At 60.1% G+C, this 57671-nt stretch carries 50 protein-coding genes and 3 pseudogenes (1 of these 53 running past the window's edge); 37 read left to right on the forward strand and 16 right to left on the reverse strand.

Annotated elements, in window-relative coordinates:
* The 9 genes and pseudogenes from NKH71_RS13105 to NKH71_RS13145 form a co-directional block, all read left to right on the forward strand.
* On the forward strand, positions 1-635 hold a 635-nt coding region (locus NKH71_RS13105), incomplete at its 5' end, for a Gfo/Idh/MocA family protein (protein ID WP_352895106.1).
* Complete coding sequence (locus NKH71_RS13110; RefSeq protein WP_352855683.1) at positions 632-1591, forward strand: sugar phosphate isomerase/epimerase family protein; 960 nt, start codon at positions 632-634, stop codon at positions 1589-1591. The genes NKH71_RS13105 and NKH71_RS13110, both read left to right, overlap by 4 nt.
* Positions 1592-1602: 11 nt before the next feature.
* On the forward strand, positions 1603-1911 hold the full coding sequence (locus NKH71_RS13115; RefSeq protein ID WP_023718630.1) for a MocE family 2Fe-2S type ferredoxin: 309 nt from the start codon (positions 1603-1605) through the stop codon (positions 1909-1911).
* Between the two features lies 1 nt (position 1912).
* The gene (locus tag NKH71_RS13120; protein WP_352790731.1) at positions 1913-2695 is read left to right on the forward strand and encodes a TIM barrel protein; all 783 of its coding nucleotides are present in this window, start codon (positions 1913-1915) and stop codon (positions 2693-2695) included.
* A 9-nt stretch (positions 2696-2704) separates the two neighbouring features.
* Complete coding sequence (locus NKH71_RS13125; protein ID WP_352790733.1) at positions 2705-3529, forward strand: 3-methyl-2-oxobutanoate hydroxymethyltransferase; 825 nt, start codon at positions 2705-2707, stop codon at positions 3527-3529.
* 127 nt (positions 3530-3656) lie between these two features.
* The gene (iolG, locus tag NKH71_RS13130; RefSeq protein ID WP_352790735.1) at positions 3657-4658 is read left to right on the forward strand and encodes an inositol 2-dehydrogenase; all 1002 of its coding nucleotides are present in this window, start codon (positions 3657-3659) and stop codon (positions 4656-4658) included.
* A gap of 137 nt (positions 4659-4795) precedes the next feature.
* A pseudogene (gene folD / locus NKH71_RS13135) lies at positions 4796-5642 on the forward strand (bifunctional methylenetetrahydrofolate dehydrogenase/methenyltetrahydrofolate cyclohydrolase FolD).
* A gap of 21 nt (positions 5643-5663) precedes the next feature.
* Positions 5664-6548, forward strand: a complete 885-nt coding sequence (purU, locus tag NKH71_RS13140) for a formyltetrahydrofolate deformylase (RefSeq protein ID WP_352790737.1) — start codon at positions 5664-5666, stop codon at positions 6546-6548.
* A gap of 84 nt (positions 6549-6632) precedes the next feature.
* Positions 6633-6941 (forward strand): MurR/RpiR family transcriptional regulator, encoded by a 309-nt coding sequence (locus tag NKH71_RS13145; protein WP_084642600.1) that lies wholly within the window; start codon positions 6633-6635, stop codon positions 6939-6941.
* Between the two features lie 414 nt (positions 6942-7355).
* Here the strand turns inward: NKH71_RS13145 and NKH71_RS13150 are convergent, their stop codons facing one another.
* The 5 genes from NKH71_RS13150 to iolD all read right to left on the reverse strand — a co-directional run bounded on the left by NKH71_RS13150 (position 7356) and on the right by iolD (position 13382).
* Positions 7356-8489: a Gfo/Idh/MocA family protein gene (locus NKH71_RS13150; protein WP_023718623.1), complete on the reverse strand. Its 1134-nt coding sequence runs from the start codon at positions 8487-8489 to the stop codon at positions 7356-7358.
* 32 nt (positions 8490-8521) lie between these two features.
* Positions 8522-9592: a sugar phosphate isomerase/epimerase family protein gene (locus tag NKH71_RS13155; RefSeq protein WP_031193888.1), complete on the reverse strand. Its 1071-nt coding sequence runs from the start codon at positions 9590-9592 to the stop codon at positions 8522-8524.
* 125 nt (positions 9593-9717) lie between these two features.
* The gene (locus NKH71_RS13160) at positions 9718-10533 is read right to left on the reverse strand and encodes an SDR family oxidoreductase (RefSeq protein ID WP_352895110.1); all 816 of its coding nucleotides are present in this window, start codon (positions 10531-10533) and stop codon (positions 9718-9720) included.
* Complete coding sequence (gene iolE / locus NKH71_RS13165; protein ID WP_031193886.1) at positions 10530-11435, reverse strand: myo-inosose-2 dehydratase; 906 nt, start codon at positions 11433-11435, stop codon at positions 10530-10532. Before iolE ends, NKH71_RS13160 begins: the two co-directional genes overlap by 4 nt.
* A gap of 126 nt (positions 11436-11561) precedes the next feature.
* Entirely contained in the window at positions 11562-13382 is a 1821-nt protein-coding gene (iolD, locus tag NKH71_RS13170) for a 3D-(3,5/4)-trihydroxycyclohexane-1,2-dione acylhydrolase (decyclizing) (RefSeq protein WP_502900360.1), read from the reverse strand.
* A 132-nt stretch (positions 13383-13514) separates the two neighbouring features.
* Between iolD and iolG (NKH71_RS13175) the strand changes: the two genes are divergently transcribed.
* The 7 genes from iolG (NKH71_RS13175) to NKH71_RS13205 all read left to right on the forward strand — a co-directional run bounded on the left by iolG (NKH71_RS13175) (position 13515) and on the right by NKH71_RS13205 (position 20948).
* A complete protein-coding gene (gene iolG, locus NKH71_RS13175) occupies positions 13515-14534 on the forward strand; it encodes an inositol 2-dehydrogenase (protein ID WP_023718618.1) in 1020 nt (339 codons plus the stop codon).
* Positions 14527-15963: an NAD-dependent succinate-semialdehyde dehydrogenase gene (locus tag NKH71_RS13180; protein WP_352895112.1), complete on the forward strand. Its 1437-nt coding sequence runs from the start codon at positions 14527-14529 to the stop codon at positions 15961-15963. Before iolG (NKH71_RS13175) ends, NKH71_RS13180 begins: the two co-directional genes overlap by 8 nt.
* Before the next feature lie 12 nt (positions 15964-15975).
* Positions 15976-16788 (forward strand): HpcH/HpaI aldolase family protein, encoded by an 813-nt coding sequence (locus NKH71_RS13185; protein ID WP_023718616.1) that lies wholly within the window; start codon positions 15976-15978, stop codon positions 16786-16788.
* Positions 16788-17753 (forward strand): hydroxyacid dehydrogenase, encoded by a 966-nt coding sequence (locus tag NKH71_RS13190; RefSeq protein ID WP_031193884.1) that lies wholly within the window; start codon positions 16788-16790, stop codon positions 17751-17753. The genes NKH71_RS13185 and NKH71_RS13190 overlap by 1 nt, the downstream gene beginning before the upstream one ends.
* Before the next feature lie 297 nt (positions 17754-18050).
* Positions 18051-18800 carry an ATP-binding cassette domain-containing protein gene (locus NKH71_RS13195; protein WP_023718614.1) on the forward strand — a complete coding sequence of 250 codons (750 nt, stop codon included), beginning with the start codon at positions 18051-18053 and terminating at the stop codon, positions 18798-18800.
* Between the two features lie 55 nt (positions 18801-18855).
* Positions 18856-19881, forward strand: coding sequence for an ABC transporter permease (locus NKH71_RS13200; protein WP_502895039.1), 1026 nt, complete (start codon positions 18856-18858; stop codon positions 19879-19881).
* 62 nt (positions 19882-19943) lie between these two features.
* Positions 19944-20948 carry a substrate-binding domain-containing protein gene (locus NKH71_RS13205; protein ID WP_352494514.1) on the forward strand — a complete coding sequence of 335 codons (1005 nt, stop codon included), beginning with the start codon at positions 19944-19946 and terminating at the stop codon, positions 20946-20948.
* 363 nt (positions 20949-21311) lie between these two features.
* Here the strand turns inward: NKH71_RS13205 and NKH71_RS13215 are convergent, their stop codons facing one another.
* Positions 21312-22406 carry an ROK family transcriptional regulator gene (locus tag NKH71_RS13215; RefSeq protein ID WP_352790743.1) on the reverse strand — a complete coding sequence of 365 codons (1095 nt, stop codon included), beginning with the start codon at positions 22404-22406 and terminating at the stop codon, positions 21312-21314.
* Between the two features lie 57 nt (positions 22407-22463).
* Positions 22464-23114 (reverse strand): SGNH/GDSL hydrolase family protein, encoded by a 651-nt coding sequence (locus NKH71_RS13220; protein ID WP_023675551.1) that lies wholly within the window; start codon positions 23112-23114, stop codon positions 22464-22466.
* Between the two features lie 322 nt (positions 23115-23436).
* On the opposite strand from NKH71_RS13220, the gene NKH71_RS13225 reads away from it, so the two are divergent.
* The 3 genes from NKH71_RS13225 to NKH71_RS13235 all read left to right on the forward strand — a co-directional run bounded on the left by NKH71_RS13225 (position 23437) and on the right by NKH71_RS13235 (position 26921).
* On the forward strand, positions 23437-24516 hold the full coding sequence (locus tag NKH71_RS13225; RefSeq protein ID WP_352790744.1) for a substrate-binding domain-containing protein: 1080 nt from the start codon (positions 23437-23439) through the stop codon (positions 24514-24516).
* Between the two features lie 81 nt (positions 24517-24597).
* Positions 24598-26109, forward strand: coding sequence for a sugar ABC transporter ATP-binding protein (locus tag NKH71_RS13230; protein ID WP_352494510.1), 1512 nt, complete (start codon positions 24598-24600; stop codon positions 26107-26109).
* Between the two features lie 8 nt (positions 26110-26117).
* Positions 26118-26921, forward strand: a complete 804-nt coding sequence (locus NKH71_RS13235) for an ABC transporter permease (protein ID WP_352790746.1) — start codon at positions 26118-26120, stop codon at positions 26919-26921.
* Here the strand turns inward: NKH71_RS13235 and NKH71_RS13240 are convergent.
* Positions 26804-27145: pseudogene (locus NKH71_RS13240) on the reverse strand (hypothetical protein); the annotation flags it as partial. The gene NKH71_RS13235 and the pseudogene NKH71_RS13240 overlap by 118 nt on opposite strands.
* Here NKH71_RS13240 and NKH71_RS13245 point away from each other — a divergent pair.
* The 4 genes and pseudogenes from NKH71_RS13245 to NKH71_RS13260 all read left to right on the forward strand — a co-directional run bounded on the left by NKH71_RS13245 (position 27144) and on the right by NKH71_RS13260 (position 28291).
* A complete protein-coding gene (locus tag NKH71_RS13245; RefSeq protein WP_352494508.1) occupies positions 27144-27299 on the forward strand; it encodes a YjiS-like domain-containing protein in 156 nt (51 codons plus the stop codon). The pseudogene NKH71_RS13240 and the gene NKH71_RS13245 sit on opposite strands and share 2 nt — an antisense overlap.
* 10 nt (positions 27300-27309) lie before the next feature.
* On the forward strand, positions 27310-27780 hold the full coding sequence (locus NKH71_RS13250) for an aldo/keto reductase (RefSeq protein WP_352790748.1): 471 nt from the start codon (positions 27310-27312) through the stop codon (positions 27778-27780).
* Positions 27738-27938, forward strand: a pseudogene (locus tag NKH71_RS13255) (aldo/keto reductase); the annotation flags it as partial. The gene NKH71_RS13250 and the pseudogene NKH71_RS13255, both read left to right, overlap by 43 nt.
* A gap of 83 nt (positions 27939-28021) precedes the next feature.
* Positions 28022-28291 carry an aldo/keto reductase gene (locus NKH71_RS13260; protein WP_352895114.1) on the forward strand — a complete coding sequence of 90 codons (270 nt, stop codon included), beginning with the start codon at positions 28022-28024 and terminating at the stop codon, positions 28289-28291.
* Positions 28292-28458: 167 nt separating this feature from the next.
* Here NKH71_RS13260 and NKH71_RS13265 read toward each other — a convergent pair whose 3' ends face one another.
* The 3 genes from NKH71_RS13265 to NKH71_RS13275 all read right to left on the reverse strand — a co-directional run bounded on the left by NKH71_RS13265 (position 28459) and on the right by NKH71_RS13275 (position 33022).
* Positions 28459-30618, reverse strand: a complete 2160-nt coding sequence (locus NKH71_RS13265) for a calcium-binding protein (RefSeq protein WP_352494506.1) — start codon at positions 30616-30618, stop codon at positions 28459-28461.
* Positions 30619-30999: 381 nt separating this feature from the next.
* Positions 31000-32115: an acyltransferase family protein gene (locus NKH71_RS13270; RefSeq protein ID WP_023718572.1), complete on the reverse strand. Its 1116-nt coding sequence runs from the start codon at positions 32113-32115 to the stop codon at positions 31000-31002.
* 58 nt (positions 32116-32173) lie between these two features.
* The gene (locus NKH71_RS13275; RefSeq protein ID WP_084642592.1) at positions 32174-33022 is read right to left on the reverse strand and encodes a class I SAM-dependent methyltransferase; all 849 of its coding nucleotides are present in this window, start codon (positions 33020-33022) and stop codon (positions 32174-32176) included.
* A gap of 428 nt (positions 33023-33450) precedes the next feature.
* Between NKH71_RS13275 and NKH71_RS13280 the strand changes: the two genes are divergently transcribed.
* From NKH71_RS13280 to NKH71_RS13315, 8 genes are all read left to right on the forward strand, one after another.
* Entirely contained in the window at positions 33451-34161 is a 711-nt protein-coding gene (locus NKH71_RS13280) for an AAA family ATPase (RefSeq protein ID WP_023718570.1), read from the forward strand.
* An 89-nt stretch (positions 34162-34250) separates the two neighbouring features.
* Positions 34251-35531 (forward strand): hypothetical protein, encoded by a 1281-nt coding sequence (locus NKH71_RS13285; RefSeq protein WP_352790751.1) that lies wholly within the window; start codon positions 34251-34253, stop codon positions 35529-35531.
* Positions 35532-35809: 278 nt separating this feature from the next.
* A complete protein-coding gene (locus tag NKH71_RS13290; protein WP_084642590.1) occupies positions 35810-36043 on the forward strand; it encodes a Trm112 family protein in 234 nt (77 codons plus the stop codon).
* A gap of 337 nt (positions 36044-36380) precedes the next feature.
* Positions 36381-37604, forward strand: a complete 1224-nt coding sequence (locus NKH71_RS13295) for a glycosyltransferase family 4 protein (RefSeq protein WP_031193856.1) — start codon at positions 36381-36383, stop codon at positions 37602-37604.
* Positions 37601-38857, forward strand: coding sequence for an O-antigen ligase family protein (locus tag NKH71_RS13300; RefSeq protein ID WP_352790753.1), 1257 nt, complete (start codon positions 37601-37603; stop codon positions 38855-38857). Before NKH71_RS13295 ends, NKH71_RS13300 begins: the two co-directional genes overlap by 4 nt.
* Before the next feature lie 4 nt (positions 38858-38861).
* Entirely contained in the window at positions 38862-40859 is a 1998-nt protein-coding gene (gene asnB / locus NKH71_RS13305) for an asparagine synthase (glutamine-hydrolyzing) (RefSeq protein ID WP_023718566.1), read from the forward strand.
* Between the two features lies 1 nt (position 40860).
* A complete protein-coding gene (locus tag NKH71_RS13310; RefSeq protein ID WP_352494503.1) occupies positions 40861-43083 on the forward strand; it encodes a GumC family protein in 2223 nt (740 codons plus the stop codon).
* Complete coding sequence (locus NKH71_RS13315; protein WP_051409648.1) at positions 43080-44621, forward strand: lipopolysaccharide biosynthesis protein; 1542 nt, start codon at positions 43080-43082, stop codon at positions 44619-44621. The genes NKH71_RS13310 and NKH71_RS13315 overlap by 4 nt, the downstream gene beginning before the upstream one ends.
* Before the next feature lie 181 nt (positions 44622-44802).
* On the opposite strand, the gene NKH71_RS13320 is transcribed toward NKH71_RS13315, so the two are convergent.
* Both NKH71_RS13320 and NKH71_RS13325 read right to left on the reverse strand, forming a co-directional pair.
* A complete protein-coding gene (locus NKH71_RS13320; protein ID WP_084642620.1) occupies positions 44803-45885 on the reverse strand; it encodes an NAD-dependent epimerase in 1083 nt (360 codons plus the stop codon).
* 305 nt (positions 45886-46190) lie between these two features.
* A complete protein-coding gene (locus tag NKH71_RS13325; protein WP_031193850.1) occupies positions 46191-46901 on the reverse strand; it encodes a helix-turn-helix transcriptional regulator in 711 nt (236 codons plus the stop codon).
* Positions 46902-47190: 289 nt separating this feature from the next.
* Between NKH71_RS13325 and NKH71_RS13330 the strand changes: the two genes are divergently transcribed.
* Complete coding sequence (locus NKH71_RS13330) at positions 47191-48930, forward strand: PAS domain S-box protein (RefSeq protein ID WP_031193849.1); 1740 nt, start codon at positions 47191-47193, stop codon at positions 48928-48930.
* A gap of 182 nt (positions 48931-49112) precedes the next feature.
* Here the strand turns inward: NKH71_RS13330 and NKH71_RS13335 are convergent, their stop codons facing one another.
* Positions 49113-49787, reverse strand: coding sequence for a LuxR C-terminal-related transcriptional regulator (locus NKH71_RS13335; protein WP_352484593.1), 675 nt, complete (start codon positions 49785-49787; stop codon positions 49113-49115).
* Between the two features lie 509 nt (positions 49788-50296).
* Here NKH71_RS13335 and NKH71_RS13340 point away from each other — a divergent pair.
* From NKH71_RS13340 to NKH71_RS13360, 5 genes are all read left to right on the forward strand, one after another.
* A complete protein-coding gene (locus NKH71_RS13340) occupies positions 50297-51019 on the forward strand; it encodes a nucleotidyltransferase family protein (RefSeq protein WP_031193847.1) in 723 nt (240 codons plus the stop codon).
* Positions 51020-51066: 47 nt separating this feature from the next.
* Positions 51067-52203, forward strand: coding sequence for a DegT/DnrJ/EryC1/StrS family aminotransferase (locus NKH71_RS13345; RefSeq protein WP_352589439.1), 1137 nt, complete (start codon positions 51067-51069; stop codon positions 52201-52203).
* Positions 52200-52874: a sugar transferase gene (locus NKH71_RS13350; RefSeq protein ID WP_031193846.1), complete on the forward strand. Its 675-nt coding sequence runs from the start codon at positions 52200-52202 to the stop codon at positions 52872-52874. The genes NKH71_RS13345 and NKH71_RS13350 overlap by 4 nt, the downstream gene beginning before the upstream one ends.
* A 74-nt stretch (positions 52875-52948) precedes the next feature.
* A complete protein-coding gene (locus NKH71_RS13355; RefSeq protein ID WP_023718555.1) occupies positions 52949-53953 on the forward strand; it encodes an SDR family NAD(P)-dependent oxidoreductase in 1005 nt (334 codons plus the stop codon).
* A 66-nt stretch (positions 53954-54019) separates the two neighbouring features.
* On the forward strand, positions 54020-55282 hold the full coding sequence (locus NKH71_RS13360) for a polysaccharide biosynthesis/export family protein (RefSeq protein ID WP_023718554.1): 1263 nt from the start codon (positions 54020-54022) through the stop codon (positions 55280-55282).
* 47 nt (positions 55283-55329) lie between these two features.
* Here NKH71_RS13360 and NKH71_RS13365 read toward each other — a convergent pair whose 3' ends face one another.
* Together NKH71_RS13365 and NKH71_RS13370 are read right to left on the reverse strand one after the other, a co-directional pair.
* Positions 55330-56628 (reverse strand): HlyD family type I secretion periplasmic adaptor subunit, encoded by a 1299-nt coding sequence (locus tag NKH71_RS13365; RefSeq protein WP_352589441.1) that lies wholly within the window; start codon positions 56626-56628, stop codon positions 55330-55332.
* 242 nt (positions 56629-56870) lie between these two features.
* Positions 56871-57671, reverse strand: partial view of a type I secretion system permease/ATPase gene (locus NKH71_RS13370; RefSeq protein WP_023718552.1) — the end only. Its footprint extends 951 nt past the window's final position; only the last 801 of its 1752 coding nucleotides appear in the window; its start codon lies beyond the right edge, outside the window — the gene reads right to left on this strand; its stop codon occupies positions 56871-56873.

A 57671-nucleotide genomic window follows, 5' to 3' on the forward strand; every position in this document is an offset into this window, starting at 1 on the left:
TCATGCGGCGTTACGACCGCTCCTATCAGGAAATGAAGCAAGCGCTCGATAATGGTCGTCTCGGCCGGGCGCTGATGATGCACAATTTTCACCGCAATGTTGAGACACCTGCGGCCGATTTTACCGGCGCTATGGCCATCACGAATTCGGCACCGCACGAATTCGACGTCGTGCGTTACGTGCTCGGGACAGAATATGCCTCTATTTCCGCGTTCCAGCCGCGCCGCTCGGACGCGCGTGTCGCACCTGTCGTCATGGTGTTGGAAACGGTGGACGGGCAGCTCGTCAATATCGAGATCAACAACAACGCCGCCTACGGCTATGACGTCCGCGCCGAACTGATCGGCGAGCGCGGAGCGGTGGCGACGAACAACATTGCCTACACCCGCAGGGAGTCGGCGCTTGCCCAAAGCACAAGCTACGACGCCGACTGGCGGACCAGGTACTATGATGCCTATCGCCGCCAGAACCGCGACTTCCTTCGCTTTGTCATGACCGGTGAGTTCCCCACGACCGCCTCGGATTGCTGGGACGGCTATTGCGCCGCAATCGTTGCCGAGGCTGGCGTGAGTGCGTTGAAGGAAGCCCGTCGTACGCCTGTGCAGATGATTGCAAAGCCGGAGTTCTACGCGTGAAGCTGGGTTTCGTTTCAGACAGTCTCGGCAATCTGCCGTTCGACGCGGTGCTTAATCATGCCCAGCGCATGGGGGTATCCGGCATCGAAGTAAACGCCTGCGGCTGGTCGACCGCCCCGCATTTCCGGCTTTCGTCCATGCTGGGTAACAGGGAAGCGCAGAAGCGGTTTGCTGCAGCCTTCGAGGAACGCGGCCTGGAGATCATCAGCCTCAACGCAAACGGCAATCCGCTGCACCCGACCGATCCGGCCCAAGGCCAAGGATTGAAAGACACGATCCGCGTCGCCGGAGAGATGGGCATTCGCACCGTCTGCACCATGAGCGGTCTGCCGGCTGGCAGCGCTGGCGACAGCATGCCGAACTGGGTCGTCTCGTCTTGGCCGACGGAAACGCAGACCATCCTTAGATATCAATGGGAAGATAAGCTGATACCCTTCTGGACCGAGATCGCGGCGCTGGCGAAGGAAAACGGTGTCGATCGCATCGCGCTCGAACTCCACGGCAATCAGTGCGTATACAACGTGCCCTCGCTCCTGAAACTGCGGGAAGCGGTCGGACCTGTCCTAGGCGCCAATCTCGACCCCTCGCACCTGTTCTGGATGGGCGCTGATCCTCTCGCTGCCGCCGACGCGCTAGGCGAGGCCGTCTATCACGTTCACGCCAAGGATACGATGCTCAACCGGCCGGTTCAGGCAACGACCTCGCTGCTTGAGAATGGGAGCCTGATGAACATTCCGGCACGGTCCTGGAGCTACATTACACTTGGGTTCGGGCACGGCGAGGAGTGGTGGCGGCAGTTCTGCTACCGACTCAAGATGGCTGGCTATGACGGCTGGCTTTCCATCGAGCACGAAGACGTCCTTCTCAATTCGCTGGAGGGACTCGAGAAGTCCGTCGCGCTGCTCCAGGGCGTGATGCCGTCCGCTCCCGCAGACTTCAAACCGCAAGATATCTGAGGAGAGAATCAATGCCCTGGGTTGACGCTTGTGCCGCTGATGAAATCGAAGCCGAGGAAGCTAAACGCTTCGAGAATGGCGACCGTACCTTCGCAATCTTCCGCAACGACGCGGACGAATTCTATTGTACAGACGGGCTTTGCACGCATGAGAAGATCCACCTTGCCGACGGTCTTGTCATGGGGAATACGGTGGAGTGCCCCAAGCATGCTTCCGTTTTCGACTTCACGACCGGCGAAGTAGAGACGCCACCGGCGTGCGAGAACCTCAAGACTTACAAGACAAAGGTCGAGGACGGCCGCGTGTATATCGAGGTCTGACATGTCCGATACCTTTACGCTTGCGGCATGCGCCGAGATGCTCTGGCGCGACCAGCCGATGGAATGGCGCGTCAAGCGCCTCACCGAAATAGGCTTCCAGGTCGGCCTCTGGAACTGGCCCGATCACGACCTCGCAATGCTGGAGAAATCCGGCGCGATCTTCTCGATCATGAACGGCTATCTGCGCGGCAGGCTTGCCGACGACGAGGGTGCCGCCGAACTGTTGAAGACAGCAAAGGAGACGGCGGCGGTTGGCAAGCGCCTCGGCGTCGCGCGGCTCAATTTGCACGGCACCGGGCTCGGCGATGGCGGCATGCCGGTCACGCCTTGCGAAACGATAGCCGGCGCGATGTGGCTGAAGGGGCGCGAGACGCTGAACCGTATCGCGGATCTAGCCGAGGCCGAGGGAGTGACCTTCACGCTGGAGAATCTGAACCTTCCGGTCGACCATCCCGGCGTGCCGTTTGGGCGCGCCGAAGACACACTTGCGCTGGTGTCGAGCGTCAACCGACCGGGCCTGCGCCTCAATCTCGATCTCTACCATGCGCAGATCGGCGAAGGGAATCTGATCGCGCTCTGTCGCGCCTGTCTGCCTTGGATCGGCGAGGTCCAGGTGGCCGACGTTCCCGGACGCATGGAGCCCGGCACCGGCGAGATCAATTACCGGGGCATCGCCCGCGCGCTTAAAGACATGGGCTACCGCGGGCCGGTTGGGATGGAGGCGTTTGCCTCCGGTGATCCCGAGGCGGCGCTACTAGCCTTCCGCGAAGCTTTCACCGTCTGAGGAACAAGAATGGTCACCAAGAACACCCGGCCCACCGTCGCAGACATTCGCGCCATGAAGGCGCGCGGCGAGAAGATCTCGATGCTTTATGTCACCACGGAAGAAGAGGCCGCGGCCGCGAACGCGGCGGGGATCCAGATGCTGTCGATCGAGGGGCGCTTTTTCAGTCCTCAAATGCGTGAGGCGGCTGGGCGCTGCTTCGTCCAGGTCGGTCTGCCGTATGGTGGCTGGGGAACCTTTGAGGGCCGACCTCTCGCAACTGCCGAGGACTATCTGCGAGCAGCTTTCCACTTCGCAGCGATGGGAGGTGACTGCTTCTATTGCGCTGCCTCCTATGACATCCAGAAGACATTATGCGATAATCACGTGCCAGTCGTCGCACATGTCGGCCTCATTCCTTCCTACATCACCTGGACAGGCTTTCGGGCGGTGGGCAAGACCGGGCAGGAAGCCCTGAAAGTCTGGCAGCAGGTGAAGCAGCTTGAGGCCATCGGCTGCTTCGGCGCCGAGCTTGAAGTTGTCCCTGACAAAGTCGGTGCATTCATCTCGAAGAACACTTCGATGATCATGCTCGGCATGGGGGCCGGGCCGGGAGCCGATGCGCAATATCTGTTCGCCGAGGACGTGCTTGGCCATACCGATGGCCATAAGCCGCGCCATGCCAAGACCTATCGCAATTTCGCGGCCGAGTATGCGCGGCTCCAACAGGAGCGGATTGCGGCGTTCAAGGAATTCGTCGCCGACGTCGGTTCGGGAGCCTACCCGCAGCCGCAGCACAATGTTGCGATCGCGGAGGCGGAATACCGCCAATTCCTGGAGCAGGCGAAAGCCTAAACCAGATCCAGAGACATCCTTCAAATGGGGAGGGACGGGCTCGTCCCCCATCAGCGGGCAAGCGCGTTCAAAACTTTCTCGCTGATCTAAAGATCAACCAGACACACAGCAAAGCTAGAGGACAACTATGCTCAAAGTCGGCCTTCTCGGTGCCGGACGTATCGCCGGCGTTCACGCGACGGCTATCTCGTCGCATCCCGACAGCACGCTCGTCGCGGTGTCGGACATCAATGCCGCAGCCGCGGAAAAGCTCGCTTCCCAGTATGATGCCGAGGCTCGGACCACTGACGCCATACTCAACGATGTCTCGATCGACGCGGTGCTAATCGCAACTTCGACCGATACTCACTCCGACCTGATCGAGCGGGCGACTGTCGCCGGCAAGGCCGTGCTTTGCGAGAAGCCTGTGGATCTGAGCCTTGCCCGCGCACACGCTTGCCAGAAAGTTGCCGCCGGAACTGGCCGCCCGGTGATGATAGGATTCAACCGCCGCTTCGATCCGAACTTTGCATCTCTGAAGGCGGCCGCTGACAGAGGTGAGATCGGCAAGTCCGAACTCCTGTCGATTACGTCCTTCGACCCGGCGCCGCCTCCGGTTGCCTACATCAAGGTATCTGGTGGCCTGTTCCGGGACATGATGATCCACGATTTCGACATGGCGAATTTCATCATGGGAACTGCTCCCGTAGCGGTCACGTCGGTGGCATCCTCTATCGTCGATCCGGAGATCGGGGCAGCCGGAGACGTCGAGACGGCTGTCGTCACGTTGACCTACGCGGACGGCCGGATCGCGGTCATCAAAAACTCCCGCCGCGCTGTCTACGGCTATGATCAGCGCGTGGAACTTCTGGGGTCCGAAGGGCTACTGCAGGCGCAGAACATGCTGGAAAACACGGTGGTGAAGTCCACCACCTCTGGCGTGACGGGGGCCAAGCCGACCTACTTCTTCCTGGAGCGCTACATGCCGGCCTATGCCGCCGAATGGGCCGGTTTTGTCGAGGCAGTCAATGGTGGCAAGGCGGTTCCCGTCACCCTAGACGACGGCATTGCCGCGCTGGCGATGGCAGAGGCAGCAACGGTGTCGGCGAAGACCGGTGCCCCCGTCAGTCTAGCAAGCGTTCTGGGCTGAGCCGGCGGATCACCAAACGTCGGGACTCTTGCCGGATCAGAAAGCATGGGCCCTCCGGCTTCGTCATTCGGAACCGGTGCAGGCAGTATCTAGCGTTTTGGAAAACAGGATTTGCCATGGAAAGTCCACGTCCTGAAATGATCATCGACGGGAAGGCCGCTGCGGCCGTTCTGGCGGGCAAGGTCACCGCTGATGTTGCGACACTCAGAGCGAAGACCGGCCTGGTGCCTGGTCTGGCGGCCGTACTGGTGGGTGACGATCCGGCCAGCGCCGTCTATGTCTCCTCAAAGCATCGCCAGACTATTGCCGCGGGGATGGCTTCCTTCGAGCACCGGCTGCCCGTGCGGACCACCGAAGATGACCTCCTCGGGTTGATTGAGAAGCTGAACGGCGATCCCGCAGTGCACGGCATCCTCGTGCAACTCCCGTTGCCGCCGCAGATCGATGCAAGCGCCGTGCTCAATGCCATTGTGCCGAGCAAGGACGTTGATGGATTTCATATCCAAAATGCCGGCAGCTTGGCGACCGGCCAGGAGGCGCTGGTGCCGTGCACACCACTTGGTTGCCTGATGCTCCTGAAGGAAAGGCTCGGCGACCTGTCCGGACTGCATGCCATCATCATCGGCCGCAGCAACATCGTCGGCAAGCCGATGGCCCAGTTGCTGCTGTCCGAAAACTGCACCGTCACCATCGCGCACTCGCATACCCGCGATCTGGCGCCGGTCAGCCGACATCCTGGTGGCAGCAGTGGGAAGGGCAGAGATGATCCGAGGCGATTGGATCAAGCCAGGTGCGGTCGTGATCGATGTCGGCATCAACCGCGTGACGCGAGACGGTAAGCCGCAGCTCGTGGGCGATGTCGCATTCGCAGAGGCGGCCCACGCCGGCGCCATAACGCCGGTCCCTGGCGGCGTCGGCCCCATGACGATCGCCTGCCTGCTTTCCAATACGCTGACGGCGTTCCGCCGCAGCCTTCAGGCGTAAGTCCGCCCAGGAAGAGAGCCAATGTTGAACTTTGCACTTCGCGTCAAATGCCGCTCGACCAGGGGGATTGTCGCGGCGATCTCGACGTTCCTCGCCGACCAAACCTGCAACATTACTGACAGCGCGCAGTTCGACGACGCCGACACCGGCAACTTCTTCATGCGGGTGAGCTTCCGCTCCGAAGGCGGATGGGGGCTGGAAGAACTCCGTTCGGGCTTCAAAGCTATCGCCTCGCAGTTCGGCATGGAGTGGGAATTCTTCGACGAGAGCGTCAAGCGCAGGGTCATCAGAATGGTCTCGCGGTTTGGCCATTGCCTCAACGACCTTCTGTATCGCTGGCGTATCGGAGCGCTTCCGATTGACATCGTCGGAGTGATCTCCAATCACATGGACTACCAGAAGGTCGTCGTGAACCACGACATCCCGTTTCACCTCATCAAGGTAACGAAAGAGAACAAGGCCGAGGCAGAGGCACATCAGATGCGCGTGGTCGAGGACGCGGGCGCCGAGTTGGTCGTCCTGGCGCGGTACATGCAGGTTCTCTCGGACGAGATGTGCCAGAAAATGTCTGGCCGGATCATCAACATCCACCATTCCTTCCTGCCCTCGTTCAAAGGCGCCAATCCGTACAAACAGGCCCACGACCGAGGTGTGAAGCTGATCGGGGCTACGTCGCATTACGTGACGGCTGACCTGGACGAAGGACCCATCATCGAGCAGGACACGATCCGCGTGACGCATGCGCAGTCCAGCGAGGACTATGTCAGCCTCGGCCGCGACGTCGAGGCACAGGTGCTCGCCCGGGCAATCCACGCCCATATCCATCGTCGGGTTTTCCTCAACGGGAACAAGACCGTCGTATTCCCCGCGTCGCCTGGATCGTTTGCTTCAGAGCGATTGGGCTGACGTGGCTCGTGAACGCCTTGCCGTCATGGGCTGGATTTCAGGGCTAGCTGGCTACCGATTCTTCGAAGGTCTGGAGGGTTTCGGATGAAATCGCCTGTACTTGCACACAGACCCAAATGTCTTGATGAGATCAAAACTGCGATCGCGAAGCGCGAGCTTCGATTGACCCCCGCTCTCGAGAAGGTAGCTCGGCAAGCACTTGAAAAGCCGGAGATCATTGCATTTGAAAGCGCGGCTGCGATTGCCCGCCGCTGTGGCGTGGGCACTACTGCGCCGACAAGGCTTGCCCGCTGTTTTGGATTCTCCGCTTTTCGCGAGATGAAGAAGTTCTTTCAGGATAGTATGCGCGTTCGGGGCGGGCGTCCTTTGCCGCCAAGCCACGAACGTGGTTGACCAGCCTGAAAATCTTCGACACGCGTGCAGAGCTAGCGTTGGTCGTCAGATTGCTATGCCGACTAATCAAATCGCATTGAGTAGCGCCGGCGGCATGATCGCGTTCCGTTTACGCCGCAGACCGGCTGGAACTCAATGCTAGAAAAGGTCAGGTGGTGACGACGTCCACCCCACCTACGGTCCGCTCTCTAAGGTCAGTAGCACGAGAGCTGCCATTCCGCGTCCAGCCCCAATGAAGTCATTCCGGAACATGCCTCCGAACGGCCGCCATTGGCGCTAACTTCTCGTTCCGGCAGCGGGCAACTCCCCTTCCATCCTGACCACTTGGGTAGCCAGCTACTTGAGTTTTGACCCAGACTCCCCGGAAGGATTGAGGGCCCGCCGACCTTGCGTCGGCGCACCCCCGATGGCCTGTCAGACGGCGTGAGGTTTCAGCCATGGCTGCCCTTCGGCTTCGGCGCTATCGACGACTGCATCGACGAATGCCACACCCTTCAGCCCGTCATAAGCGGTCGGCACGTTCAACCCTATTGCCGCTGCCTTGCGCCCCTCGCGACGGGCGTGGATGGCTTCGGCAAAGCCGCGATAGAGATTGGCGAAGGCCTCCAGATAGCCCTCGGGATGGCCGGGCGGTGTGCGGGTTCGCACCTTCGCTGCCTCACTCAGATCGTCAGCACCCCGCTTGATGGTCTCGGTGCGACCGAACAGCGGTGAGAAAATCAGCTCGTTCGGTTGCTCCTGGAACCAGGTTAACCCGCCCTTTTCGCCGAAGACACGCAGCCGGATCCCGTTCGAGCAGCCGAGTGCGACCTGTGACGACCAAAGCAGCCCTCGCGCGCCCCCTTCGTAGCGCAGCAGCACATGGGCGTTGTCGTCAAGCACGCGTCCCTCGACGAAGGAAGCGAGGTCTGCTGTCAGGGACTCCAGCTTCAGCCCGGTCACGAAGCCAGCCAGATGATAGGCGTGCGTGCCGATGTCGCCGATCGAGCCGCCACGCCCCGATCGCTTCGGGTCGGTGCGCCAGGCGGCCTGGACATTTCCGGCGGTCTCGATGGCCGTCGCCATCCATTCCAGGGGATACTCCACCTGCACGATGCGGATCGCGCCAAGCTTGCCTGCTGCCACGATCTCGCGCGCCTCATGCACCATCGGATACCCCGAATAGGTATAGGTCACGCCCATGAAGCGTCCGGTCTCGCGCACCAGCTGCTCGAGCGCGATCGCGTCTTCGAGTGTGTTAGTCAGCGGCTTTTCGCAGATCACCTCGTAGCCGGCCTCGAGAAAAGCCTTGGCGATCGGAAAATGGGTGTGGTTTGGCGTGCAGATCGCCACCACGTCGATGCGATCCTCGCGATCGTTTTCCGCGGCGATCATGGCCTTGAAGTCGTCATAGGATCGGGCGGGATCGATACCTTGCGTTGCCGCGAAGCGGTGGCCGCGCGCTGCATCCGCGTCGAACGCGCCGGCTACAAGCTGGAAGGCGCCATCGAACCGGGCGGAGATGCGATGGATGTTGCCGATATAGGCGCCTTCGCCGCCGCCGACCATGCCGAGCCGAAGCGGTCGCTGAAAATCAGCAGTCACGAGCGTGCCCCCCTGTCGATACCTAAAATGGCATCGTTGATCGTGCGGTCCGCACTGGCCTTGACGAAGTCGTCGAAGGCGCGTTCGGAAACGCGGATGATGTGATCGGCGATGAAGCGGGCTCCCTCAGCCGCGCCGTCCTCTGAATTCTTGAGGCAGCATTCCCACTCGAGCACCGCCCAGCCGTCGAAGTCGTAGCCGGAGAGTTTCGAGAAAATCGCCTTGAAGTCGATCTGTCCGTCGCCTGGGGAGCGGAAGCGGCCGGCGCGCCGGATCCAGGGCTGGAAGCCGCCATAGGCGCCGGTCTTACCGTCCGGCCGGAACTCGGCATCCTTGACGTGGAACATTTTGATGCGCTCGTGATAGTGGTCGATGTAGGCGAGATAATCGATCGCCTGCAGCACGAGATGGCTGGGGTCGTACATGATGTTGCAGCGCGGATGGTTGCCGACGCGCTCCAGGAACATCTCGAAGGTCAGCCCGTCATGCAGGTCTTCGGCAGGATGGATTTCGTAGCACAGGTCCACGCCACTCTCGTCGAAGGCATCAAGGATTGGCCGCCAGCGCCGAGCCTGCTCATCGAAACCGTCGTCGATCAGCCCATCCGTCCATTGCGGATAGGGATAGAGGAACGGCCACAGCAGCGAACCTGAGAAGGTGACATGGCGGTCTATGCCGAAACGCCTCGACGCCTTGGCGGCGAGATGAAGCTGCTCGACTGCCCACGCCTGCCGTGCGGCCGGATTGCCCCGCACCTCGGGTGCGGCGAAGGAATCCGCCGGATGATCGTAGGCGGGATGCAGGGCCACAAGCTGACCTTGCAGATGCGACGCCAGTTCGGTGACAACCAGGCCGTGTTCGGCGAGCTTGCCGGCATAGTCATCGCAATAGGTCTGGCTTTCAGCCGCTTGCTTCAAATCGATGACGCGCTTGTCCCAGGTCGGTATCTGCACGCCCTTGAAGCCCTTGGCCGAGGCCCAGCCGGCCAATCCCTCGATGCTGTTGAACGGTGCTTCGTCGCCCGCGAATTGAGCCAGAAACACAGCTGGCCCCTTAATGGTCCGCATCTTGCTCTCCTTCTGGCGGCAGGGCCGCCGGTTCATCCGTTATCGGAGCCGCCCAGAAGAGTGATGTGGGTCCTCACAGGGCAGCTGCTTTCTTTTCCGTCTCCGCTTCGACGGTTCCAATGGCTTCAGAGCGCCATCGCCTTCTCAGGCACGGCCATGGGACCGGGTGCGGCGCCAAGCGCGGTCTGGTCGTAATCCACCACCGCACCCGTCATGAGACCCGCATCGTCCGAAACGAGAAAGTTGACCGCTCGTGCCGCCTCGCGGGGGTCGATCAGGCGTCCGAAGGGCAGGTGTGCAACGGCTTTCGCTTCCCAGTCGGGATCGCCCTTCTCGCTCGCCTGCAATTCCCGCTCGTGGTCGGACGCCATCCAGCCGATATCCAGCTGGTTGACGCGGATGCGGTTCTTCATGACGGAAAATGCCGTGTTGCGGGTCAGTGTCGCCAGTGCCGCCTTGGTGGCACAGTAGACGTTGATGAAGGGCTGGCCGGCCTGCTGCGAAATCGAGCCGATGTTGCAGATCGCACCCTCGATGCCATGGCCGATCATGTGCCGGATGGCTTCCTGCATGAGGAAATAAGGTCCGCGTACATTCACGGCGAACAGGGCGTCGAACAATTCTGGCGATGTGTCGAGGATCGTGCCTCGGTCCGTCCGCGCGCCTGCATTGACCAGCACGTCGATTCTTCCGAAAACGCGCTCCGCTTCCGCGATCACGCGGCGGCAATCCTCGACATTGCCAAGATCGGCGTTGACATAGTGCACGGGCACGCCCGTGGCGTGCGAAATGTCTGCGGCCACCGCGCGGCCCTTGGTTTCGTTACGACCAAGTGTGACGAGGCCAGCGGCTCCGGCTCGGGCGAGCTGGCGAGCGATAGCCGCGCCCAGTCCTTGCGTCGATCCGGTGACGACGCAGATCTTACCATCCATCCGGTTCATGCCTTGTCCTCCACTGTGTAGCCAGCCGCGGCCATGACGCGCAGCAATTCCTTGTGACCTATCTTCGCCATTTCGAGCGGCGGGCTTTTGACGGGATCCTGCTCGGCTTCAACGACGAACCAGCCTTCGTAGCCGTGGCTCGCCAAGCGCTTGATCATCGCCTCGAAGTCGAGCGAGCCGTCGCCGGGCACGGTGAAGGCTCCCTTGACCACCGCGTCGAGAAAACTTTCCCGGGTGCGGTCGAGCCCGTCCACGACTGCCTGGCGGATATCCTTGGTGTGTACATGCGAAATGCGGGCGTGGTGCTTGTCGACCACCCGCAGCACGTCGCCGCCGGCAAAGGCCATGTGGCCGGCGTCGTAAAGCAGGGCCAGACCCTCGCCGGAATGTTTCATCAGGAAGTCGAGCTCTTCCTCGGTCTCGATCGGCGCGGCCATGTGGTGGTGGTAGGAAATCGGCATGCCCTCGTCCGAACACCATTCGGCGAAGGCAGTCATCTTGCGACCATAGATTCTGATCTCGTCTTCCGAGAGCCGCCGCTTGGTGGAAAGCGGCGCGGAGCGATCACCCTGTATGGTGCCTGCAGTCTCGCCGTAGACGATGCAGGGGGCATCGACGGCCTTGAAGAGCTGCATCTGCTGGGCGATGCGGTCTTTCTCCGCTTCGATATCGCCGTCAAGCAGCAGACCGGAGAACCAGCCGCCGCAGACGCTCATGCCGTGCTGCCTCAGAATGGGCTCGAGAACCGCCGCGTCCATCGGGAAGCGGCGGCCGGTCTCCATGCCGGTGAAGCCGGCCTCACGGGCCTGCCGCAGACACTCCTCCAGCGAAACGTCGTCGCTCAATTCGGCGAGGTCATCGTTCCACCAGGCGATCGGCGCGATGCCGAGCTTGGCTCTCATCTTGATCTCCATCATCATTCCAGCTGCCGCCGCCCACTTTTGGCGCCGCGAAAAAACTGCCGGAACAATGCTCAGGGAGTGTGGCATCGTTCCGGCAGAGGACGCCCCAGGGGGCGTCCGAAAAACCTAGACTCCGATGCGCTGCCGTTTGCGGCCTTCGGCTTGAACCGAATGGGCCTCGCGCACCTCGGCCCGCTCGCTGACCTGCGGCACGCCGACATCCCACCAGGCGTCGCCGGGTGTCCAGGTGTAGCCATCGGAGACGATGGTGATCACGGTGGTGCGATCCGTCCCTTTGGCCCACTCCACAGCCTGGCCGAGATCGGCAAGGCTCTCTACCCGCCGCGTGAGGGCGCCCATGGCCTCGGCGTGCTTGGCGAAGTCGACCGAAAACGGCTCCTTGACCCGGCAATCCTTGATCATGTTGTTGAACGACGCGCCGCCCTTGGCATTCTGCAGCCGGTTGATCACCGCATAACCGCCATTGTCACAGACGATCAGGATCATCTTGTGGCCGGCGAGGACCGATGAGTAGACGTCGGAATTCATCATCATGTAGGTGCCGTCGCCGATCATCACGATTGGCGTGCGGCTCGGATCCGCCATCGCCGCACCCCATCCGGCTGAGATCTCATAGCCCATGCAGGAAAATCCGAACTCGCAGTCGAAGGTGTTCGGCTCTTTCACGCGCCAGTTCTTCATGACTTCCCCGGGAAGCCCGCCTGCCGCGGTGATCAGCAGATCCCGCTCGCCGGCCTTCGCGTTGACCACGCCGACGACCTGCGCGTAAGTCGGAACCGGGTCATTCGTGGGTTTTTGGAATCCGTCGAGCGCGGTGTTCCACTTGGCAAACTCGACCTTGCCTTTTTCGGTCCAGCCGCTTTCGCCTTTCCAGTCACCGAGCGCGGCCTCGACCTCGTTGATGGTTTCCAGCGCATCGCCGACCACGGCGAGAGCCCGGTGCTTCGTGGCATCCCACCGCGCGGCGTTGATCGAGACGAATTTGGCGTCGGGGCTGAACGCACTCCACGATCCCGTCGTGAAGTCCATGAGCCGCGTGCCGACGGCCAGGATCACATCGGCCTCACCCGCAAGCGCGTTCGCCGATGTCGAGCCGACGATGCCAATGGGCCCGACATGGGCAGGATGGTCGTGCGTCACCGTGCCCTTACCGGCGATGGTTTCGGCAAGCGGAATACCGCGCGCCTCGGCGAATTTCGCAACAGCAGCCTCCGCACCGGAGTAACGCACGCCGCCGCCTGAAATGATCAGCGGACGCTTTGCCGCCTTGAGAAGACGCACCGCCTCTTCGAGACGCGCGCGATCCGGCCGGGGGCGCGGAATCGCATGGACCGTGGGTTCGAAGAAGGACTCGGGATAATCCCAGACGACCTCCTGCACGTCTTGGGGAAGGGCGATGAAAGCCGGCCCGCAGTCGGCCGGATCAAGCAGAACCGCGACCGCCTGGGGCAGCGAGGAGATGATCTGTTCGGGATGGACAATACGGTCCCAGTAGCGAGTCACCGCCTTGAACGCGTCGTTGACGTTTACTGTAGGATCGCCGAAGTGCTCGACCTGCTGCATCACCGGATCCGGCCGGCGGCTGACAAAGGTGTCGCCGGCAAGCATCAGTACCGGAAGCCGATTTGAATGGGCGACGCCTGCGGCGGTCACCATGTTCAGAGCGCCCGGGCCGATAGAGGTAGCGGCGATCATGATCTGGCGCCGGCGCTTCGCTTTCGCGAACCCGATCGCAGCCAGTGCCATCGACTGCTCGTTCTGGCCGCGCCATGTTGGCAGGACGTCCTGCGCGGCCTCCAAGGCCTCGGACAGGCAGGTGACATTGCCGTGACCGAAAATGGCGAACACGCCCGCAAACAGCGGAGCCTTGCTGCCGTCGATAACGGTGAATTGATTGCTTAAATAGCGCACGAGCGCCTGCGTCATGGTCAGACGAATGGTCTTCGTCATCGCTTCCTCCCTGGCGAATTTCCGTTGTGCAGACTATTACGAAATAGCCATTGACAAATCAACCTCTTTGCAACGATCATTGCAAAAATATTGTTGCGGAGGAATGCAATGCTGAGAATTGGCGTGCTCGGTTGCGGGCGCATCGGGCGCATGCATGCGGCCAATATCGCTGCACACCCACGAACGAAACTGGCGGCGGTGTATGACGTCAATCGCGCCGCCGCCGACGAAGTGTCAGCCATGCTCGGCCTTCCCGCGTTGGACTCGGCCGACGCCATGTTTGACACGGACGATGTGGACGCCGTGTTGATCGCGACGGCCACCGATACCCATGTCGACTACATTGAGCGGGCAGTGGCGGCCGGAAAGCCAGTGTTGTGCGAGAAGCCCATCGACCTTGACCTGATGCGTGTCGATCGCTGTGCCGCGAACATCCGTGGAAGCAAGCTGCCCATCATGATTGGCTTCGTCCGCCGCTTCGATCCCGGGCATGCTGCGGTGCGGGCGGCTCTCCAGAGTGGCGAGCTCGGCGAGCGCCACCAGGTGATCATCACGTCGCGGGATCCTGGCATGGCGCCAGCTGCCTACATACGCGTGTCCGGCGGCATATTTCGCGACATGACAATCCACGATTTTGACATGGCTCGCTTCATGCTCGGTGAAGAGCCCGTTGAGGTCTTTGCGACCGGCAGCCGGCTGGTCGACCCGGACCTGATGGCCGAGACGAATGACTGGGATACGGTGACCGTGGTTTTGCGCACCGCCAGCGGCAAGCAGTGCATCATCAACAACTCACGACGCGCGGTCTATGGATACGATCAGCGCGTCGAGGCTTTCGGATCGGCCGGCATGGCGATTTCCGAGAACCGACGCGCGCATGAGGCCCGTATCTATGCCGATGGGCTGAGCGATCGGGCGCAGCCATACCTTCACTTCTTTATCGAGCGATACAGGGAAGCGTTCAACGCTGAAATCGACGACTTCGTCGACGCCATCGAAAATGGACGCCAGCCGTCGGTCGTATTCGAGGACGGACGCCTTGCGCTGGTCCTCGCCGAAGCAGCGATCAAATCTGTCGCAGAGCGTCGGGTGGTCAGCACCAGCGAGATCGGTGACGGCAATGTATGACAAATACGGACTTTTCATCGACGGTGAATGGCGCGCCGCTTCCGACCGAAGCACGGCGACCGTAGCCAGTCCCGTCACCGAACGCTCACTGGGCGACACTCCAACCGCGACGCTGGACGATACACAATCTGCCTTGGCGGCCGCCGAACGTGGCCTTTCTGCCTGGCGAGCAAAGAGCGCGTTCGAGCGCGCCGACGCGCTTCACGCTATCGCCGACGAAATGGGCCGGCGCAAGGACGAAGCCGCCCGCATGATTACGCTGGAGACGGGCAAGCCCATTGCCCAATCCGAACGCGAGTGGGTTCTGGCGACGGATCAGTTCCGGTGGTACGCCGAGGAGGCTCGGCGTGTTTATGGCCGTATCATCGAGAGCCGTGTCCCCGGAGGTCGCTTCGAAGTGCTGCATGAGCCGATCGGCGTCGTGGCGGCCTTTACGGCATGGAATTTTCCGGCCGCGCTCGTCGCCCGCAAGGTCGCCCCGGCGCTTGCCGCCGGTTGTTCGGCCATCCTTCGGCCTTCGAGCCGGACGCCAGGGGTCGCGATGGTGATGATCGACTGCCTGCGTGCGGGCAGGCTCCCCCCAGGCACGGTCGGTCTTCTCGTCGGGTCCACGGCCACAACCTACGTGCCGCTGATGGCGTCGGCGCTTGTGCGCAAGGTTTCGCTGACCGGGTCTACACGGGTCGGGCAGCAAATGCTGCGCGACGCAGCCGATACGGTGAAGAAGGTGTCGATGGAGCTTGGCGGTAACGCGCCTCTCATCGTCTTCGACGACGCGGATATCGAAAGCGCGCTCAACGTGTCCGTGCCCACGAAGTTCGCCAATGCCGGGCAGGTTTGCGTCACGCCAGACCGCTTTTTCATCCACGAAAAGGTCCATGATGCTTTCGTCGACGGGTTCGTCACGCGGGCGAAGGCCCTGAAGCTGGGTGATGGTCTCGATCCGACGGTGCAGATGGGCCCCTTGATCAATGCCAGGAGGACCGACGAAATCGAACAAATCGTTACCGACGCGGAAAAGGCCGGTGCCAGGATTGCCGCAGGCGGCCGCCGCTCGCCGGCGTTCAACGCCGGTCATTTCTTTGAGCCGACGGTCCTTACCGATGTTGCTGACGACATGACCGTGTTTGCCGAGGAGAATTTTGGTCCGATCGCGGCCATCACCCGTTTCTCGTCCGAAGAGGAGGTCCTGGGTCGGGCAAACGCCTCGAAGATGGGGCTTTCTGCCTATGCCTTCACCCGGGATGCGGGGCGCGCCCGCAGAGTTGTCGCGACGCTCAAGGCCGGAATGGTCGGCATCAACAGCTTTGCGCTAGCGGCTTCCGAGGCGCCGTTCGGCGGGACCAACCATTCCGGCATGGGCCGGGAAGGCGGCGCGGAAGGTATCCGGGACTATCTCGATACCAAGCTGGCTCATATCGTATTCTAAGGAGCGTTTTTCATGATCAAGAACAGGCTCAAGCAGCTTTGGGCCGATGGGAAGCCCACCATCAATGGCTGGCTTTCGATCGGCAACAGTTTCACCGCCGAGATCATGGCGGCGCAAGGTTACGACTGCATCGGCGTCGACCTCCAACATGGAGCGCTCGATTACAGCGGCCTGCTGCTAATGCTCCAGGCGATGCGTGCCTCCGCTACGGTGCCGCTCGTCAGGGTGCCTTGGCTGGAGCCAGGCATCATCATGAAAGTGCTCGACGCAGGTGCTTACGGCGTCATCTGTCCGATGGTGAATACCGCCGAACAGGCGGCCGAGTTTGTCAGCTACGTGCGCTATCCGCCACTCGGCAGCCGAAGCTTTGGTCCGACACGTGTGAATTTCGCGGCCGGTGCCAATTACGCTTCTGAATCCAATGGCGAGATACTTGCCTTTGCCATGGTTGAGACGGCCGAGGCGATGGACAATCTCGACGCGATCGCTTCGACCCCTGGACTGGACGGGATCTACGTTGGTCCGGCCGACCTGACCCTCGGCATGACCCAGGGCCGCTTGCCGCCTGCCTTCGACCGCGAAGAACCGGAGATGATCGAGGCCATCCAGCATATCGTGGCGGCCTGCAAAAAAGCCGGCATAGCCGCGGGATTGCACTGTGGAACTCCGGCTTACGCGGCGCGTGCGATCGGGTGGGGCTACAACATGACCACCGTCTCCAACGACGTGCGCATGCTGGCCGGTGCGGCGGAAGCGAACGTCAAAAAGTTCAGGGAACTCACGGGCGGATCAAGCGTCAGCGCCGGTTCCAAGGGAGGGTACTGATGCCGCATGTTCTAGTTGCCGGGAAACTCCATCCGGCTGGAATTTCCTTGCTCGAACAGGCCGCCGGCATCACCTACGATTACGTGGAGGAAGTCTCCGAGCCAAGTTATGCCCCGCTGATCGACAAGGCCGACGGGCTGGTGATCCGCACACAGCCTCTCTCGGCGGCGACCGTTGAGATGGGGCACAGGCTCCGGATCGTGTCCCGCCACGGTGTCGGCTACGACTCTGTCGATTTGCCGTCCCTCAACAAGCGTGGGATCACGCTCGCCGTCGTCGGAGACGTCAATTCCATATCTGTCGCCGAGCACGCGATGATGATGCTCCTTGCCTGCGCCAAGCATGCTGTGCGCGGCGACCGGTCAGTTCGCGAGGGTGTGTGGAATTGGCGCAACCGGCTGGAAGCTTCGGAACTGGCCGGCAAGCGCCTGCTGATTCTTGGCTACGGCCGCATCGGCCGGCATCTCGCGAAGATGGCGGCTGCCTTTTCCATGGAAGTCGCCGCCTACGATCCGTATCTCGAAAAAATCGGATGGCCGGAAGGCCCTGCTAAAGCCGTCTCCGATCTGGCGTCGGCCCTTCAATGGGCGGATGCGATTTCCGTCCATGCTCCCAAGGGCGATGCTCCTGTGATCGGCGAGCGCGAGTTCGCCCTTCTGAAGCCGGGAGCCTGGCTCGTGAACACCGCGCGCGGCGGCGTCGTCGACGAAAAGGCACTTCTTGCAGCCCTTGCGTCTGGCAAGGTGGCGGCCGCTGGCCTCGACGTGTTCGACGAGGAACCCCCCGCCGCCGACAATCCGCTTCTGTCCTGCGATCAGGTGATCCTGTCGCCGCATATTGCCGGCCTCACCGCCGAATGCGGTGAACGGATGGCCGTGTCAGCTGTGCGCAATGTGCTCGATTTCTTCGAGAGCAGGATCGACCCGATGCTCGTGGTCAACGGCAAAGAGCTGAACGGCCATTGATAGCATCGCAGCCGCTAAGCAACCACCGGAAGCCGCTACCCAAGGTCTGTCAGTCCGGTGCAACAGGAAACCGTTGCAACAAAGCAGATGCCGCAATTGGGCAATCGCTTGAAAGCGATTCCGCATGAAGTCGCGCAAAAACATATCATATTAAAAACAGTTAGTTAATTGACATCAAAATAGTTGTTGCAAATTATAAAACTCTGCAATAAGCATTGTTGCACAAGAACTTCATATGCAATTTCCGTTGCAAAATGAGGCGAGGCGAGACTCCAAGAGCCGCCGGTCCACGGGAGGATGAACCACGTGTCTTTGCTTGAAGTGCAGGGCGTCGGCAAAAGCTTCGGAGCAATCCGCGCGCTGTCCGACGTCAGCTTTTCGATCGAACCCGGTGAAGTGGCCGGCCTGATGGGGGACAACGGCGCCGGCAAGTCGACAATGGTCAAACTGATTTCGGGAAATTTTCCCCCGACCGAAGGGCAGATCAGAGTCGGCGGCAAGGCCTGCCACTTCCATAAGCCGCTCGATGCTCGCGCCGAGGGGATCGAGGTCGTGTATCAGGATCTCGCGCTGGCGGACAATCTAACCGCCGCGCAGAACGTGTTTCTAGGCCGAGAACTCAAAAAGGGCATCTGGCCTTTCCGAATACTCGATAAGCAGGCGATGATCGATCGCTCCGCGGAGCTGTTCAGCGAACTGAAGTCAGAAACGCGGCCACGCGATCTCGTAAAAAAAATGTCGGGCGGTCAGCGCCAGGCAATTGCGATTTCACGGACCCGTTTGTCCAACGCCAGACTCGTCATTATGGACGAACCGACCGCTGCGATTTCCGTGCGCCAAGTTGCTGAGGTCCTGGAATTGATCCGGCGCATGAAAGCGCGCGGTGTCGCGGTGATCCTGATTAGCCACCGCATGCCAGACGTTTTTGCCGTGTGCGATCGCATCGTCGTTCTACGGCGCGGAACGAAGGTTGCCGACAAACCCACCCTTCAGACATCTCCGGAAGAAATCACCGGACTAATCACGGGAGCGATCCGTGCAGCCTAGTCAACCCGAAGCGATCCAGGAAAGCCACGCCTCGATTGCCGACGTCGTCGGCATCATGGAACAAACTGCGCTTCAGAAGTTGAGAAGTAGCCAGGCCTTCTGGGTCTCGGTCGCGCTCTTCGTCCTTGTCGCGTTTATGGCAGTGTTGGAACCGAGCTTCGGCACAGCCGAAAACGCAACCAACATCACCCGGAATTTCGCGCTGATCGCCATCATGGGCCTGGGCATGACCGTGGTGTTGATTACGGGCGGGATCGATCTTTCCGTTGGGTCAGTCATGGGCCTCGTGGCCATCGTGGCCGGTCTTCTACTGACCTGGCATTATCCTTGGTACGTGGCGTTCGCCTCCGGCCTTCTCGCTGGAGTTGCCTGCGGCGCGTTCAACGGCTTTTTCGTCGCCTATATCGGCATGCCGTCCTTCGTGGTCACACTCGGCATGTTGTCGATCGCTCGTTCCCTTGCCGTGGTGCTGTCAGGCAACCAGATGCTCTACCAATTCGGACCTGACGCGCCGATCGTGAAAGCGATCGGCCAAGCGAAGTGGCCGGTGCACTCGCTGGAGGGATGGGCTCCTTACTGGATACCGCAGTTCTCGTCCCATTTCTGGGTGATGGTGATCATGGCGCTAGCCCTCGGCTGGGTATTCATCTTCACCGCGTGGGCCCGCCATCTGTTCGCGATCGGCGGTAACGAGAATGCGGCACGCATGACGGGCGTGCCCGTCGATCGGATCAAGTTCCAGGCGTATGTTTTCTCGTCCTTCTGCGCCTCGATCGCATCCCTGCTGCTGCTTGGCTATAGCGGTTCGGCGATCAACGCCGTCGGCACCGGGTATGAATTGCGCGTCATCGCCGGCACAGTTATCGGCGGCGCAAACCTGATGGGGGGCTACGGCACAGCCTTCGGCGCGGTCATCGGGTCGGCCTTCCTCGAGGTCATCCGCAACGCCCTATTGATGGCAGGCATCGATTCCAACTGGCAGGGTGCCTTTGTCGGCATCTTCATAATTCTCGCTGTGCTTCTGGGTCTGGGTACTTCCGGCAAATCGCTGAAGTCCTTCTTCACCATCAAGCGTGGCTAGAGCTCTGCCGGCTTATGCCGGTGGAATATCCTGAGGTGAACACAACAAACGGAGGAACATCGATGAAGAAATATCTTTTGGCGGCGGCGGTTGCCGCGTCCGCCCTGACGGCGGGGCAGGCCTACGCCCAGCAGAAACTCGTATTCGCGCTGGTGCCGAAGAACATGAACAACCCATATTTCGACCAGGCTCGTGATGGCTGCAAGAAGGCAGAGGCCGAGTCCAACGGCGCATTCGAGTGCATGTACATCGGACCCGGCGAGCACGGTGGCGGTGAGGAACAGGTTCAGATCGTGCAGGATCTGGTTGCCAAGAAGGTCGATGGCATCGCCGTTGCACCGGCGAACGCGGCAGCCATGGCCGTCGCTCTGCAAGCCGCGAAGGAAGCTGGTATTCCTGTTCTGACCTGGGACGCGGACGTGCTGCCCGAGAACAAGGACCTGCGCGCCGCCTATGTCGGAACGCACAACTACGAGATTGGCGTGAACCTCGCCAAGATCGTGCAGACGATCAAGCCGAAAGGCGGCACCATCTGCATCCAGTCGGGTGGCGCAGCTGCAGCAAACCATAACGAGCGCATGCAGGGCATCCGCGACACGCTCTCCGGGACCAAGTCAGCCGCTTCGCCCGGCGATCCCTTGACCGGTCAGAACGGCTGGACCGAGGCGCCAGGCTGCCCGCTCTATACAAACGACGACTTTCCGCTTTCGGTACAGCAGTTCCAGGACTACATGGCGAAGATGCCGAACCTTGACGCATTCGTGCCGACCGGCGGCTTCCCGCAATTTGTCCCGGACGCGAACCGTGCTGCGGTCGATCCCTACAAGGACAAGATCGCCAAGAAGGAACTGGCCCTTGTCGTTGCCGATACCTTGCCCACGCAGATTGACCAGATGAAGGAAGGATACTCCCTCGGCCAGGTCGGTCAGCGTCCGTTCGAAATGGGCTACAAGACGATGTTTGCGCTCAAGGACATGAAGGACGGCAAGCCTGCTCCGACCGATCCGACCTACACCGGCCTCGACGTCTGCACGCCGGAGACGGTCGCCACCTGCATCGCGAAGTAATAAAAAAGGGGGCGGGAGACATCCCGCCTTCTATTTCATGGCCGACCTACGGCCGATCCGCAAACGGCCGTCGCTGTCATGCCGGCCCTTCCAGCGCGACCCGCCGTCGTCACGACGAAAACAGATGCCGGAAGGGCCGCCATCGCTTGACGGAACTCCAACGACGTCTCCGGTGCAGCCGCGGCGCTCATGGGCCAACCAAAGGCCGGTTTGGTCTCATCGAACGCCCGCTCGCTCCATGCCGGGGTATTCGAGCGGGAATTCCGAACGGCCCTTGAGGACAACCTAAGTGGTAATGTGAGGCTGTTTTAGCAGAAGCGAGGCGAACGCCTGGGTCGGCTAGACAGAGCGGTTCGGGCACAATCACTGGATCATGAAGCGCGAGCTGAACGGCAGGCTCGCCGCTCCCACGGCCTTCGGGCTGATGGTGACCCGCGCCGGCAACGCTTCGATGGTGACGAATTCGCGGTTGATGTCGGCGCACAACGCCTTGGCGATTTTCCGCGGCGCATAGCTGGACAGGACGACCGTCCTGAACTCAACAAACTGGGTCAGCGCCGAAATCGACGCTTTCAGGCGATTGGAGCATTCCCCCAGCCATTCGCTGTAGGCCTCTCCGAGATCAGGCCACTCCGGGTTGCTGCTCCAGATGATTTGGGACGGGCGCCCGCGCTCGGTCAGTTCGCTCTCCAGGCGCACAAGGCCATGAGCGAAGCTTGCGCTGGAGTTTCCCTTGTAGATCTGGTGATTGAGGATAAGCCTGCTTTGTAGTCTCGCGCCGAGATAGAAGAACAAATAGTCGTTCAGCGGCTTTGCGACGCCGAACATGCTCTCGCCGCCGGCTGCCGCGGTGATGTCGTTCTGCACGAAAACCGGCAGCTTGCTCTGCTCTTCGATCTCGCCTTGCAGAGCCTTCAAGGAGGTGCTCGATCCGTTGCGGATTGCAGCCATGGCGTCGACTTCGTCGGGAACAGCCAGCCCGATGCCGGCGACCCGGCCGCGCGCCTCGATCGGCAGGCTCGTCATGGCCTGCCCGATCGCTCCCAGCAAATCGCTGCTTTGCGGAAAGGGATTGGCTTCATCCGCCGGCAGCTGCTTGTGGAAGCGCACGGTGCCGATGAAGTCGATGAGCGCGATGTCGATCCTGCGCCGGCTGAAGCCGACGCCGACCGCATAGGCGCCCTCCGGATCGAGCGAAAGCGGGATGGTGGGCGGCCCGACGCGGCCGCGCTGCGCCTCGCCCTGCGAGACCAGGCCTTCCTGCACGAGCGAGCGGACGATGACCGAGGCCGTCTGCGCCGACAGGCCGGTCTTCTCGCCGATTTCCATCCGCGAAATGCCTTCGTTCTGAAGCAGCAACGATAGCACCAGCCGCTCATTGTAGCTGCGGACGCTCAACGCATTCAGCCCGCTCGCACGATCCGCGATGCGCAAGGGATTGGGTGGTGCGAATCTCATGTCAGGCAAGGGTCTCCCCGTCGGTAAGAGCGCGTTGCCTGGCAGCGGTTTGGTTGCTCATGTCGAGCGGCTCCAGCCGATGGCGTCGACCGCGCGGGCCAGCTCCGTGCCCAGCAATCTGTGGGCTTCGGCATCGATGTGAAACCCGTCCGCTTCGCTGCAGGATACCACCGAGCCGGCATCGAAAAAGTGCAGTTCGAGCGAGTCCGCCAGAACCTCGAACTCGAGCGCCAGCAGGCGCGATTTCTCCGGCGCGCCGGCGAAGATGGACTTCCATTCCTTGACGTCGTCCTGCATCGGCGGCGGCGCCACGATCATGATTTCGGGCGTGGTGCCGCCCGGACCTGGCGCCAGCTCCTTGATGTCGTAAACGAGGCAGCCGATTCCCATCGCCACTTCCGACGGCGGCTTGTTGAAGCGGATCTTCAGGTCGTTAGTGCCGAGCATGATGATGACGAGGTCGAGCGTCGCATGGCTCTGCAGGCAAGGGCGAAGATAGGTTCGGCCGTTCTTGTGTGCTCCCTCGATCGGATCGTCATGGACGGTGGTGCGACCGCTCAATCCTTCCTCGATGACATACCAATCGGCCCCCAGCTGTGCACGCAGTATCCCCGGCCAACGCTCATCGGGACCATAGCGCTCGAGCGGCCCCCTGCCGGGGATCTGGCCGTGCGTGTTGGAGTCGCCGTAGCACAATACTGATCGCATGTTTTTCCCGCCGGGACTGACAGCGCGCCGAAGCCGGCGAGCGCCATTCATGATGGATAGAGGAGCGGTGAAAGGCAAGCAAGGGAATAGTCATTCAACATGACTAACTATTGACAGGCCGAATCCGCTGTGCTTCTAAAGTGCCCGGAGGAGTTCTCAACCGTCATCATCGTCCAGCCCAGGTTGGACCTCGACACGCATGTGTTCGGGGGCGGGAGAATTGCGTGCATCGGTCGGTTTGCGACGACGAGCGTGCATTGGGAGAGCGTCTCGCGGCCGTACGCATTCGTACGGCCGGGGCAACCACAAGGAGGAGAATTCAATGTTAGGATTGCTGAAAACCGTCAGTCTGGGAGTGCTCGTTGTATCAGCGCTTGCCGTAACATCCCTGGCGCATGCGGAAGATGTCAAGCTGATGGACGGCGTCGCGCCGCGCCCCGACGACACGCGCATGACCGCGGCCGGTGCGTTCAAGAAGGACCCGCCCTGGGTCATCGGAATGAGCGACTTCGGCGTCAACGCAAACACCTGGACCGTGCAGGTGGCGCACGAGGCGGAAAATGCCGCAGCAAAGGACAAGCGCATCTCGAAGTTCATCCTGCTCGATGCCGGCTTCGACCAGAAGAAGCAGGTGGCCGATATCGAGGATCTGATCGCGCAACATGTCGACGCGATCATCGTTCAGCCGGTGACCAGCACATCGGCCAACGCCAGCATCGCCAAGGCGGTCGCCGCCGGCATCCCCGTCATTCTTCATACCGGCCGCATCGATTCCGATGCCTACACCACCGAAATCCAGGGCGGCGCTGAACATTTCGGCAAGGTGATGGGCGACTGGCTGGTGAAGACCGTCGGCGAGAACGGCAAGATCTGGGTCCTGCGTGGCCTGGCCGGCCATCCGGAAGACACTAACCGCTACAACGGCCTCTTGGAATCGCTCAAGGGCACGCATGTGCAGATCACCGCCGAGGAGCATGGCGACTGGCAGTACGACAAGGCCAAGAAGCTGTGCGAGACACTCTATCTGAACAATCCGCAGGTCGACGGCATCTGGTCGTCCGGCGCCGACATGACACGCGCCTGCGTCGACGTCTTCAAGCAGTTCGGCACGCCCATTCCACCGATTTCGGGCGAGGGCAACAATGGCTATTTCGGCCAGTGGATCACGGACGGATTCAAGTCGATCTCTCCCGAATACAGCCCCGCCCAGGGCGCCGCCGGCGTGCGCGCCGCTGTTGCGCTGCTTGAGGGTCAGCAGCTCTACAAGCGCTATGTCTACAACCCCGACGGCTGGGACAAGGACAAGGCTGCCAAATACTATCGCGACGATTTGACGGCCAATGTCTGGTGGCCGAGCGAACTGCCGGAGGACAAGCTCAAGGAATATTACGGCAAGAAGTGACGGCGCCGTGGCTGGCGGGGAGTGGACAAGCATTCCCCGCAGGCCGTTCCATCTGTCGAATCCGGTTCGTTCGAGGGTTTCGTGACCAATCTTATCGAGATGTCCCACATTTCGAAGGCGTTCGGAGGGAGCAAGGCGCTCCACTCCGTTTCCCTCGATCTGAAGGCGGGCAGCGTCCACGCCCTGATGGGGGAGAACGGCGCCGGGAAATCGACGCTCATGAAGATCCTGGCGGGCGTGCATCAGCCCGATTCCGGCGAAATCTTCATGAACGGGGAAAAGCTCGATCTGAAGTCGCCGCGCGACGCGCTGGATGCCGGCATTTCGACCGTTTTCCAGGAGCACTCGCTGCTGCCCAATCTGTCGATCGCAGAGAACATGTTTCTCGGCCGGGAGCCGACGACCCGGTTCGGCTCGATCGACTATCCCGAGATGAGCAGCCAGACCGCCAAGGCGCTTGGCGAACTCGGCCTCACCCTCGACCCATCACAACTCGTCTCCAACCTGACGATCGCCGAGCGGCAATTCGTCGAGATCGCGCATTGCATCCAGGCGGACGCCAGCGTGCTCATCCTGGACGAGCCGACGGCGGCGCTGAACGCGGCCGACGTCGATGTGCTCAACCGCAACATCCGCCGGCTGCGCGATAAGGGAAAGGCTGTTGTCTACATCTCGCATCGCATGGAGGAGATCTTCGAGCTGTGCGACACGGTCACGGTGCTGAAGGACGGCGCGCTGGTCGGCACCAGGGTGGTATCCGAGATCACCACCGACGAACTCATCGCCATGATGGTCGGACGCGAACTCCAGGACCTTTTTCCCGATCGCACGGGCGACAAGGGCGACGAGATCCTGCGCGTCGAAAACCTCAGGATCACCGAGACATCGCAGCCGCTGTCGCTGACTTTGCACAAGGGTGAGATCGTCGCTTTGGCAGGGCTGGAGGGGCAGGGCCAGCAGCGCTTCCTGAGATCGCTGATCGGCCGCTACCATCCCTTTGCGGGGACGATTTCCATCAACGGCAAAGCGCTCAAGATGCCGCTCTCGACATCATCAGGCGTTCGCCATTTGCAGCAGCTGAAGGTCGGTTTCGTTCCCGAAGACCGCAAGGAAGAGGGGCTCTTTCTCGCCCTGCCGATCGCCCACAACATTGCCATCGGATTGCATTCGAGGCGATCCGAACTTGCGTCGGCGCGATCCTATCGAAGCGTTATCGCCCGCTTGATGGAGGTCATGAACATAAAGGCGGTAGGTCCATCCGCTCCGGTCGCCTCCCTATCGGGCGGCAACCAGCAAAAGGTTCTGCTCGGCCGCTACCTCGCCGCGGATCTCGATCTTCTGCTGGTGGAGGAGCCGACCCGCGGCGTCGACATCGGCGCCAAGTCGGAGATCTACCACCTGCTGCGCGACTTCACCCGCAAGGGCGGCGCGGTGCTGGTGCTGTCGCGCGAGACGATCGAGTTGATTGGGCTCTGCGACCGCATCTACGTCGTCCACCACGACACCATCGTTGCCGAAATGCCGGCGGCGCAGGCGACGGAACACAAGATCCTCGACGCGGCCCTGATGGGCGGCTCCACGCGCCAGCATTAGGGGCTTCCATGTATCATTCGCTGTTCAACATCCTGAGTGGCCGGAACACACGACAGGGCCTGTGGGGCCTGCCGCTGCTGGTCGCCTTGCTCATTTCGCTGTGGCTGACCGTCGAGACGACACAGTTCGCCACGGCCGAAAACCTTTTCAACCTGGTTGCCCAGGCGATGCCGCTGATCATCGCGGCGCTCGGACAGCTCATCGTCGTGCTGATCGGCGGGCTCGACCTGTCGGTCGGCTCGGTCATCAGCTTCACGACGGCGGTGCTGGCGCTGGACCAGCCGGCGATCGTGCTGATCCCGGCGGTCTTTCTGCTGGCCGCGTTCATCGGGTTGATCAACGGCCTGGCGATCACCCGCTTCAACGTCCATCCGATCATCGCGACGCTGTCGACGCAGTATATCGTGCTTGGCATCACGCGCATCTTACGTCCCGTCTCCGGCGGCACCGTGCCGGAAATCGTCATCGCTGCCGTTTCCGGCAGTTTCCTCGGCATTCCCTATCCGGTTTTCTGGGGGATCGTCGTGATCCTGGTGGGCTGGAAACTGCTCTACGGATCGCGGTACGGGCTGCATCTGTTCGCGATCGGCGGCGGCATCGCGTCCGGCGCCGAGAGTGCGGCCCGCAACTTCGGCGTCTCCGACCGTCGCAACAGCGGTTCGCCAATCTGCTTTTCGAGCGCGGTGACGCGTCGTCCAAGGGTGGCTGCGCTGAGGCGCGTGGTTCCCGTCGCTGCGCTCAAGCCACCCAGCCGCGCAACGTCGAGAAACAACCTCAGATCGTCCCAGCCAATATCCATTTTGCAGAAATGAAAAACTCCTTGCGACCGTGGCTGTAGCGCGAAGCGGGCATCGCGCGCAAGTATGCAGGAATTGGAGGCGTTGGATAATCTTGCCTGACGGGACAGGGATAAGCGCCTCGGCTGGCCAAGAAGCGAGCGCCATCTTTTCGATCGAGCATGCGATTCGCGCAGATGCTTTGCGCTTTCGATCAACCCAGGCGCGCGGGCATTCTGCGCGCCAAAGGAGACGACCATGTTGTATGAACTTCGATACCGTTTCACCCGCTGGATTGCCTATCGCCAGACGCTTGCGAGCTTGAGGCAGGCCCCGGACAGCACACTGGTGGATGCTGGCATTTCCCGCGATGAGATCCGCGAGCGTGCCCGCCATGCCAGCCTGCGCCGTTGAGGAAACGGGCATGGAGATGATGGAGCTTTGGGATGGTCGATCGGTGCCGCGCATCGGGATCGGCACCTGGGCAGCGGGGGGTGCCGCGCGCTGGCGCGACACGGCGACAATCTATGGCGAGGTCGACGATATCAGGTCGCAAGCCGCGCTGGCGATGGCCTATGACATCGGCGCGCGGGTGTTCGACACGGCTGCCGCCTATGGCGCCGGCAATGCCGAACTAATCCTCGGGCGGGCGTTGAAGGGTAAGGACGAAGCCGTCATCGTCACCAAGGTCGGCTATTTCGGCGATCCCGAAACGCGCAAGATCGCTCCCGAGGATGCCTCTGCCGCGGCGATCCGGACATCGATCGACAATTCGCGGCAGCGCCTGCAGCGCGATTTTATCGACGTCGTGCTGCTACACATCAACGAATATCCGATCGAACGCGCGGCGAGGTGTTCGATACGCTCGGCCTGTTGCGCCAGGAGGGCAAGATAGGCGGCTTCGGCTGGAGCACCGATCACTGCGAACGGCTTGCGGCCTACGCGCCGCGCGAGGGTTTCGTCGCCGTAGAGAACGACTTCAATGTGTTTACCCCGGCGAACGAGCTGATGGCCGTTGCGGCGCGCGAGCACCTCGTCTCGTTCAGCCGGCTGCCGCTGGCAATGGGACTGCTCACCGGCAAATACACGCCGGCCATGAGGCTGCCCACCGATGACGTGCGCGGCGGGAATGCCGATTGGATGGTGTTTTTCAGGGATGGCGCCGCCAACCCGCAGTACTGTCAAGGCTCTCGGCAATCCGCGACCTGCTCACCTCGGGCGGACGCACGCTTGCGCAGGGTGCGCTCGGCTGGATCCTCGCCAAGTCGGCAATCGCCTTGCCGGTTCCCGGCTTCACGCGGCCCGAGCAGGTCGCGGACAATCTCGGTGCGCTGGAAAGAGGGCCGCTGCCGGCAGCGGTGATGGCCGAGATCGACGCCGTGCTGAAAATTGCCGAGACCGCTTAGTGTTGCGAATCCGAAATTCGCATTGGTGATGATGCCGACCAACTTCGATCTCTCCGATGTCCGCCGGTATCTTATCTTCCCTTGGCCAAGCTTCCGTGGCGCAATTGAACAAAGACGGAGCGGCGGACCCGACTCCATTTGAAGGTCCGCCACTCCGGGTTTTCAGATCACAAAGACTGATGCTGCCACGGGAAATGGGTAGCGAGCTGCGCTTGAGCTGCGCCGCCGACTTCATCGCTGTCGATAGAGAGCGATCCGGTTGTACTGTCAAAGATGATGTGGTGGGAACCATCATCGGCGGCCGTATCAGCAGAGGAAGCATGCAATGAAAGCCCGCCCGACTTAAGCTCGGTAAGAGCGGGTTGATCGAGGTGGAGCTTGTCCTGGAGCTTGCTGAAGTCGAAGGCGTCGTTGCCTCCGTGGCCGGACATGATCTCGGCGGCGCCATTTTTTGCCTGGGCGCCGACATTTTCATCGGGCTGGACGGTCTGCGCGAACCCGTGGCGAACCAGGCTGGTTGCCGTTGTGTCGGACGGGTCGTTGGTCGGGAGAAGCTCCGAGCCGGCCGAAAGAGAATGGTTCAACGCAGCCAATATGCGGTCAACGCTGCTGCCCTCGCTTACCTTGTCGCCGGCATTATCGTGGGTGGTGTCAGTCGAACTGCCGTCGCTGGCAAGGAGGTGCGAAAGCGCGGTCTTGCTATCACTGCCATCGCTTGTGGTGGCGCCGGAAGCGGCGGTATCAGTCGAACTGCCATTGCCAGCGAGGAGGTGCGAGAGCGCGGTCTTGCCATGACTGCTATCGCTGATGGTGGCGCCGGAAGCGGTGGTATCAGTCGAACTGCCATTGCCGGCGAGGAGGTGCGAAAGCGCGGTCTTGCCATGACTGCCATCGCTGGTGGTGGTGCCCGAAGCGGCGGTAGCAGTCGAACTGCCGTCGCTGGCGAGGAAGGGCGAAAGCGCGGTCTTGCCATGACTGCCATCGCTTGTGGTGGCGCTGGAAGCGGCGGTATCAGTCGAACGGCCATTGCCGGCGAGGAGATGCGAAAGCGCGGTCTTGCTATCACTACCATCGCTTGTGGAGGCGGCGGTGTCGGTCGAACTGCTATTGCCAGCGAGGAGGTGCGAAAGCGCGGTCTTGCTATGATTGCTATCGCCGGTAGTGGTCTCGGCAGGGGCAGTCGCAGTCGAGCTGCTATCGCCGGTGATGGCCCCGGAAGGGGCGGTGGCAGTCGAGGTGCTGTCGCTGGGGGTGGCCCCGGACGGGGCCGTGGCAGTCGAGGTGCTGTCGCTGGGGGTAGCCTCGGACGGGGCCGTGGCAGTCGGGGTGCCATCGCCGGTGGTGGCCTCGGCAGGGGCAGTCGAGGCGCTATCGCCGGTGGTGGCCTCGGACGGGGCCGTGGCAGTCGAGGCGCTATCGCTGGGGGTGGCCTCGGACGGGGCGGTGGCAGTCGAGGCGCTATCGTTGGGGGTGGCCTCGGACGGAGCCGTGGCAGTCGAGGCGCTATCGCCGGTGGTGGCTTCGGAAGGGATGCTCGCCGTAGAACTGGGATCAGTAGCCGCGGCTTCGGAAGGAGCAGTCCCTCCAGTGTTGAGATTGTGTTCCCGGAAAACGGCCTGCAGTTCCGAAGAGCTCTCCAACGCTGTGTCGCCTCGCTGCGAACCCCAGGCGTATGCGTAGTCGAAGGCGGGTGACGGAACCAGCTTGGCCCAGTGGTCCATCATGGTTTCCATCTGGGTGGCGGTGGGCACGACATATTTGCCACCCATGTCGGTGTTATAGTCGCCACCTCCAAACGTCTGGTAGCCTGGAATGATCTGGCTCGTCGGGATGCCCGATGCCTGAGCGGCGGCGACGAATTTGTCGATCATGTTGTAGTCGACCGCGCCATCCGTGCGGACAGGATAGACATCCACGCCGTAGTAATCGATACCCGTACTGGCGGGATTGTAGGTGTTCGAAAAATCTGGATTCGCCGACGTCCCCAGGCTCATCATCGTGATATAGGTCTTGGCATCCGGCACATTGGAATGAATCCAGTCGGATTCTGCCTTCAGATTTGCGGCAGAGGCGTAGGTACCCCATTGGCCGGTGGGATCCGGCTCGTCAACCAGGAAGAATCCGAACAGCTTTGGATTACCGATGAAGGGCGTGACCTTGTCGACAAAGGAGGAGGTTACTCCGTCGGTTTCGTTCAGATAGACCATGCCTTTCATACCGTCCGGCAGCGCATTGAGTTGGTCAACGGATGAAACGTCAGCCAGATTGAATCCGGCTTGAGCAATTTCCGTGCCCGATCCACCTGACGTGTAATGCAGAGTTGTCATCCAATATTCCTTTTTCTGTTTCGACAGCGCCCTACCTACAGACTGCGTATATTAGCGCCAAATCACATACCGGCACCCCGTGAGAGAAACTTTGATCGTAAGTTGATACACACAGTGCGACCTTCTCCCCGATAAGCCCTTCGATGCGGTGCCAGGTCGCAAGAGAGTCTTGCGCCATGTGCCGGACCTGGCGTGCGCTATTTGGAGTGCGCTTCGCTGCTCTTGAAGCCTCGTCATGCGGGGTGCTGGGGAATCGGCTGAGCCGTCAATGAAACCGGAAGCGGGACACATCCAGCGTGCCGTACAGCGTGCCAAGCCCGGATACCCCGGTGTTTCGCGATTAACGCGAATCTTTCTGGGACACCCGCCGAGCGCCTCTGATCACGATGTTCGTGCGGACGAGGTTGGCCGGATTGGCTGCGAGGCTGGTGCAAGGCGATATATCCCAGACACCAGAGCGCGAACGAGCGGCTTGCGTACCGGCGTCTCGATGAAGCGCCAGACGAGAAAAGAGGCAAGAAGAGTCCCGGCAAAGACAACGAAGAATGCGGCGTTCTTTCCGACATGCGGCGCCAGCGCGTTAAGCGAGATGTAGCCAATATACTGATGCAAAAGATACAGCGGATAAGTCAATCCTCCGAGCATCATGACAACCTTGGATGGAGCAATCACCGAGCGGAGCAGTATCGCGCCAGAGAAGACTCCGTAGATCACTATATTGGCGGCGAGGAGAGCAGGATACGAAATGGCAGCGCCAAAGTGCTCATGCATCCAGTTGTGAGAGAAGATTATGGTCTGGCAAGACACCAGGAATGCGACGGCAAGAAGCAGGAACGCAGCCGGCGAACGGCCCCTTGCAACGATGTCTTCCGCGAGGATGCCGGCGGCAAACAAAGGCGCATAGTTTGTAATAAAGAGAATGCGTATCACCGTGTTCTCAAAGAAGAACTCGTTGCTTGCCGAAATTGCGAGCCAGATGGCAGCGATAGGTATTTTCCAGCGCTGAAAGGCACCCGCAAAAATCAGCACTGCAACCCAGCCGTAGAACAGGATCTCGAGCATGATCGACCAGTAGGCCCCATCCATGGATGGTCTGCCGAAGAGGCGGGCGAACATAGAGAGATTGGCTACATAGGTCGCAATATCGGTCGGAAAACGCTGGTCTTTGGCGACGACGAGAACAACAAAAGTTGCGGTCATGCAGACAAGGAATCCGGGATAAAGCCGGGCGAAGCGGGCGACCGCGAATTCCTGCCAGGTTCGACCTTCGGCCGACCACGCGATGACGAAACCGCTGATCAGGAAAAACAGATTGACGCCGAGATAGCCATAGATGGCGTAAGGTGCTGCGGCAGGATATTCTACATCGAGACTTCCGGCGATCGCGCCGCCAAAAAGATAATGATAGAGCACGACCGCGAGGGCTGCGGCCAAGCGCAGCAGGTCGAGTGATGCCATGCGCGCCGGAATGGCTTTGCCTGCCGGTTCCACAGCCATCTCCCGTCGCCGTTTCAGCTTTTGACACCCATCAGCGGCTTGATCCGCAATGCCAGTGCTAACGCGAAGGCTGCAAACCGGCGGCAGGCCACGCCTTTACCTTCTCAAGTACGAACAGCTGCTCGCAGGACAGGAACCGGAGGACGCTGAAAGAGCGTACCAGCTCGAGCCCCGCCTCTGCGAAATCCTGTCGTGCAACGTTAAGATTGACGGGATGAGGCGCCGACAGCCTTCCGGTGATTATCTTCCGCAGCCTTAGTCGCATTCTCTGGAGGCGGGTGCCAACGCCGTAGGATACGATCAGACGGCGGCTGGCAACGCGCGCGAGCTCCATGATAATGTCGCGCCTGAGATGTGGCGGGATAAGATGGATGAGGCGAAGACAGACCACCGTGTCAAAGCTTTCGTCAGCGAACGGCAGTTGCGTCACGTCACATCGGATGAATCCCCGAAATCCGGACTGACCTTCATATGCTGACTTAGCCAGGGCCATCATTTCCATTGAAATGTCTGCAGCCAGCACCTGACAATCATGCCGGCCCAGCACGCCAGCCAGCTTCCCGGTTCCGCATGGGATATCGAGCACCTGAGATGGAGGCGGGCTGCACCTCTCCAGCGCCTTGGCGATGCAGCGCTGCTCCCGTCGCGCAATGACGTAGGATGCAATTGTAGACAGCTTCAAGCGGCCTGCATATCCGTCCAGGTACCAGCTCGCAAAGCTCGGATCCTGATATCTCTGCTTTGTTGGGAGATCATAGGCCGCGGCCGCGACTTCGGCGTCGTAACTAGTAGGCATAGCGGCTGTAGCCCCTGCTGACGGATATGACTTGAGGTCCTCGCTCATCTGCCCGCTTTCATACGATTTCTCCTGAGATGGAATCGAAGATTTTTTGTCCAACCTATTCATTGGATGCCCCACCAAGCTGTTCTATTGGCGATAAAGGCGGCAAAAGATCAGTTCTGGGTGGGGCCATCGCAGAGGTAAGGTTTCCAGATGGCTGGGTATCTCGCATCCCCCGAACGGATGAGACATGCCGAACTTATGACTACTGAGCCCCGTGGAGGTGCGCTGGGGCATTGGGCTACTGCACAGCCCTGTCGGGGACGGAACGGCAAACGGATGGAAGGCAATCGGGAAGGATAGTGACCGAAACGCACTCCTTCCGTTCACGATTATGGCCTTCGTCGATATCCTAACGTGACCACACCGTCATTCATACGGATGGCGCGAATTCCTGGCTCGTCGGCTAGACATCCCGGGAAGAGATGGGCGTTCGCTTCAGCAAATGGACATAACATCACTGCCGGAAGGCTTCCCTCAGTCTGGATTGAAAGATGATCTTGGAGCTATTTGGGCCGTCCGGTGCTGGTAAGACGACGTTGGCGTGCGAGCTGGTGCACGTTCTGCGAGCTCAGGGCTACTCTGTTGTTTTGCAGACCGGCGACCGTCGACACCCGGTTAGAAGAGCCGCCTTCAAACTAGTCTCCGGCTTGCATTCAAAGTGGATTGGACAGCGTTCTCTCGGTGCAGAAGTGCTTAAGATCCTTCCACCCAAGAATGAGCTGTGGGCGGCTCGTCTGAACTGGCATCTTGAAGCTCTTCTACAAGCCTGGCGCGCGGCAATAGCGTCCAAGGACACGATCTCAATTTTTGACCAGGGTATGGTGCAATTCGTGTGCTCGCTGGTTTTGTTCAGCGGCATAACGGATCGTGAAAGGGTGTCGTGCGCCCTCGAGCTTCTACCCAAACCGGACCTGCTTGTCCGATTGCAGGCGCCACGAGAGATTCTAGAGGCGCGGTTGAGGGAACGCCGGCGTAATCTCGGCATCATTCAGAAGTTCCTCGAAGTTGATCTGCAGAGCAGTCTTGATCATATCGACCACGTTAATCTTATCGAGGAACAACTTGGATCGTTCCCGGTACCGACAACTTGCGTTGAAAGCTTAGATTCAGACGGGCTCGCTGCCGCCACCGAAATAATAGCGCGTGGAGTAATTGACAAGTTTGGCGCGGCGCGGGCGAAATTTAAAAGGGTTGAAGCTTAGAGAGATACGGTTTTGAAGCGCCGAGAAGAAGGTGTCCAATAAAAACGGAAATCGAACTATTGAGACGGAACCGCGTGAGTTGACACGACATGCGCTTTTTTCGCTACCAAATTGTCTTGGCGTTGACGCTAGCTGCCAGCGCGACATCCATAGATCTGCGCGGAGCGGTGAGTGAAGAGGATGTGGCATCGACAAAGTTCGTCGCGCCGGTGGCCATGGACCTGCCTGATTACCTGCACCCGGCGAAGGATGCGGCATTTGGCACAACTTTCACGCGAATAACCAAACCCGGAATCCTCGGCGCCGGCATCGCATGCGGGAGCAAATATTGCAGCCACCGCTATTCGAGCGCTCAGGCCTGGAATTCGGATCAGAGCCTTCTTGTCATCAGCAACGGCTGCGGCGGCTTATGCTTCCTGGATGGGCGCACCTACGCTCCGCTTTTTCGCCGTGTTCGATCGATCGAATGCGAATGGCACCCTCGCGATCCCGACCTGATGATCTGCGTCGGTGGTCGGAAAATCTCGACGTGGGCGCCACGCACCAATCATGAGGAGGTCCTGTTTGTTTCGACTGACAGTAGCGATCTCCAGTTCGGCCCTTATAAAGGGAATCCGAGCCGTGACGGCAGCCGTATAGCCGTGCGCGCGGTTCGCGGGGACGGCAAAGCGGTCGTCTTTGCCTACGATCTCAAACAGCGGCGGAAGTTTCCGGAAATCGATCTCGCACAGCTTGTCGGGACCAACAGCGCCTGCTCAATCTCGCCGCTAGGCGTCAACATCTTATGCATTCAGTACCTAAAAGACGAAACTGAACAGACGTTCATCTTTTCGGTTGACGGCGTTCTGCGCCAAAAATGGACCGAGCATCATCGGCCTGGCCATGGGGACATGACGGTCGATGCCGACGGCAGCGAAATCTATGTGGGGATCAGTAAATCCGATCCGGACATATTCCAGGTGATCAAGCGAAGGCTGTCAGATGGGAAAGTCACCTCGCTGATGAGATATGGCGAAGCACAGCATGCATCGCTCAGGTCACTGGACAGGCCGGGTTGGGTGTTCCTTAGCTATTCCGGCGACCCGGACGAAGTATCGAAATATCCGAATTGGGCGCCGTATGCGCGGGAAGTCATCGCGCTGCGCATCGACGGCAGCGGAGAGGTTCGACGTGTTGTGCAGACGAAGAACGCTCCATTCGACTACTGGAGTGAGACCCACGCCTCGCCGTCCCCAGACGGTTCACAGGTGGTCTGGTCAAGCAATTGGGGAGTACCCGGCGGTCCGGTTTACGATTTCGTCGCCCGTATTGACTGGCCGGAACGGTCAAACACTGGCTCGAGAGCATTAACCGCGAGCGGTCTTCAATAACGAAACCTTCCGGCCACCTATCACGGTTGTCTCCGATCGTGCTTACCCATTGTCCGTTCAACACCTCACCTCCAACTTCGCCGCCACGCAGCTCCGTCCAATGTCAATTCATTCAAACAGACGACGACAGGTGGCCAAGCCTGCACCTACCGTGAAAGTGCAGTTTGCAAGGCTTATGACACTTGCCGGAACTCTACGATTTACAGAAATGACTCGAACGTCGGGTGATGGCTTTTGTGCGAAAGACGCTCGCGTCGGAGCCGAGAAAGGAATAGCAGATGGATGCGGATAGGCGAGCCGAAGAGAATGCCTCTTTCAATCCTGAGTTGTTGAAACGGTTAGTATGCCCAGTGACCAAAGGCTCACTTGCCTGGGATGGGGATCGCGACGAACTCGTATCGAAGAGCGCAGGACTTGCCTACCCGGTACGCGACGGCATTCCGATCCTGCTAGCATCGGAGGCACGGGCGATCATCTCCCGCGTGGTCAAACTTCGCGCATCCAGAGGATGAGCTAGCCGCGCAAATTAGGCGGCATTCCGACGGCAACCAGCACCAAGACAGGAAAGTGCCGCGGAGCGCGAGCCGTTTGTCAACAGACCACTCCGTGCTCGGGCATCTGGGCAGTGCCGACCTTTTTGATGCAACGCGCGGCTACCTGAACCGGCTGGGCACGGCGATCCGTTTCCGGGACACGGTGTGTGTCATTCAAACAGACGAGGACAGTGGCAAGGCCTGCCCCTACCGTGATCTTGGGCGTGATGGGTAACGAAACCAACACTATGAAAGCAAATTCAACGGCCGGCCACTTCGCGCGATCGGGCTACGGCGAACGGTCAGGAGACGCAGGATGAATCCGCACCTCGTGTGTGTTGGAGGCGAGGATCACGCCCTGCGAATCCCCTTCCTGATGTCGCTGCGAGAGAAGGGATTCCAGGTTACTGCGGTTTCGAGCGGCGGTGAAGCCGCATTCCTGCGGCATGGCATTCCGCATCGCAGCTACGGTTTCGACCGCTTTTCCAGCAGCAGCGGGGAATGGGCCGCCATCAAAACCATTCGAAAGCTGATGGCGGAACTCCGGCCGGATATTATCCAAAGCTTCGACACCAAGCCCAACCTGGTGACGCCACTTGCGGTGCGCGGGAGCGTTCCAGTCGTGCGCACAATCAACGGTCTGGGCTGGACGTTCTCGTCCCTGGAACCGCGCGCCCTGGCCCTGCGCCCAATCTTTTGCGGACTGCAATGGCTTTCGTCCTTATGGACGGCCGCTACGGTGTTCCAAAATCGGGACGATCAGTCATTCTTTGAACGCTACCGACTGATCATACGTGGCAGCGGACGAGTGATCCGCAGTTCTGGAATCGACGTCGATGCGTTCGCCATGGCAAGGCATCTTGGCCCGTCGGCGATGAAAATGCGCGAGGAGCTTGGGCTCCAATCCGCCGAGATCGTAATTTTTGTCGGCCGGCTAACTCGCCAGAAAGGCATCCCGACACTCCTCAAGGCAGTCCCTCGCATTTTGGCTGAAAGGCCCGATGCCCGTTTCGTGCTTGTCGGGCCATTGGAATCCGAGGGCCCATTTGCGGTGGACAAGGCGGAGATTGATCGACATGCGCCCCATGTCATCGCCTTGGGCCCACGACGCGACGTTCCTGCCCTGCTTGGCATGGCCGATCTGTTCGCCTTTCCGACACAATACCGCGAAGGGATTCCGCGCGTCCTGCTGGAGGCAGGGCTGGCAGGATTGCCTATCGTCGCCTCAAGGATGCCTGGCTGCAATGAGGTGGTCGAAGACGGATGGAACGGCCATCTCGTCCCACCGCACGATCCGAACAGCCTTGCGTGTCGAATTATAGACGTCTTGTCCGACCGCCGGAAAGGAAGGACCATGGGCGCTCGCTCTGTCGAGCTGGTCCGGACGCAGTTCTCGCTGCCCTGGGTGGTCGAGCAATATTGTGATCTCTACGACAATGTCCTTAGCGCCAAATCCCATGGCGGCTTCGCTCGACCGGCGTCGCCGGCGTTGCTTGAAGAGGCTGCTGTAAACCGCGCATTGGGTGGAGCGCGCCGATGATCCGCGACGCGTTGCTGGCCTGCGGCGTTGCGATGTCCTATGCGGCGCAGCTCACCATTCCGGGAGTGCCGCTCGGCTATGGCGAGCTGTTTCTCGCGCTTTGGGTCATGCTGTCGATCGGCCGGGTGCTCGCCGGCGGTCACTTGGTAGTCAGGCCCGCCCTGATCCGTGTCGCGGGCTTCTGGCTGATCATGACGCTTGCTCTGGGGATTGGCACCATCGTCGGCTATCTGACCACGGTGCTGTACCTGTCGGTGGTGATGCACGATATGATAGCCTACCTGCTGCTGATCTGCGTCACCTGCCTAGCCGCCGCGGAGCCCGAGGCTGATCGTCATCTGCGCAGTACTGCGTGGTGGGTGGTCGCGATCGCGAATGCAGGCTTTATTGTTCAGCTGGCACTTGGATGGGGTTGGATCCACCAATCCGGCGTCGATCCGTGGTACTGGGATCGCTTCCGCGGCTGGTCCGAGAACCCGAACCAGCTCGCGCTCTATTGTGCACTCTTTGGCCCATTCGCCTTGCATCTTGCGACGACCACTAGCAATCCGTGGGCGAGATTGGCCGGGCTCAGCAGCCTTATCCTGACCATCTATATCGGAAGGCTGACGAAGAGTGATACCTATCTGTACACGACGGTCCTGGCCTGCCTGATATTTCTTGGGCTGCGGGTTCGGACATGGCTCGCAACCGGTGACGGCAAGGCCAGCTTTTCCCGGCAAGTTACCCTCCTGTTGATGATTGGCTTCCTTCCGTTGGCCTTGTCGATGACGCCCTACATTCTCACGGAAGCGGGCAGCGTCGAACAGTTCGCCTTAAGTCTCACCAAGGACAAGGGCGGCGACGCGACCGCCGAAACCGCCGCACTTCGCCTCCATCTCTGGGGAGATGCATTGGGCAAGGGCCTGACGTCAGGATCCCTGGGCCTTGGTCCTGGGCCGCATCTGGAGCGCCCGCCCATTTCCTACAGCCAGTTTCTGCCCCGGCCTTTCGAGGCTCACAACACGATTCTCGATCTATACACTCAAGGTGGTTTGATTGCAGTCCTAGCCCTGGCCTGGATTGTCGGCGCGGCGGCTTTATGCGCATGGCGTGCAAAGCTCGATGCCCTGTTCGTGCTCGTCGTGTCGATCGTTATCTTCGGGATGCCACATCTGATCATCCGCCATCCAATCGTGTGGTTTGCGCTGACCATTTGCCTTGTTGCCGGAACGCCGCAAACGGTTTCGGCAACCTCGAGCGACCGGAGGTGATGGCATGTGTGGGATTGCCGGAATTCTCCTTGCACCCGATGCAGCCAGTGCCAGGCCGCTCACGGCCATAGGGCAGATGACGACGGGCCTTCGTCATCGCGGGCCTGATGGTGAAGGCTTCTGGGTCAACCGTGAAGCCGGCATCGCCTTCGGCCACAGGCGTTTGGCTATCGTCGATCTATCGGAGGCGGGACGCCAACCAATGCATTCGGCAAGTGGCCGATATGCCATTACGTTCAACGGCGAGATCTACAATTTCCGCGATCTGCGCCGCGAACTTGAAGGCGCTGGCCATCGGTTCCGTGGCGCCAGCGATACCGAAGTCATGCTGTGCGCAATCGAGAGTTGGGGTCTCGACACCGCACTGACGCGCCTCGCTGGCATGTTCGCATTTGGATTGTGGGATCTGAAGACCAGGACCCTCCATCTCGCCCGCGACCGAATGGGCAAAAAGCCGCTCTATGTTGCTGCAACACGCGATGCGCTTGTTTTTGCCTCCGAGTTGAAGGCGATCAATCGTTTTCCAGGGTTCTGTCAGGAGCTCGATCTCGACGCGGCTGCGACGATGCTTTCGAAGGGATGGGTGCCGGGTAACAGTTGCATCTGGCAAGGCGTATTCAAGTTACCTCCTGGCTCGGTTCTGTCTGTGACGGCGGCAGATTTTGCCGAGGCGCGCAGTGCCGCATCCCTTTCGCAACGCGTCCGACACTGGTGGTCGCTGCCTGAAGTCGCCGCGAACGGTCGACTGAATCCAATCGCCGGCACCGACGAAGAACTGACCGACGAACTCGACGACCTGCTGCGACTTGCCGTTCGGGAACGCATGGTAGCCGATGTGCCGCTGGGTGCCTTTCTGTCTGGTGGCATCGACAGCTCCGCCGTTGTGGCGCTGATGCAGGCTCAGTCGCCGAAGCCGGTGCGCACATTCACGATTGCTTTCGGAGAAGGCGGGTTTGATGAGGCTCCCCACGCCGCGGAGGTTGCGCGGCATCTGGGCACCAATCATACTGAACTACACCTTTCGGCCGCCGCTGCGCGCGAGGTCATTCCAGAATTGCCGCAGATCTGGGACGAGCCGTTCGCCGACGAATCGCAGATACCAACTTTGCTGGTGGCGCGGCTCGCCCGCCAGCATGTTACCGTGGCCCTGTCAGGCGACGGTGGCGATGAATGCTTCGCCGGTTACGCCCGCCACTTCATGGCGGCGCGGTTGAAACGACAGCATGCGCTGCCGTCGCCGCTGCGTCACACGCTTGCTGCAGGGGTCGAATTGCTGGCCCGTGCGGCGCGCTACGATCTCGTCAGCAAGCTGCCGCTTTCGGCGAGTGCACGGCTCGCGCTGCGGAGCGATCGGCTGCACCGCCTCGCTCGGCTGCTCGCCGCAGCAGATGAGGACGAATTGTATCAACGGCTGACCGGAGTATCGACCGAGAGCCTCACACTCCACAAGCCGCCCACATCAATTCAAGAGTCACCCCGGCTTGATGGCCTGCTGTCCCGTCTCTTGTACGACGACATGGCCGGCTACCTGCCCGACGATATACTGGTGAAGTTGGACCGTGCCAGCATGGCCAACAGCCTCGAGGGCCGGTGCCCGCTTCTCGACCATCGGGTTGTCGAATTCGCTTGGCGGCTGCCCGCACATGCGAAGGTTCGCAATGGCAAAGGCAAGTGGATACTTCGTCAGTTGCTGAGCCGCTATCTTCCGCAACGGCTGATCGACCGGCCGAAGCAGGGTTTCGATGTTCCCATAGCGGTCTGGCTGAGAGGCCCGTTGCGCGACTGGGCCAGCGATCTGGTCGCCGATATGCGCCTCTCCGGAGATGGGATCTTCGACTTTGCGAAGGTCGCGATGTGCTGGCGCGACCACCTTGACGGAAGACAGGACCATTCTCGTGATTTGTGGCCCGCATTGATGTTCCAGGCCTGGCGCAACGAGGCCGGGCGGCCCCCAGGGCCGGCAACGGGCATGTCTACAGTGCTCGAACTGACAGGAGTATAAGATGGAAGGTTCCATAGTCAGCCGCATTCACCTTCCGCGCGCCACTGAAATGCACGTGCCGACGCGCGAGATCAACCCGCGCATGAGGCCATTCCTGCGCGAACAGATCGACGCGCAGACCCCCTTCCATCAACTCCTTATTACCGTCGCGAGGAGAAAATGGTTCCTGCTTGCAATGGTGATTTTGGGCGGTGTGTTGGCTGGGCTTGCGGGTTTTGCGCGTCCCGTCCTGTTCGAGTCGACCGCACAGGTGATTGTCGATGCTCCTGGCAGGAATGCGGCTCCCGGAGGCGCAGATTCTGCGCAGGAGATGCTGGATGCGAGCATTGATGACCACTTAACCATGCTCTCTTCGCAGGGGCATCTGCGTCGCGTGGTGGCAGCCCTGCGCAAGACGGAGGTTGGTAACATTGCTGAGCAAGGGGATGTCGTAACCGGAAATTCACGCCCCGCTCCGGCCGGCGGCGACTTGCAGAACATACGCACCTTCGCAGCCGGTCTGCTGGAAAGCATTTGGCCGCAGGGCAAGCCGGCGGCCGCCGATGAAGACGAACTCAAGGCATTACGGAAGGGCATGAGGGTTGGACAGGAACTGCGATCAAGAGTGATCACGGTCGGCTTTACCGACAACGATCCGGCGCGAGCCGCCCTTGTGGCCAATACGTTCGTCCAAGTATACATCGACGATCTCGCACAGAAGCGCAGGGCGTCAGACAGACTGGAACTCGCCTCGATCGTCGCTAGCCTACCGGTCGTACAAAGCGACTTGGCGAAAGCAACCGACCGCCTGGAAAAGTATCGGCTGAGCCATGGCGCGGTCGATCAAGGTGCGGCGGACAACGCTGCCAAGGAGACAGCCGAGCTCAGCCAGCAGATATCTTTGTCGAAGGCGGATCTCTCCGCAACGGAATCTCGCCTTCAACACATCGAGGCTTTGCGAAAGGAAGGAGCATCGGTCGCGGCGCTCGCCGAAGCGATCGGGTCACCGGTACTGGCCGACATGGCGGCTCGCCAAGCCAACGACAATGCGGATGCGGGCCTGAGTACTGCAATCAACCGCGAGATCGAACAAGGCACTGCTCGCATTGCTGCGGAGGCGAACATCTACCGTGCCCAGATTGCGGCTCTGGAGGGGCGCAAGAATGTGCTTGATGCGGTGGTGGCCGACACAGCCGGCCGGCTTTCCGGCTTGCGTGCGCTCGAGCCGCAGGTCAGCATCTTGACGCAGCGATACAACCAGCTACTCACGCAACAACAGGATCTGGTGCAGCGTATCGCAACTCCCTTGCCCGGAGTCTCGATCCTTTCAGCGGCGTGGCCGCCGACGAATCCAAAAACCCTGCCGCCCATCTTCCTTATTCCGCCCGGCATGATCGTGTTTGGTCTCATTGGCGGGATCTTCGTGATGGTCCGCAGCCGCCTCAATCAGACCTTGTGCGGCGAGGCCGAAGCTGAAGCCGCGCTCAGGGTCCCATGCCTGGGGCTGATACCGGAAGCGCCCACAATACACGCGAAACGACTACAGCAGCTGGTTCTTGGCCAACGACAGTCCAGCTACAGCCGAGCCATCACTTCCCTCCTCGTCACCGTGACACTCAACAAGGCGAGGGGCCGCGCTTCGCACGTCATCCTCGTAACGTCCAGTATCCGGCATGATGGCAAGACCGAGCTTGCATGGAGCCTGGCGTTGGCAGCTACCCGACTTGGGGGACGAGTGCTTTTTCTCGATCTTGACAGCACGGGCGCCCGCCTCACGAACGAGTTCCTGAACGAATTCGGCGCGCTCCGGCCGCATAAATCCTTTGGAGACTATATGAACGACCGTTGTCCCCTGCACGACGCGGTCACGGGAATGCCTGAAATTGGAATCGACTTCATGGCGCTGGCACCATCAGAGGATCTGCTGCCGCAGCTGTCGATGATCGACGGATCCCTGGTCACAGATGAGCTGCGCTCAATCTACAGCGTCGTCATTATAAATGGACCGCTGGGACTTGGAGGACCTGAGGCCAGGCTACTGACGGGCTGGGCTGACGTGGTTCTGTTCGCCGTTCGCTGGGGCAGGACGCGTCGCAGCATCGCGCGCGGTGTTCTGCAGCTGCTGACGGAGGACGAGACGGCTCAGGTCCCCGTAGGCAGCGTTCTCACGCACGTCAATCTACAGAAACACGCTGGCTATCGGTTTGGGGACAGCGCAGATCTCTTGCTCGAGAGAACATCATGAGTGTCACATGCGGGCTTCCGCGTAACGACCGTCGCGGCAGTCAGTCTGTCGAGCGGAAGATAATATCGAAGAGTTCGCAGACCGGAGCTGGGCCCGCCGGCGCAAGAGACATCGACGATTGCAGCGATCCGAAGCTCGCCCGCTTCCCTGCGGCCTCCGTTGCTCCAACAAATATGGTTTTGCCGCACAAGGAGGACACGGGCCGGGGTCTCGGCTATGCCAGCATCTTCGCTCTTTTGGTCTATATCGGGGGTGCGGGCTTGACCAGCTTGGCGCAGTTATTGATTGCGCGCATCGTTGGCTCCACCAGCTATGGCATCTACTCCTATGTTCTGGCCTGGACCTCGGTGCTTGCCTATCTTGCAACGCTTGGGTTCCATGTATCCTTGCTGCGTTTCGTCTCCGCCTACAGTGCCAAAGGGCGGCTTGACCTGGTACACGGGGTAATCAGGTTTGCTCTGCAAAGGTCGCTGGCGGCAGCGACACTATTCGGCATCATTGGCGCCGCCTTGGTTTTGTTCTTTTCGGATTCTTCTCACAAGGAGCTTCAAACCAGCCAGCTGCTAGGCATGGCAGCAGTGCCTTTGGTCACCGCCTACGCGTTGGGCGCAACACTTGTTCGTGCTTTCGGCGGCGGTGTCTCGGCCCTCATGCCGGAACGCATCGTGCGCGACGGCCTATTGTTGACGTTGCTGGGAATGGCGGTCTTATCCGGATCATGGACCCCCAACGCACCCCTGGTGATGCAGGCGGTGCTGGCAAGTTCAGCCATCACGGTCGGCCTGGTGTTCATCATGGCGGCAAAATTTCAGCCGCCCGGCTTGCGGCAGGTTCAGCCAGGCGACGAGTCGCGGGAATGGTGGTCCGCGGTTCCGCCAATGATGCTCATGGCCGGGCTCGATGTTTTCATCAGCCGGGCCGGGGTCATGGTGCTGGGCTGGACGCATCACATTCGCGAAGCGGGCATTTTCGCCTTGGGATTGAACGTCGCATTGCTTGTGAGCCTTTCCCTGGTCGCTGTCTCGACGATGTTTGCGCCGACAGCGGCCGCCCTTCATGCCCGAGGCGATCGGATGGCTCTGCAGCAGCTGTTTTCACGGGCCGCCCTACTTTCCTCTGGCGGCGCCATAGCGATGGCCATCCCGATGCTTGCGATTATTGAACCTCTGTTGAGCTGGTTCGGCGGAGATTTCAGTACAGCGGCACCCGTCGCGCGGATACTCATTCTCGGATATGTCTTTGTCGCGCTATGCGGACCCCAGATGCTCCTCTTGATGATGACTGGAAACGAATGGGCGGCAGCCGCAACCATGATCGCCGGCGCCGCGGCCAGCATCATGGGCTGTGCCGCAGGAATTGCGCTCTACGGCGCGCCGGGCGCCGCAGTGGGCCTCGCGCTTGCGTTGGCGATTTGGAATGTGGCGATGTCGATTTATATCAGCAAACGGCTGAAAATTCTCCCTGGGCTGATCTTTGCGCTGGCGTCGCTCAGAACGCGCGCAGTCGAAGGCCAGCCGCCTCATTGGTTCCTGCGCTGATCTGATGTTATCGCGCCCGGTACTCGACGGCATCAGCGTTCAGAAATTTCGAGTCCAAGATTGTGTCGGATAGAGGCTGGCGGGGGCGGCTTTGGGGCCGACACTCGCTTTATTCTCTGTCCGAAAAAATGCGAAATCTCAAATTTGCCGAGTGGCAGATCGTTGCCCGACAAGGCGCGGCCTACACCGTGGCCTCATCATTCACCGACGTTTGTTGCCGTATGCTGACCGCGGCATCCGTTCCATGAAAGTCCCGGTACCATTCGACAAAGCGTTGCACTCCGTCCTCAAGCGGTGTCGCCGGGGCGAAGCCGACGGCCTTGCGGAGATCGCTGACGTCGGCGCGCGTCTCCAGAACGTCGCCAGGCGGCAACGGCACATCCACGCGAAGCGCCCGGCTGTCAAGGGCGGTCTCGATGATCGAAATCAGCCGGTTGATCTCCTCGGGCCGGTCGTTGCCGATATTGTAGACGCGACACGGCGCGGAACTTGTAGCAGGGTCGGCGGTGCAAGGGTCCCAATTCGGATCGGGCCGCGGCGGTGCAGCGAGTGCCCGAACCACGCCCTCAGCGATATCGTCGACATAGGTGAAGTCTCGCCAGACGCGGCCGGCATTGGCTACTTCGATTGGCTTGCCCTCGATGATCGCGCGCGTGAACAAATAGACCGCCATGTCGGGCCTGCCCCAGGGGCCATAAACGGTAAAGAAGCGCAGTCCCGTCACGGGCAGGTCGAACAAATGGCTGTAGGAATGCGCCATGAATTCATTCGAACGCTTGGTGGCGGCGTAGAAGCTGACGGGATGATCGGCGCCGTGGTGCTCGGAAAACGGTATGGTTCGATTTAAGCCGTAGACGGAGCTCGAGGAGGCGTAGACGAGATGACTGACGCCGTAATGCCGGCAGCCCTCAAGGACGTTTAGAAACCCCACTATGTTCGATTGCACGTAGGCGTGCGGGTCAACAATTGAATGACGCACGCCGGCCTGAGCCGCGAGATGGACAAAGTGTGAGGGGCGAACGTTTGAAAACAGCAACTGAACGCGCGCGGCATCCGCCAGATCCATTCGTATCGGCGTGAACTCCGCCTCGCTACAGAGGCGTGCAAACCGCGCTTCCTTGAGCCGCAGATCGTAATAGGGTGTGAAATTGTCGACGCCCACGACTTTGACACCCAGACGCAAAAGCCGCGAGGCCACGTGAAAACCAATGAAACCTGCTGCGCCGGTGACGACGATCGGTCCTGTCCGCGCAAGTCTCTTCACCGCTTGATCCGAACGCGATCGGGCGATTTCCACCTTCTCCGTTGCGGCAAGGACAGACTCGCTGCATAGATCGTTGTCCAACTTGTCGCCTTTCGAATTCCGTTCGACAGTACCGAATTGCCGGTCCGAGATTCCAGCTTCCGATATTTACGTCAGCGCATCGAACCTGGTGGAGTTCAGGCGACGTCGGTGCCATGAACCGCGCAACGCGATGCACGACCTGCCAAATCATGACACTCCAAATTGCGTCGTCTGGATCCCGGGCGGACGCCGACGTCCGGCGATTGCATTTAAGTGGCCGGCCCTTATGGCAGGACCGAAATACGCCCAAGAAGGGCCACCAGTTCCGCCTGGCGTTTCGTTTCGGTCTTGGCGAACAGCGAGGCAAGCTGGGAACGGATCGTGGTGCGGCTGAGACGCCAGCTGCGAGCGATCTCCAAAGGTGCGTCGCCCTGAGCCAAACGCAAGGCGAGGTGCGTTTCTGCGCTCGTCAAGCCAAACATTCTTTGCAACGTGCGAGGATTTGGCCCCGACCTGTTGTCCCGGTCCAGCAACGCCACGATGCTCGTTCCGTCGGGAGCAATAACTCCGTTCTCGTTCAGTATCACCGGCCGGTCGCCCCTGCTGCGGATTACCACCCAGGATAACGAGCCCGGCAGGAATTGGCCCGGAACATTCGCGATCAGCCGCCTTAGTGCGGCCGTAAGCCCGCTCGCCGTGTCAGCCGCTTCGCCCTGGCGCTCAAGCGTGGTTTGGGCGGCTGCGTTCCACTCGACTACTTTTCTTTCGCGATTCAGCACGAGATAGCCACAGCCAATGCGATCAAGCACGCCGGTTATGGATTCCAGACTGCGGCCTTTTGGTTCCCCAAGCCGTGCGTCCAATGGATCCGATGCGCGATCGGGAAGGTGACCAGAAGAGGGTCGCGTATTCCGCGCGTCAAAATCGTACTTGGTCCTCGTAGCAATGTACCTACCGCCCGAAGAAGCATCAACATGTCTATCGATCAGATTCATTTTCTACCCCTAACCCAAAGTTTCACACACGCCCGAAAATAAGTATTCGGGATTCGGATAGTCTTTTATGTTTAGATGGATTCTAGTCTTCTATGCGCTGACGGATAACGTGTTCATCACCACCTTGAAAACTCAATATGATCTGACAGTTCTAAGGCAGCTCATAGCCCCTGCTGCATCCGATAAAATGCGCGCTATGATAGCGGTATGGCAATCCGGCAGTGGTACTAAGCTGTACGTTTTTTGCTCTAGTCTCGACGGGCTAGTCAGAAGGTTGTAGTCTGTGTCCATGAGCTCGCAGTCGCGCAGGTCGAATTCGAACCCGTCGGGCAGATTGCTAACTCATATTGCCTCTGCATCCGTACTAGCTGCCACACTGATATTTGAAATAAAATCGTCAGCCTATATTGGGCAAGGCGCCAGTTTTCTGGAATTTGTTCCGGCTATTATTATTATCGCTTATCTCGAAGATCGTGTGCCTGCGCTCGCTGCGACCATTCTGATGGTGGCGGTCGGCCTTTGGGCGCGAGGATACGATCAGATTTCAAATGGCGATTGGGCACGCGCAATCCTGCTTCTGGTTTCGGGTGGGGTGATTGCCATGACGTTCCATCGCCTACGGCAGGACTTGCGTGAGCTGCTGGAAGTCGCGGAGGCCAGGCTCGCTGCCGTCGAGGCGACCGAAAGCCGCTATCGTTGGGCCTTCGAACGTGCTGCCATGGGATTCGCGAACACCAACGAGAAAGGTGAGTTGCTGCAATCCAACAGACGCCTTTGTGAGATGACCGGGTACAAGGAGGAGGAGCTTGCCCAATTGCAGCTCGATACGCTCGCCCACCCGAACGACCGGGACACCTTGGCGCAATTGTTGGCGGGCCTAGGCAACGACATTGCTTCGTTCGTTTCGGAGGTCCGTCTTTTAAGAAAGGACGGTACGGCATTCTGGGCCAGGCTAACGCTTTCTTCGTCCGTGCCCGAGGGGGGACTCTCGGAGAGCATCTTCGTGGTGGTCGACGATATTTCGGAACGACGAGCTGTTCACGAAGCGCTTCGGGCTCAGAAGGAATGGCTAGACCTCGCTCTGTCTGCTGGACGCTTGGCCACGTGGCGGATCGACCTTAAAGACGGGACAGTCACAGGCTCGGACACGTTCTGGGACGTTCTCGGCTTGGCCCAGGCCAATAGCCGCAGTTTGGAGGAACTATCAGCTGTCGTTCATCCGGCGGACTGGCCAAAGCTGGCGGCATCGAGAAAGTCCGCATCATCGGTCATGAATTACGATGTTGAGATACGCGTCCGTCGACCGGACGGGCATATCCGCTGGGTTGCCCTGCGCGGAAGGGAGGAAAGACAGGGTGATGGAGGACAGCGGCTTGGAGTGGCTGCCGACCTGAGCGAGAGACGACAAACCACGCTGCTGCGCGCCGCGGCAAAGAAGCGGGAGCGCATTATGCTCGAACAACGCCACAGGTTCGGCAACGTTTTCGCGGTGATCACGGCGCTCGTGAAAATGGTCGATGTTCCTGGAAACAATGTTGCCAAATACAAGGAAATGCTGATCGACCGGATACGCGCGCTCGAGGCAACCCATCTGCTTCTTTCACGCAACGGCAGCGTATCGGGGGCGCTAAACGATCTCGTTGCTCAAGAGTTGCAACCATATATGGGAACACGCGCCATATCGGTCAGCGGTCCTTCCGTGGTGATGTCGGGAGGCGCCGCCGAGAGTTTTGCAATGATCGTCCACGAGCTTGCCACCAATTCCATGAAATATGGAGCGCTTGGCGATCCAAAAGGCCGGATCGACGTAAGCTGGACATTTGCACCTGAAGACACAGGCAGTGAGATCGTGTTCGAGTGGGTGGAATCGGGACGGCGGCGGACCTCGAGCGTAGTCCGTCATGGCTTCGGTTCCATGATAATCGGAGTAGATGGAGCGCCGCTTGTCGGTCACTCTCCCAAACTGGAAATAACTGACCACGGGTTGCGGTATTCGCTGCGGCTATCACGCAAGGAAATCGGATCCTAGTGCAGTGCTCCGATCGAAAAGCAGATACCTAAAAGACGCGTCGCGCTGAATGGCCTTGGAGATGCGCTTAGGTTCTTTTCCAGGGATGTCGTTGGCCAAAGGCCGCAGCGCAGTTTCGGTATATGCAGTATATGCATGAAACCTTGGGCGCCGTTTGCATGTCCAAAAGGACGCGCGGCGCTCTAGCTGGCATGTCTCGAAAGCCATGTCTTCAGCATAACGGCAGCTTCTGTCCGATTGCGTACCCCCAACTCACGCAGGACCGCAGCAGCGTGGATTTTCGTGGTCGCCTCTGCGATTTCCAGGTCGCGAGCAATTTCCTTGTTTGAATAGCCTTCCGCCATCAGCTTGAGGACTTCCTTTTGCCTCGAGGTCAGCCTGCCAAGGTTGAGGCCTGTGGTACGTCGCTGTGGGCCTTTCTCGGAGTGTGTATGCGCGTGGGTTGTTTGCGTTGCACCCGGGCGTGACAGAAGTGCAGGAACATAGATGCGGCCGGAGAGGATTTCATTGACAGCCAAAACGACCTCTTCGTCCGTCTGCGACTTTACGATGTAGCCATGAAGCCCGATCGAAAGAGCCGTGAGTATTTCCGAGCGTGAATCGTTTCCGGAAACGATCGCAAATCGCGTGTCCGGATAGGCGGACAGGATCCCGCCGAGCACCTCCTGATTGAACAGGCCCGGCATATTCAGGTCCAGGATCGCAAGATCCACGAACGATTGCTCTGCCAGCAAACTGAGCACCGCGTCGAAACAAGACGCTTCAAATATCTCCACACCTGGAATGCCTGCGGTCAGTGCCAATCGCAAGCCACGACGATACAAGCCGTGATCGTCGGCGATGACGATTCGATACATTGAACTACCCCAACGCGTATCTGAATGGATTGAACGGTGATGGGCCTGAAAGTCGTAGCCATTCACTCGTCGATTCATCCAGCCGACGCCGCGGCACCCCAACGCCGCAAACGCCAGATTTCTAATATAATCTTAAATGACGGGAAACGCTCCTCTTTTTTTGCCCCTTGTGAGCGAAACCCGCCGAACGTCGTCGAACATGTGTTCTGACCTCTTGGAAAGCTGACAGACCGGCTGGTCTCAGCACTGCCATAGGTCTGTAGGTATAGAACAGCAAAACGGCTGAATTGTTACCATTCGAATGCACGACGACACGCACCCCGACGGCCACATACCATCCAGATGCAATGTCCGGATCAGGGATCGGTGGGGAAATCTCACCGGTCTTCTACGGGAAATCTCACCGGTTCTTCTGAGGGGACAAGAACGCGTTTCCCGGGTGCTGACCAGGGTAGGATAACCGGCCCGTGACGATGGCGTTCAGGCCGAATGAACAAGGGAGGACCAGGATGAAAGCGGTGATTCAATGTGGTGGAATGGGAACACGCCTCCGCCCCTTCACTTCGATCTTGCCGAAGCCGCTCATGCCGATCGGTGCACGGCCGGTTCTCGAGATGCTTCTGAAATGGTTGCGACGCAACGGTATTCAGGAAGTCTATATTACAACCGGATATCTCGGCCACTTGATCCGCACCGTGTGTGGAGATGGCTCGCAGTGGAACCTGAAAATTCGATACACGCAGGAGATGGAGCCGCTGGGCACCATCGGGCCATTGTCTTTGATCAGGGACGAACTGACGGAGCCATTCATCGTTCTCAATGGCGATGTCCTTACGGATCTAAGCCTCAGTCGATTTGTAGCAGCGCACCGTAAGCACACCGATCCAGTGACGATCGCAACAGCCTGTCGCCTGATCAAGATGGATTTCGGCGTCATCGACGAAGTCGACAATACCGTGCAGACCTTTCGCGAGAAACCGACGCTGTCGCATCTGGTCAGCATGGGGATTTACTGCATGAATCCAGACGTTCTGCAGTTCATCCCGTCCGGCATACCCTTTGGGTTCGACGACCTGATGCTCCAGATGATGCAGAACGGCACAACCGTGCACGTGTACAAGCATGAAGGTCTCTGGCTCGATATCGGGCGCGTCGACGACTTTCAGAACGCACAGACCATTTCCTGGGAAGACCAGTCGGCCTCGATCGAGGTCACTGCGACGGCTGCATGATGAAGTCACCAGCGCGGTTCCCACAGTTATCAGTCTAGGAGGTTGTGATGCTCTTGGTCAGTGCCCCGATCTTGGGTGTGCCGGAGAAGACTGCTTTGACCAAGGTCATCGACAGCGGCTGGCTGACCATGGGGGAGCAGGTACGAGCCTTCGAACAAGCCTTTGCCGACGTGCATGGTGCGGAGGATTGCGTCGCGGTCAGTTCTTGTACCGCAGCGCTTCATCTCATTTTGCACGCACTTGGTATCGGTCCGGGCGACGAGGTGCTGGTCCCATCCTTGACTTTCGTGGCGACCGCAAATGCGGTCCTCTATGTTGGTGCGACCCCCGTTTTCGTCGACATCGAGTCGGCCGATGTGCCGCTGATGTCCATCGCGGAAGCCGAAGCGAAATGCACGGCCCGCACCAAGGCAGTCATTCTCGTCCATTTCGCCGGCTACCTCGCCGATCGGGAACAATGGCAGAAGTTCGCCCGTGCCCGTGGGCTGCATATCGTCGAGGACGCGGCGCATGCGCCCGGCCTGAAGGAGGTGGGGACATTTGGTGCCGCGGCCGCCTTCAGCTTCTACGGCAACAAGAACATGACCACGGCGGAAGGCGGGGCGGTGATTGCCAGGGATGCCGGTCTGCTCGAGACGATCCGCCAGGCGCGTGGACATGGGATGACCACCGGGACACGTCAAAGGCTGAACAGCCGCACCCCGCAGTATGATGTCACCATGCTCGGATTCAATTATCGCATGGATGAATTGCGGGCTGCGATCGGATTGGTCCAGCTGCAAAATCTGCAGGAGTGGAATGAGATCAGGCGTATCCTGGTGATGCTGTATCGCCGTCTCATCGCGAAGCATTGCCCGGCCGTGACCATCCCGTTCCACGAGCCGCGGACGTCGGCCTACCACATCATGCCTATCCTTTTGCCGCGTTACGCCGACAGGCAAGACGTCATCGACGCACTGCGCGCGCAAGGGATACAAACCACTATCCACTACCCGCCGGTGCACCAGATGACGCTCTATCGTGAGCTCATTCCCGGTACTCATTTACCGCGCACGGAAGATTTCGCCCAGCGCGAACTCACTGTACCGCTGCATCCGCAGATCACCGCACCTTTGGTCGAAACGGTAGTGGTCGCTCTTGCCGCGGCGGTCAATAACTGCGCTCAGACAGGAACAGCCGCATGAATGCCCTGGACCTAGCCATTCACCGGCCTAACGTCTCGAGCGCCGCCCACGGGGCTGTGAGACGAGCAATCGATCTCGTCATTGCTGCAGCCGCGGCGATCGTCTTCGCTCCGCTGATGCTGCTGATTGCCCTGGCGCTGCTGCTGGAAGGCGGTCGGCCAATCTTCTTTACGCAGACCCGCGTCGGGGCCGGTGCTCGCCCATTCCGCATGTACAAATTCCGCAAATTCAGAGTGCGATGCGATCCCGGTGGCCTGGCGCTGACCATGGCCGATGACAGCCGCATGACGCCAATCGGGCGGTTCCTCGCCGCCACCAAATTCGACGAGCTGCCGCAGCTATGGAATGTCTTCAGAGGCGAGATGGCAATCATCGGTCCACGCCCGGAGAGCCTTGCCTTTGCCGATTGTTTTCGTGGGGGCTTTGAGGACATTTTACAATACAAGCCAGGCTTGTTGGGTCCGGCCCAGGTTCTCTTCCGGAATGAAGCGCATTTTTATCCGCGATCCGTGGACCCGCTATTGTTCTACCGCCAGGTTCTGTTTCCTGCCAAGGCCAGGCTCGACCTTTCCTATTATCCGCAGCGCACGATCGTCTCTGATGTCGTCTGGATGGTGCGCGGCTTGCTGGCGGTGCTTGGCGTCGTTTCGCCGCCGCCGATCGGAACGTGAGAGCAGGTAGAATACCCGCGCTCTCGTGGATTTGCAAAGTCAGTGCCTCACGTCATAGGGGGAACGCTTGGGTCATGGCATACAAGGGCAGGAAAGTTCTGGTTACCGGTGCCGATGGGTTCATCGGGTCGCATCTCACCGAAGCACTCGTCCGTAGCGGCGCGGATGTCACTGCGCTGGCTCTCTACAATTCGTTCGACAGCCACGGCTGGCTGGACGATTTGCCGGACACCATTCGAAGCCAGCTGAACCTCATCCGCGGTGATGTTCGTGACAGCGCGTTCCTTAACCGGATCGTGCGTGGCCAGGCGGTGGTGTTTCATCTCGCCGCACTGATCGCGATCCCATATTCGTATGCCGCGGCCCAGTCCTATGTAGAAACCAACATCCTGGGCACGGTCAACGTCCTCGAAGCGGCGCGGCAATGGGAGACGGAGCGGGTGGTGCACACCTCGACAAGCGAGGTTTATGGCACCGCGCTGACAATGCCCATCAGCGAATCACACCCGTTGCAGGGACAGTCACCATATTCGGCATCCAAGATCGGTGCGGACATGATGGCGGAGTCGTACGCCAGATCGTTCGACGTCCCCGTGGTCATCATGCGGCCCTTCAATACGTATGGCCCACGCCAGAGCGAGCGGGCCATCGTACCGACCATCATACGTCAGGCTCTCGACAAGAAATGCTCGGCGATCATGGTGGGAGACACCAGCCCGATCCGCGATCTTACTTTCGTGGAAGACACTGCGGCGGCGTTTTTGACCGCAGGTTCGGCCGAGCTCGAATTTGGCCATGCCTACAATGCCGGAAGCCAGCGCGCCGTGACGATCTCGGACATATTGGATCTGGTGGTCGAGTTGAGTGGCTGCAAGAAACCAATTCACCGCGACGAGCGCCGCCTGCGGCCGCAGAATTCAGAGGTGCGTGCCTTGCTGGCTGATTCTTCGCTCCTCGAAAGCAAGACTGGATGGCGCGCCCAGACCAGCCTGCGCGAAGGGTTGGAGCGGACCATCGGATGGTGGCAGGGACGCCTCAGCGAAGGCCGGGTGCGCCATGAGATGGGTTACATGACATGAGCTTTCGCCTGGGTGGATTGGCTCCGCCGTTGTCGCTGGATTCGAACCAGAAGGAGATTGTCACCAATGGTCCTTGTTAACCGAATCCTTCTTGTCGTGCTCGGCATGCTGGCTGCCATGGATACGGCCGCTGCAGCGGAAGCGCAGGTCGCCTATCGACTTTCCGCCGGCGACACCGTCGAGATAGGAATTGCCTCCATCCCGGAGCGAACGCAACGTGCCGTGGTCCAGATGGACGGCACGATCGCGCTTCCCGAAGTCGGGATGGTTTCGGTGGGCGGCCTAAGCCCGGCCGAACTGCAAACACGCATGCAGACGATCCTGCCAACCAAGATATTCCACCATCGTCTGCCTGACGGGCGGGAGCAAATGATCGTCATCAAGCCGACAGACGTGACCGCCGTGGTCGCAGAATATCGGCCGATCTATGTGACAGGGGATGTGCTCACTCCCGGACAGCAGGCCTACCGGCCGCTGATGACCGTGCGGCAGGCGATTGCCGTGTCAGGTGGTTTCAGCCTTTTGCGGTCCCGGGCAAACCAGGTTGGCCCCGATCCGGTGGATCTGCGGCGCGATTACGAATCGCTTTGGGGGGAATACACGAGAGACTACTATCACAGCGCCCGCATTCGCGCCGAACTTCAGGGCAAATCGAGCTTCGACATGCAGCCACCACAAGGATCGCCCTTGCCGGCAGTTTTTGCATCGGCGATCGCCCAGGCCGAAGCAGAAGGGCTGAAGCTCTCGTTGGACAACTTCCAGCAAGAGCAGAGCTTTCTCGATAAAAGTGGCAAGGATGCCGCTGCACAAACCGAGACCTTGCTCAAACGCGAGCAGGCCGAAGCGGATGGCGTGAAGGCGGACGAAGACGAGCTGGCGCGCGTAAGGAAAGCGTTTGAGTCCGGAAATCTCACCAATAACCGGCTCGCCGACGTCCGGCGCGCTTTGGTACTCTCTTCCAGCCGGGCACTCGAAACGTCGGTTGAACTTATGAGAGCACGACGTCAGCAGGCTGATTTTGCCAGACAGCACGAACGCAATGACAACCAAAGAAGGATAGGTCTGCTGACTGAGTTGAAAGATACCAATGTGCGTCTTGCCGACATCAATGCAAGACTTCGCGCCGCCAGCCAGAAGTTGCAGCCCACGGGAGCTGCCGCCCTGCCGTTGCCGGTTGCCGGTGAGACGATCCAAGCCGAGGTCACGATCGTTCGCAGGGTCGGCGAAGAATGGCGGAAACAGCCGGCCCAAGAAGACACCGAGGTCATGCCGGGAGACACGATCGAGGTAAGGTTCAGCAGCGCTCTCGAGAGCGCGGCGATCCGATAGATCGGCTGCGCCTCGAGCCAAGCGGCCGCCACTGGGTTGGCAGCCGCTTACTGCCTGAAAGCTCTGGAAAATTGGTCGGTAAGAGGTTTCATCAAGTAGGACCAGACACTGCGCTCGTCGGTTCTTATATGGACTTCGGCGGGCATGCCCGGTTTGAGGATTTTCTCTCCTGTCAGGCAGGTCGCTTCGTTCTCGACATCGATGCGCGCCGAAAAATAGGAAAGCTGACGTTGCTGATCCTTGATCAGATCTGCGGAGACGCGGTTGACCGAGCCTTCGCAAGCCGGTGTAGTGCCGGCGTCGAACGCCGGAAAGCGGATCGACACCTGCTGTCCGGGATGGATCTCATCAATGCGCGACGGAGGAATGGAAGCGTCTACGACAAGGTTGTCGGAATCGGGCACAATCATCATGAGCACCTCTCCGGCGCCAATCACGCCTCCGACGGTGTGGACCGAGGATTCTTGTACCGTGCCTGATTGCGGGGCGCGAATGTCTGTCCTGCCGAGCTCGTCTTCGGCCACCACCTTGCGCTCACTGAGTTCGGTCTGCTTGGCTTCCGTTTCGCGAAGTTCGTTGGTCACGTCGCTCCGCATTTGTTCGTCGAGCTGAAGCACCTGCAGGTCCGTTTCACTGATGTGAGCTTGTACCTCCGCTATCGCTGCGACAAGGCGTCCCGATTCGCCGCGAGTCCGGGTCTTCTCCAGGCTGACAGTGCTCAACCTCTCCTTGGAGACCAACTTCTTTGCGTAGAGAGATTCAACGTCAGCAAGGTTCTTGGTCAGCAGATCCAGAGACTCATCCGTCGCAGACTGCTGCGATTTGAGGCCATCGATCTGACGTTCCAGCTGCTTCGCGCGGCTTTGCAATTGTGCCTTCTGGCCAGCCAGCGCCGCAGCACGGCTTTCGAACAAGGCACGTTCGCCACTGACAAGCGCCGCCACTTGCGGGTCACCCATTTGAACCCGAAGGCCAGGCGGGATCTGCATTTCCGGCAGACCCTGGCGCTCGGCTTCCAGCCGGGCCAGACGAATGGTGGCTCGATTGAGGTCCTCGGTGATTATCTGCAGGTTTGCTCGGGTCAATGTGTTGTCCAGCCTGACCAACACGTCGCCGGCCTTCACGTGATCGCCGTCCTGCGCGAAGATTCCGCCGATGGTGCCGCCGGTTTGATGCTGGACTTTTTTTATGTTGCTTTCGACCACCACAGTTGCAGGCGCAATCACCGCGCCGGCAATCTTGGTCAATCCCAACCACAGCCCTCCGCCAAAGATCAACAGCAAGCTGGTTGCCAAGCCCAAGAGCAGATTGGCCCGGATGCCATCCGGATCCGGCTTCGTTTCCAACGAACGGCTTTCGCCACCGGGCGCGGCGTATGGCGACACGGTAACAGTAGAGCGATACCTCACATATGCCCGGCTGCACCTCTGTGCAGCGGAACGAGAATGTTCTGCCAGGCTCCGGAGCAGATTGCCCCAGGGTAAATTGGCTCGAATGCCATCCGGCTCTGGCTTCGCCCCGGTCGGCTGGCCTTCGCCAGCGACCGCAGCATATGACGACATGGTCACGTTAGACACTAAGCAATACCTCACGCATGCCCGCTTGCACCGTGCTGCAGCGGAACGACAATGTTTGGCTTGTCCGGACGCGGGAAGGGCCGGATCACATTTGCCAGAACGTCTTCGCGCGAACCGAACGAATGGAGCATCCCGTTCGACAGGACGAGTACCTGATCGATGTTGACGAGAGCGGAGGGGCGATGCGCAACGACGATCACGATACCGCCGCGCTGACGCACTGCCAGGATCGCGCCGGCCAAAGCAGCATCGCCGTCTGCATCCAGATTGGAATTTGGTTCGTCAAGAACGACGAGGAATGGATCACCGTAAAGTGCCCTGGCAAGTCCGACGAGCTGCCTCTGCCCAGCCGACAGGGCTGCGCCGCCTTCTCCGATGCGTGTTTGAAAACCCTGCGGAAGACGCATGATCATCTTGTCCACGCCCGCAGCTTTGGCAGCTGCCAACACGCCCCTTGCGTCGCTTTTGCCGCCGAACCTTGAAATGTTGTCGGCGATCGTGCCGTCGAACAGCTCAACGTCCTGCGGCAGGTAGCCAATATGAATGCCGAGCAGCTCTGAATTCCACTGATCGAGCGAGGCGCCGTCCAATCTTACCGTTCCTCGAAGCGGCTTCCATGCCCCGACCAAAGCGCGCACGAGCGTGGTCTTGCCGGAGCCGCTCGGGCCGACGACCGCCAACCCTGCGCCCCTCGCCAAGCGGAAGCTTACATTGAAGATTGTTGGCTTCTGCAGACTTGGTGGCGCGACCGTCAATTCCTCGACCGCAAGCTCCGCCTTTGGGCGTGGCAGTTCCATTGGCTCTTGCTGGCT

The sequence above is a fragment of the Mesorhizobium sp. M0983 genome, assembly GCF_040318975.1.
In the GTDB taxonomy this organism is placed as follows: Bacteria; Pseudomonadota; Alphaproteobacteria; order Rhizobiales; family Rhizobiaceae; genus Mesorhizobium.

What these genes read in the sequence shown, in the direction of transcription:
- NKH71_RS13315 (WP_051409648.1), top strand. Translation starts at nt 43,080, where the DNA reads ATGAGTGTCACATGCGGGCTTCCGCGTAACGACCGTCGCGGCAGTCAG.
- NKH71_RS13225 (WP_352790744.1), top strand. Translation starts at nt 23,437, where the DNA reads ATGTTAGGATTGCTGAAAACCGTCAGTCTGGGAGTGCTCGTTGTATCA.
- NKH71_RS13330 (WP_031193849.1), top strand. Translation starts at nt 47,191, where the DNA reads ATGAGCTCGCAGTCGCGCAGGTCGAATTCGAACCCGTCGGGCAGATTG.
- NKH71_RS13185 (WP_023718616.1), top strand. Translation starts at nt 15,976, where the DNA reads ATGATCAAGAACAGGCTCAAGCAGCTTTGGGCCGATGGGAAGCCCACC.
- NKH71_RS13300 (WP_352790753.1), top strand. Translation starts at nt 37,601, where the DNA reads ATGATCCGCGACGCGTTGCTGGCCTGCGGCGTTGCGATGTCCTATGCG.
- NKH71_RS13120 (WP_352790731.1), top strand. Translation starts at nt 1,913, where the DNA reads ATGTCCGATACCTTTACGCTTGCGGCATGCGCCGAGATGCTCTGGCGC.
- NKH71_RS13180 (WP_352895112.1), top strand. Translation starts at nt 14,527, where the DNA reads ATGTATGACAAATACGGACTTTTCATCGACGGTGAATGGCGCGCCGCT.
- NKH71_RS13275 (WP_084642592.1), bottom strand. Translation starts at nt 33,022, where the DNA reads ATGAATAGGTTGGACAAAAAATCTTCGATTCCATCTCAGGAGAAATCG.
- asnB (WP_023718566.1), top strand. Translation starts at nt 38,862, where the DNA reads ATGTGTGGGATTGCCGGAATTCTCCTTGCACCCGATGCAGCCAGTGCC.
- NKH71_RS13280 (WP_023718570.1), top strand. Translation starts at nt 33,451, where the DNA reads ATGATCTTGGAGCTATTTGGGCCGTCCGGTGCTGGTAAGACGACGTTG.
- iolE (WP_031193886.1), bottom strand. Translation starts at nt 11,435, where the DNA reads ATGAGAGCCAAGCTCGGCATCGCGCCGATCGCCTGGTGGAACGATGAC.
- iolG (WP_352790735.1), top strand. Translation starts at nt 3,657, where the DNA reads ATGCTCAAAGTCGGCCTTCTCGGTGCCGGACGTATCGCCGGCGTTCAC.
- NKH71_RS13325 (WP_031193850.1), bottom strand. Translation starts at nt 46,901, where the DNA reads ATGAATCTGATCGATAGACATGTTGATGCTTCTTCGGGCGGTAGGTAC.
- NKH71_RS13190 (WP_031193884.1), top strand. Translation starts at nt 16,788, where the DNA reads ATGCCGCATGTTCTAGTTGCCGGGAAACTCCATCCGGCTGGAATTTCC.
- NKH71_RS13205 (WP_352494514.1), top strand. Translation starts at nt 19,944, where the DNA reads ATGAAGAAATATCTTTTGGCGGCGGCGGTTGCCGCGTCCGCCCTGACG.
- NKH71_RS13195 (WP_023718614.1), top strand. Translation starts at nt 18,051, where the DNA reads ATGAACCACGTGTCTTTGCTTGAAGTGCAGGGCGTCGGCAAAAGCTTC.
- NKH71_RS13150 (WP_023718623.1), bottom strand. Translation starts at nt 8,489, where the DNA reads ATGGTCGGCGGCGGCGAAGGCGCCTATATCGGCAACATCCATCGCATC.
- NKH71_RS13350 (WP_031193846.1), top strand. Translation starts at nt 52,200, where the DNA reads ATGAATGCCCTGGACCTAGCCATTCACCGGCCTAACGTCTCGAGCGCC.
- NKH71_RS13145 (WP_084642600.1), top strand. Translation starts at nt 6,633, where the DNA reads ATGAAATCGCCTGTACTTGCACACAGACCCAAATGTCTTGATGAGATC.
- NKH71_RS13115 (WP_023718630.1), top strand. Translation starts at nt 1,603, where the DNA reads ATGCCCTGGGTTGACGCTTGTGCCGCTGATGAAATCGAAGCCGAGGAA.
- NKH71_RS13200 (WP_502895039.1), top strand. Translation starts at nt 18,856, where the DNA reads ATGGAACAAACTGCGCTTCAGAAGTTGAGAAGTAGCCAGGCCTTCTGG.
- NKH71_RS13340 (WP_031193847.1), top strand. Translation starts at nt 50,297, where the DNA reads ATGAAAGCGGTGATTCAATGTGGTGGAATGGGAACACGCCTCCGCCCC.
- NKH71_RS13250 (WP_352790748.1), top strand. Translation starts at nt 27,310, where the DNA reads ATGGAGATGATGGAGCTTTGGGATGGTCGATCGGTGCCGCGCATCGGG.
- NKH71_RS13355 (WP_023718555.1), top strand. Translation starts at nt 52,949, where the DNA reads ATGGCATACAAGGGCAGGAAAGTTCTGGTTACCGGTGCCGATGGGTTC.
- NKH71_RS13360 (WP_023718554.1), top strand. Translation starts at nt 54,020, where the DNA reads ATGGTCCTTGTTAACCGAATCCTTCTTGTCGTGCTCGGCATGCTGGCT.
- NKH71_RS13310 (WP_352494503.1), top strand. Translation starts at nt 40,861, where the DNA reads ATGGAAGGTTCCATAGTCAGCCGCATTCACCTTCCGCGCGCCACTGAA.
- NKH71_RS13265 (WP_352494506.1), bottom strand. Translation starts at nt 30,618, where the DNA reads ATGACAACTCTGCATTACACGTCAGGTGGATCGGGCACGGAAATTGCT.
- NKH71_RS13235 (WP_352790746.1), top strand. Translation starts at nt 26,118, where the DNA reads ATGTATCATTCGCTGTTCAACATCCTGAGTGGCCGGAACACACGACAG.
- NKH71_RS13160 (WP_352895110.1), bottom strand. Translation starts at nt 10,533, where the DNA reads ATGAACCGGATGGATGGTAAGATCTGCGTCGTCACCGGATCGACGCAA.
- NKH71_RS13345 (WP_352589439.1), top strand. Translation starts at nt 51,067, where the DNA reads ATGCTCTTGGTCAGTGCCCCGATCTTGGGTGTGCCGGAGAAGACTGCT.
- iolG (WP_023718618.1), top strand. Translation starts at nt 13,515, where the DNA reads ATGCTGAGAATTGGCGTGCTCGGTTGCGGGCGCATCGGGCGCATGCAT.
- NKH71_RS13155 (WP_031193888.1), bottom strand. Translation starts at nt 9,592, where the DNA reads ATGCGGACCATTAAGGGGCCAGCTGTGTTTCTGGCTCAATTCGCGGGC.
- NKH71_RS13245 (WP_352494508.1), top strand. Translation starts at nt 27,144, where the DNA reads ATGTTGTATGAACTTCGATACCGTTTCACCCGCTGGATTGCCTATCGC.
- NKH71_RS13215 (WP_352790743.1), bottom strand. Translation starts at nt 22,406, where the DNA reads ATGAGATTCGCACCACCCAATCCCTTGCGCATCGCGGATCGTGCGAGC.
- NKH71_RS13290 (WP_084642590.1), top strand. Translation starts at nt 35,810, where the DNA reads ATGGATGCGGATAGGCGAGCCGAAGAGAATGCCTCTTTCAATCCTGAG.
- NKH71_RS13125 (WP_352790733.1), top strand. Translation starts at nt 2,705, where the DNA reads ATGGTCACCAAGAACACCCGGCCCACCGTCGCAGACATTCGCGCCATG.
- NKH71_RS13295 (WP_031193856.1), top strand. Translation starts at nt 36,381, where the DNA reads ATGAATCCGCACCTCGTGTGTGTTGGAGGCGAGGATCACGCCCTGCGA.
- NKH71_RS13335 (WP_352484593.1), bottom strand. Translation starts at nt 49,787, where the DNA reads ATGTATCGAATCGTCATCGCCGACGATCACGGCTTGTATCGTCGTGGC.
- iolD (WP_502900360.1), bottom strand. Translation starts at nt 13,382, where the DNA reads ATGACGCAGGCGCTCGTGCGCTATTTAAGCAATCAATTCACCGTTATC.
- NKH71_RS13285 (WP_352790751.1), top strand. Translation starts at nt 34,251, where the DNA reads ATGCGCTTTTTTCGCTACCAAATTGTCTTGGCGTTGACGCTAGCTGCC.
- purU (WP_352790737.1), top strand. Translation starts at nt 5,664, where the DNA reads ATGTTGAACTTTGCACTTCGCGTCAAATGCCGCTCGACCAGGGGGATT.
- NKH71_RS13270 (WP_023718572.1), bottom strand. Translation starts at nt 32,115, where the DNA reads ATGGCTGTGGAACCGGCAGGCAAAGCCATTCCGGCGCGCATGGCATCA.
- NKH71_RS13220 (WP_023675551.1), bottom strand. Translation starts at nt 23,114, where the DNA reads ATGCGATCAGTATTGTGCTACGGCGACTCCAACACGCACGGCCAGATC.